Source organism: Tabrizicola sp., from assembly GCF_034366665.1.
Classification (GTDB): Bacteria; Pseudomonadota; Alphaproteobacteria; order Rhodobacterales; family Rhodobacteraceae; genus Tabrizicola.
Genome location: NZ_JAXMMF010000023.1, coordinates 1 through 56686 on the forward strand (window position 1 = coordinate 1; position 56686 = coordinate 56686).

52 protein-coding genes and 2 tRNA genes are annotated in these 56686 nt (G+C 66.2%); 28 read left to right on the forward strand and 26 right to left on the reverse strand.

The annotated features are described in order from the left end of the window. From U1E69_RS02655 to U1E69_RS02680, 6 genes are all read left to right on the forward strand, one after another. Nucleotides 1-785 (forward strand): sulfite exporter TauE/SafE family protein (locus tag U1E69_RS02655; protein WP_322242608.1); only part of this gene is annotated, 785 nt, incomplete at its 5' end. Beyond that, nucleotides 785-1885 carry an acetate kinase gene (locus tag U1E69_RS02660; protein WP_322242610.1) on the forward strand — a complete coding sequence of 367 codons (1101 nt, stop codon included), beginning with the start codon at nucleotides 785-787 and terminating at the stop codon, nucleotides 1883-1885. The genes U1E69_RS02655 and U1E69_RS02660, both read left to right, overlap by 1 nt. Then, nucleotides 1882-4734, forward strand: coding sequence for a molybdopterin-dependent oxidoreductase (locus tag U1E69_RS02665; protein ID WP_322242613.1), 2853 nt, complete (start codon nucleotides 1882-1884; stop codon nucleotides 4732-4734). The genes U1E69_RS02660 and U1E69_RS02665 overlap by 4 nt, the downstream gene beginning before the upstream one ends. Then, nucleotides 4731-5459, forward strand: coding sequence for a 4Fe-4S dicluster domain-containing protein (locus U1E69_RS02670; protein ID WP_322242615.1), 729 nt, complete (start codon nucleotides 4731-4733; stop codon nucleotides 5457-5459). Before U1E69_RS02665 ends, U1E69_RS02670 begins: the two co-directional genes overlap by 4 nt. Before the next feature lies 1 nt (nucleotide 5460). Beyond that, nucleotides 5461-6333 (forward strand): dimethyl sulfoxide reductase anchor subunit family protein, encoded by an 873-nt coding sequence (locus U1E69_RS02675; RefSeq protein WP_322242617.1) that lies wholly within the window; start codon nucleotides 5461-5463, stop codon nucleotides 6331-6333. A 4-nt stretch (nucleotides 6334-6337) separates the two neighbouring features. Beyond that, nucleotides 6338-7699, forward strand: a complete 1362-nt coding sequence (locus U1E69_RS02680; protein WP_416200250.1) for a phosphomannomutase — start codon at nucleotides 6338-6340, stop codon at nucleotides 7697-7699. Nucleotides 7700-7702: 3 nt separating this feature from the next. Here the strand turns inward: U1E69_RS02680 and U1E69_RS02685 are convergent, their stop codons facing one another. Then, complete coding sequence (locus U1E69_RS02685) at nucleotides 7703-7885, reverse strand: hypothetical protein (RefSeq protein ID WP_322242622.1); 183 nt, start codon at nucleotides 7883-7885, stop codon at nucleotides 7703-7705. A 150-nt stretch (nucleotides 7886-8035) separates the two neighbouring features. Here U1E69_RS02685 and U1E69_RS02690 point away from each other — a divergent pair, with 150 nt between their 5' ends. The 4 genes from U1E69_RS02690 to U1E69_RS02705 all read left to right on the forward strand — a co-directional run bounded on the left by U1E69_RS02690 (nucleotide 8036) and on the right by U1E69_RS02705 (nucleotide 12267). After that, nucleotides 8036-9001 (forward strand): hypothetical protein, encoded by a 966-nt coding sequence (locus U1E69_RS02690; RefSeq protein WP_322242624.1) that lies wholly within the window; start codon nucleotides 8036-8038, stop codon nucleotides 8999-9001. Nucleotides 9002-9115: 114 nt separating this feature from the next. Next, nucleotides 9116-9769 carry a protein-L-isoaspartate O-methyltransferase gene (locus U1E69_RS02695; protein WP_322242627.1) on the forward strand — a complete coding sequence of 218 codons (654 nt, stop codon included), beginning with the start codon at nucleotides 9116-9118 and terminating at the stop codon, nucleotides 9767-9769. Nucleotides 9770-9867: 98 nt separating this feature from the next. Continuing rightward, nucleotides 9868-11241, forward strand: coding sequence for a TolC family outer membrane protein (locus U1E69_RS02700; protein WP_322242629.1), 1374 nt, complete (start codon nucleotides 9868-9870; stop codon nucleotides 11239-11241). A 96-nt stretch (nucleotides 11242-11337) separates the two neighbouring features. Continuing rightward, entirely contained in the window at nucleotides 11338-12267 is a 930-nt protein-coding gene (locus tag U1E69_RS02705) for a hypothetical protein (RefSeq protein WP_322242632.1), read from the forward strand. A gap of 66 nt (nucleotides 12268-12333) precedes the next feature. Here U1E69_RS02705 and U1E69_RS02710 read toward each other — a convergent pair whose 3' ends face one another. The 3 genes from U1E69_RS02710 to U1E69_RS02720 form a co-directional block, all read right to left on the reverse strand. Next, nucleotides 12334-12660, reverse strand: coding sequence for a DUF6280 family protein (locus U1E69_RS02710; RefSeq protein ID WP_322242634.1), 327 nt, complete (start codon nucleotides 12658-12660; stop codon nucleotides 12334-12336). Nucleotides 12661-12913: 253 nt separating this feature from the next. After that, a complete protein-coding gene (locus U1E69_RS02715; RefSeq protein ID WP_322242637.1) occupies nucleotides 12914-13669 on the reverse strand; it encodes a folate-binding protein in 756 nt (251 codons plus the stop codon). Between the two features lie 39 nt (nucleotides 13670-13708). Then, the gene (locus U1E69_RS02720) at nucleotides 13709-15481 is read right to left on the reverse strand and encodes an ABC transporter ATP-binding protein (protein WP_322242640.1); all 1773 of its coding nucleotides are present in this window, start codon (nucleotides 15479-15481) and stop codon (nucleotides 13709-13711) included. A gap of 100 nt (nucleotides 15482-15581) precedes the next feature. Here U1E69_RS02720 and U1E69_RS02725 point away from each other — a divergent pair, with 100 nt between their 5' ends. Next, nucleotides 15582-16787: a pyridoxal-phosphate-dependent aminotransferase family protein gene (locus U1E69_RS02725; protein WP_322242643.1), complete on the forward strand. Its 1206-nt coding sequence runs from the start codon at nucleotides 15582-15584 to the stop codon at nucleotides 16785-16787. A 6-nt stretch (nucleotides 16788-16793) separates the two neighbouring features. Here U1E69_RS02725 and U1E69_RS02730 read toward each other — a convergent pair whose 3' ends face one another. Genes U1E69_RS02730 through U1E69_RS02740 form a run of 3 tightly spaced genes read right to left on the reverse strand, consistent with a single transcriptional unit; the run spans nucleotide 16794 to nucleotide 19033 of the window. Next, on the reverse strand, nucleotides 16794-17633 hold the full coding sequence (locus U1E69_RS02730; RefSeq protein WP_322242645.1) for a DMT family transporter: 840 nt from the start codon (nucleotides 17631-17633) through the stop codon (nucleotides 16794-16796). Between the two features lie 38 nt (nucleotides 17634-17671). Continuing rightward, nucleotides 17672-18625 carry a D-erythronate dehydrogenase gene (gene denD, locus U1E69_RS02735; RefSeq protein ID WP_322242647.1) on the reverse strand — a complete coding sequence of 318 codons (954 nt, stop codon included), beginning with the start codon at nucleotides 18623-18625 and terminating at the stop codon, nucleotides 17672-17674. A gap of 57 nt (nucleotides 18626-18682) precedes the next feature. Next, nucleotides 18683-19033, reverse strand: coding sequence for a DUF305 domain-containing protein (locus U1E69_RS02740; protein WP_322242649.1), 351 nt, complete (start codon nucleotides 19031-19033; stop codon nucleotides 18683-18685). A 218-nt stretch (nucleotides 19034-19251) separates the two neighbouring features. Here U1E69_RS02740 and U1E69_RS02745 point away from each other — a divergent pair, with 218 nt between their 5' ends. Both U1E69_RS02745 and U1E69_RS02750 read left to right on the forward strand, forming a co-directional pair. Continuing rightward, a complete protein-coding gene (locus tag U1E69_RS02745) occupies nucleotides 19252-20046 on the forward strand; it encodes a gamma-glutamyl-gamma-aminobutyrate hydrolase family protein (protein ID WP_322242650.1) in 795 nt (264 codons plus the stop codon). Between the two features lie 67 nt (nucleotides 20047-20113). Further along, the gene (locus U1E69_RS02750) at nucleotides 20114-20680 is read left to right on the forward strand and encodes a flavodoxin domain-containing protein (RefSeq protein ID WP_322242652.1); all 567 of its coding nucleotides are present in this window, start codon (nucleotides 20114-20116) and stop codon (nucleotides 20678-20680) included. Here the strand turns inward: U1E69_RS02750 and U1E69_RS02755 are convergent. From U1E69_RS02755 to U1E69_RS02770, 4 genes are read right to left on the reverse strand one after another with little or no spacing between them, the layout of a single operon-like run. After that, on the reverse strand, nucleotides 20652-21950 hold the full coding sequence (locus U1E69_RS02755) for an HlyC/CorC family transporter (RefSeq protein ID WP_322242654.1): 1299 nt from the start codon (nucleotides 21948-21950) through the stop codon (nucleotides 20652-20654). The two genes, U1E69_RS02750 and U1E69_RS02755, sit on opposite strands and share 29 nt — an antisense overlap. Nucleotides 21951-21965: 15 nt before the next feature. Next, on the reverse strand, nucleotides 21966-22904 hold the full coding sequence (locus U1E69_RS02760) for a tyrosine recombinase (RefSeq protein ID WP_322242657.1): 939 nt from the start codon (nucleotides 22902-22904) through the stop codon (nucleotides 21966-21968). Nucleotides 22905-22909: 5 nt separating this feature from the next. Further along, complete coding sequence (locus tag U1E69_RS02765; protein ID WP_322242659.1) at nucleotides 22910-24424, reverse strand: hypothetical protein; 1515 nt, start codon at nucleotides 24422-24424, stop codon at nucleotides 22910-22912. A gap of 25 nt (nucleotides 24425-24449) precedes the next feature. Next, nucleotides 24450-24584: a hypothetical protein gene (locus U1E69_RS02770; protein WP_322242661.1), complete on the reverse strand. Its 135-nt coding sequence runs from the start codon at nucleotides 24582-24584 to the stop codon at nucleotides 24450-24452. Nucleotides 24585-24778: 194 nt separating this feature from the next. On the opposite strand from U1E69_RS02770, the gene U1E69_RS02775 reads away from it, so the two are divergent. Further along, nucleotides 24779-25315: a shikimate kinase gene (locus U1E69_RS02775; protein WP_322242663.1), complete on the forward strand. Its 537-nt coding sequence runs from the start codon at nucleotides 24779-24781 to the stop codon at nucleotides 25313-25315. Continuing rightward, nucleotides 25315-26424, forward strand: a complete 1110-nt coding sequence (aroB, locus tag U1E69_RS02780; protein WP_416200251.1) for a 3-dehydroquinate synthase — start codon at nucleotides 25315-25317, stop codon at nucleotides 26422-26424. The genes U1E69_RS02775 and aroB overlap by 1 nt, the downstream gene beginning before the upstream one ends. On the opposite strand, the gene U1E69_RS02785 is transcribed toward aroB, so the two are convergent. The 7 genes from U1E69_RS02785 to U1E69_RS02815 all read right to left on the reverse strand — a co-directional run bounded on the left by U1E69_RS02785 (nucleotide 26421) and on the right by U1E69_RS02815 (nucleotide 35015). Continuing rightward, the gene (locus U1E69_RS02785; protein ID WP_322242665.1) at nucleotides 26421-26855 is read right to left on the reverse strand and encodes a hypothetical protein; all 435 of its coding nucleotides are present in this window, start codon (nucleotides 26853-26855) and stop codon (nucleotides 26421-26423) included. The genes aroB and U1E69_RS02785 overlap by 4 nt on opposite strands. A gap of 150 nt (nucleotides 26856-27005) precedes the next feature. Next, nucleotides 27006-27839: an alkaline phosphatase family protein gene (locus U1E69_RS02790; protein ID WP_322242668.1), complete on the reverse strand. Its 834-nt coding sequence runs from the start codon at nucleotides 27837-27839 to the stop codon at nucleotides 27006-27008. A gap of 79 nt (nucleotides 27840-27918) precedes the next feature. Beyond that, nucleotides 27919-29553 carry an ABC transporter ATP-binding protein gene (locus tag U1E69_RS02795; protein ID WP_322242670.1) on the reverse strand — a complete coding sequence of 545 codons (1635 nt, stop codon included), beginning with the start codon at nucleotides 29551-29553 and terminating at the stop codon, nucleotides 27919-27921. Beyond that, entirely contained in the window at nucleotides 29546-30361 is an 816-nt protein-coding gene (locus U1E69_RS02800; RefSeq protein ID WP_322242672.1) for an ABC transporter permease, read from the reverse strand. Before U1E69_RS02800 ends, U1E69_RS02795 begins: the two co-directional genes overlap by 8 nt. Next, a complete protein-coding gene (locus U1E69_RS02805) occupies nucleotides 30358-31314 on the reverse strand; it encodes an ABC transporter permease (RefSeq protein ID WP_322242674.1) in 957 nt (318 codons plus the stop codon). Before U1E69_RS02805 ends, U1E69_RS02800 begins: the two co-directional genes overlap by 4 nt. 9 nt (nucleotides 31315-31323) lie before the next feature. Then, a complete protein-coding gene (locus U1E69_RS02810; RefSeq protein WP_322242676.1) occupies nucleotides 31324-32922 on the reverse strand; it encodes an ABC transporter substrate-binding protein in 1599 nt (532 codons plus the stop codon). Nucleotides 32923-33023: 101 nt separating this feature from the next. After that, nucleotides 33024-35015, reverse strand: coding sequence for a CocE/NonD family hydrolase (locus U1E69_RS02815; protein WP_322242678.1), 1992 nt, complete (start codon nucleotides 35013-35015; stop codon nucleotides 33024-33026). A 374-nt stretch (nucleotides 35016-35389) separates the two neighbouring features. Here U1E69_RS02815 and U1E69_RS02820 point away from each other — a divergent pair, with 374 nt between their 5' ends. Next, entirely contained in the window at nucleotides 35390-36325 is a 936-nt protein-coding gene (locus U1E69_RS02820; RefSeq protein ID WP_322242680.1) for a pirin family protein, read from the forward strand. A gap of 59 nt (nucleotides 36326-36384) precedes the next feature. Continuing rightward, a tRNA-Asp gene (locus U1E69_RS02825) sits at nucleotides 36385-36461 on the forward strand. An 88-nt stretch (nucleotides 36462-36549) separates the two neighbouring features. On the opposite strand, the gene U1E69_RS02830 is transcribed toward U1E69_RS02825, so the two are convergent. After that, on the reverse strand, nucleotides 36550-38382 hold the full coding sequence (locus U1E69_RS02830) for a leucine-rich repeat domain-containing protein (protein WP_322242682.1): 1833 nt from the start codon (nucleotides 38380-38382) through the stop codon (nucleotides 36550-36552). 42 nt (nucleotides 38383-38424) lie between these two features. After that, a complete protein-coding gene (locus tag U1E69_RS02835; RefSeq protein WP_322242685.1) occupies nucleotides 38425-38733 on the reverse strand; it encodes a hypothetical protein in 309 nt (102 codons plus the stop codon). Nucleotides 38734-38986: 253 nt separating this feature from the next. Here U1E69_RS02835 and U1E69_RS02840 point away from each other — a divergent pair. The 3 genes from U1E69_RS02840 to U1E69_RS02850 all read left to right on the forward strand — a co-directional run bounded on the left by U1E69_RS02840 (nucleotide 38987) and on the right by U1E69_RS02850 (nucleotide 39815). Next, nucleotides 38987-39063, forward strand: a tRNA-Asp gene (locus tag U1E69_RS02840). Between the two features lie 84 nt (nucleotides 39064-39147). Next, nucleotides 39148-39510, forward strand: a complete 363-nt coding sequence (locus tag U1E69_RS02845) for a hypothetical protein (RefSeq protein ID WP_322242687.1) — start codon at nucleotides 39148-39150, stop codon at nucleotides 39508-39510. An 80-nt stretch (nucleotides 39511-39590) separates the two neighbouring features. Next, complete coding sequence (locus tag U1E69_RS02850) at nucleotides 39591-39815, forward strand: RND transporter (RefSeq protein ID WP_322242689.1); 225 nt, start codon at nucleotides 39591-39593, stop codon at nucleotides 39813-39815. 77 nt (nucleotides 39816-39892) lie between these two features. Here U1E69_RS02850 and U1E69_RS02855 read toward each other — a convergent pair whose 3' ends face one another. Both U1E69_RS02855 and U1E69_RS02860 read right to left on the reverse strand, forming a co-directional pair. Next, nucleotides 39893-40345: a GNAT family N-acetyltransferase gene (locus U1E69_RS02855; protein ID WP_322242691.1), complete on the reverse strand. Its 453-nt coding sequence runs from the start codon at nucleotides 40343-40345 to the stop codon at nucleotides 39893-39895. Then, nucleotides 40345-41724 (reverse strand): M20/M25/M40 family metallo-hydrolase, encoded by a 1380-nt coding sequence (locus tag U1E69_RS02860; RefSeq protein ID WP_322242693.1) that lies wholly within the window; start codon nucleotides 41722-41724, stop codon nucleotides 40345-40347. The genes U1E69_RS02855 and U1E69_RS02860 overlap by 1 nt, the downstream gene beginning before the upstream one ends. 200 nt (nucleotides 41725-41924) lie before the next feature. Here U1E69_RS02860 and hemA point away from each other — a divergent pair, with 200 nt between their 5' ends. From hemA to ispG, 3 genes are all read left to right on the forward strand, one after another. Next, the gene (gene hemA / locus U1E69_RS02865; RefSeq protein ID WP_322242695.1) at nucleotides 41925-43157 is read left to right on the forward strand and encodes a 5-aminolevulinate synthase; all 1233 of its coding nucleotides are present in this window, start codon (nucleotides 41925-41927) and stop codon (nucleotides 43155-43157) included. Between the two features lie 120 nt (nucleotides 43158-43277). Continuing rightward, a complete protein-coding gene (locus tag U1E69_RS02870) occupies nucleotides 43278-44525 on the forward strand; it encodes a helix-turn-helix domain-containing protein (RefSeq protein ID WP_322242697.1) in 1248 nt (415 codons plus the stop codon). 62 nt (nucleotides 44526-44587) lie between these two features. Further along, nucleotides 44588-45712, forward strand: a complete 1125-nt coding sequence (gene ispG, locus U1E69_RS02875; protein WP_322242700.1) for a flavodoxin-dependent (E)-4-hydroxy-3-methylbut-2-enyl-diphosphate synthase — start codon at nucleotides 44588-44590, stop codon at nucleotides 45710-45712. A 127-nt stretch (nucleotides 45713-45839) separates the two neighbouring features. Here ispG and U1E69_RS02880 read toward each other — a convergent pair whose 3' ends face one another. Next, nucleotides 45840-46730: a LysR family transcriptional regulator gene (locus tag U1E69_RS02880; protein ID WP_322242702.1), complete on the reverse strand. Its 891-nt coding sequence runs from the start codon at nucleotides 46728-46730 to the stop codon at nucleotides 45840-45842. Between the two features lie 97 nt (nucleotides 46731-46827). Between U1E69_RS02880 and U1E69_RS02885 the strand changes: the two genes are divergently transcribed. Further along, nucleotides 46828-48027, forward strand: a complete 1200-nt coding sequence (locus U1E69_RS02885) for an MFS transporter (protein WP_322242704.1) — start codon at nucleotides 46828-46830, stop codon at nucleotides 48025-48027. A 6-nt stretch (nucleotides 48028-48033) separates the two neighbouring features. Here U1E69_RS02885 and U1E69_RS02890 read toward each other — a convergent pair whose 3' ends face one another. Next, the gene (locus U1E69_RS02890) at nucleotides 48034-48369 is read right to left on the reverse strand and encodes an SMR family transporter (RefSeq protein WP_322242705.1); all 336 of its coding nucleotides are present in this window, start codon (nucleotides 48367-48369) and stop codon (nucleotides 48034-48036) included. 140 nt (nucleotides 48370-48509) lie between these two features. After that, entirely contained in the window at nucleotides 48510-49262 is a 753-nt protein-coding gene (locus U1E69_RS02895) for a DsbA family protein (RefSeq protein ID WP_322242707.1), read from the reverse strand. A gap of 139 nt (nucleotides 49263-49401) precedes the next feature. On the opposite strand from U1E69_RS02895, the gene U1E69_RS02900 reads away from it, so the two are divergent. The 4 genes from U1E69_RS02900 (at nucleotide 49402) to U1E69_RS02915 (ending at nucleotide 55301) form a co-directional block, all read left to right on the forward strand. Next, complete coding sequence (locus tag U1E69_RS02900) at nucleotides 49402-50610, forward strand: N-acetylmuramoyl-L-alanine amidase (RefSeq protein ID WP_322242709.1); 1209 nt, start codon at nucleotides 49402-49404, stop codon at nucleotides 50608-50610. A 101-nt stretch (nucleotides 50611-50711) separates the two neighbouring features. Further along, nucleotides 50712-53267, forward strand: a complete 2556-nt coding sequence (locus tag U1E69_RS02905) for a PBP1A family penicillin-binding protein (RefSeq protein WP_322242711.1) — start codon at nucleotides 50712-50714, stop codon at nucleotides 53265-53267. Nucleotides 53268-53355: 88 nt separating this feature from the next. Next, complete coding sequence (prfB, locus tag U1E69_RS02910; protein ID WP_322242713.1) at nucleotides 53356-54483, forward strand: peptide chain release factor 2; 1128 nt, start codon at nucleotides 53356-53358, stop codon at nucleotides 54481-54483. 50 nt (nucleotides 54484-54533) lie between these two features. After that, on the forward strand, nucleotides 54534-55301 hold the full coding sequence (locus U1E69_RS02915) for a DUF2189 domain-containing protein (protein WP_322242715.1): 768 nt from the start codon (nucleotides 54534-54536) through the stop codon (nucleotides 55299-55301). Here the strand turns inward: U1E69_RS02915 and U1E69_RS02920 are convergent. After that, the coding region (locus tag U1E69_RS02920; protein ID WP_322242717.1) for an MFS transporter at nucleotides 55294-56686 on the reverse strand (1393 nt) is incomplete at its 5' end. The two genes, U1E69_RS02915 and U1E69_RS02920, sit on opposite strands and share 8 nt — an antisense overlap.

Consider the following 56686-nt stretch of genomic DNA (forward strand, 5'->3'; position numbering starts at 1 on the left):
GTCGCGGGGATCTCGATGGCCGACATGCGGCCGCAGGTCGTCTGATGCCCTGTGACCTGGGACCGCTGGCGCTGGTGTGGCTGGCGGTCGAGTGTCTGTTGGCCGGTTTAGTGCGGGGCTATTCCGTCTTTGTCTTTTCGGCCCTGCTGATTGCGGCCTCCAGCCTTGTGACCAATCCGCTGAACTTCGTCGCGGTTGTGGTCATTCTGGAAACGGTGATGTCCCTGCAGCACGCCAGGGGGGCCGGTCCCGATGTGGACTGGAAGCGCGTCGGCTGGCTTCTGGGCGGCGCGGCGATCGGCCTGCCACTGGGTCTGTGGATCCTGACCGGCGTCAGCGAGGACACGGCGCGCGCGGTCGTCTCGGGCTATGTGCTGCTGATGTGCGTCGTGCTGCTGGTCGGGTGGCGGCTGGCGGCCGAGGTCAAGGGCGCGCCGAACGGGGTGGCCGGGGTGATCTCTGGTCTCGCCAATGCCCCCGGCATGGGGGGGCTGCCGGTGGCCGCATTCTTCGCGGCACAGCCGATGCCGGCGGCGGTTTTCCGCGCCACGCTGATCGCCTACTTTCCGCTCTTGGACCTTTATTCCGCGCCGCTCTACTGGCTGGCGGGGCTGGTCACCTGGGATACCCTTTGGGCCGCATTGATCGCGCTTCCCGTGACGCTCTTGGGCAATAGCTTGGGCGGGCGGCACTTCTTCGGCACGGACCCGCAAGAGTTCCGCCGCTTTGCCATCGTTCTGCTTGCCGGTCTCGCGGCCCTGGGGCTTGGGAAGGCGCTGATCTGATGTGGCTGATCGTGAACGCTGGTTCATCTTCGCTGAAGTTGAAGGTCTTCGAAGGTGAACGAGAGGTCGCCAAAGCCTTTGTCGGCGAGATCGGACCCGACGGCCACGCCGCGGCGATGGCCGAGGGGCTGGCCCAAGCCGGTGTTGCGGTTTCCAGGCTGACGGCTGCGGCGCATCGCGTTGTGCATGGCGGGTCTGGGCTGACGGCGACCTGCCGGGTTACAGCCGCTGTCCTGCGTCAGATCGAGGCGTGCGTGCCACTCGCCCCCCTGCACAATCCGGCAAATCTTGTTGGCCTTCAGGCAGTTGCCGCCTTGGCCTCTGACCTGCCGCAATATGCGGCCTTCGACACCGCCTTCCACGCGACGAACCCCGAGGTTGCCGTCAGCTACGCCTTGCCGAAGTCCGAACGCGACCGGGGACTGCGCCGCTATGGCTTTCACGGAATCAGCTATGCCGCGCTTGTGCGGGTTCTTGCGACACGGGGACCGCTGCCAGCACGGATGCTGGCCTGCCATCTGGGCAACGGTTGCTCACTTGCGGCGATTGTGAACGGGCGTTCGGTTGCAACGACGATGGGCTATTCTCCGCTGGACGGGCTGACGATGGGAACGCGGGCCGGCGGGATCGACGGCAACGCCGTTCTGCGGCTGGCGGAACTGCACGGGATCACCGGCGCGGGGCGTATCCTGAACCGCGAGAGCGGTCTCTTGGGTCTTGGCGGCGCAAGCGACCTGCGCGCACTGCATGCGGCGGGGACGCCCGAGGCGCGGTTTGCGCTGGACCACTTCGCCTATTGGGCGGTTCGGCACGCAGGGTCGATGGTCGCCGCGATGGGGGGCCTTGATGCCGTGGTCTTCACTGGCGGCATCGGCGAAAACGATTCCTGGATGCGGAAGGAAATCCTGTCCGGGCTTGGCTATTTGGGAGTTTCTTCCGACCCTGACCGCAATGCCCGGAACGAAACCACCCTGCATGATGCGACATCCAGTGTCGTTATCCTTGTTGTGCCCGCCGATGAAGAACGCCAGATTGCCCTTGAGGCGCAGGCCGTCATGTCTGGCGAGGCGCGAGGCCCAAGGGCCGGGGAGGGCGCGTGAACCAGCCGAGGGCGGAGACTCAGAGAGAGGTCGGCGACGAGGTCCGCCAGACCACCTGCTACATGTGCGCCTGCCGCTGCGGGATCAATGTGCATCTGAAGTCGGGCAAGGTCTCTTACATCGACGGCAACCGGGACCATCCGATCAACAAGGGTGTCCTTTGCGCCAAGGGCGCGTCGGGGATCATGCAGGTGACCGCGCCGTCACGCCTGAAGGCCCCGCTGCGGCGGGTCGGGCCGCGAGGCTCGGGTGCGTTCGAGGAGATCAGCTGGGAAGAGGCGCTGTCGACGGCGGTGGCCTGGATGAAACCCTTGCGCGAGACCGCGCCGGAGAAGTTGGCCTTCTTCACCGGCCGCGACCAGAGCCAAAGCTTGACCGGCTGGTGGGCGCAGAACTTTGGGACGCCGAACTATGCGGCCCACGGCGGCTTTTGCAGCGTCAACATGGCGGCGGGGGGCATCTACACCATCGGCGGTGCGTTCTGGGAATTCGGCCAGCCGGATTGGGACCGCACGAAGCTGTTCGTGATGTTCGGGGTGGCCGAGGATCACGACAGCAACCCGATCAAGATCGGTATCGGCAAGCTGAAGGCGCGCGGCGCGCGGGTGATCAGCGTCAACCCGGTGCGGACCGGCTATTCGGCGGTGGCCGACGACTGGATCGGGATCACGCCCGGGACCGATGGGCTTTTGATCCTGTCGCTGATCCACTGCCTCTTGGAGGCCGGGAAGGTCGACCTCGACTACCTGGCGCAATGGACCAACGCTCCCCTGCTGGTGACCGAGGCGGAGGGGGCCGAGAAAGGCCTTTTCGCGCGCAACGCCGAAAGCCAGCCCTTCGTGATCGACAAGACCTCGGGCCACCCTGCGCCCTGGGATGGCAAGGGCGTGCAGCCAGACCTTGGGGCCGAGTGGCAGGGCAACCGCACCGTCTTTCGCCACATGGTCGAGGAATATCTGAAGCCGGACTATGCGCCCGAAGCGGTGGAGGCGCGATGCGGGGTGACGGCGGGCCGCATCCGGGCCTTGGCGGCGGAACTGGCTGAGGTAGCGTTCGAGCAGGCGATCACGCTGGACCAGCCCTGGACCGACTTCCGGGGCAATCACCATGCAAACATGCCCGGCCGCCCGGTCAGCTTCCACGCGATGCGGGGGATTTCAGCCCATTCCAACGGATTCCAGACGGCGCGGGCACTGCATCTTCTGCAGATCATCCTCGGGTCGTTGGAGACCCCCGGCGGCTACCGGCTGAAACCGCCGTACCCCAAGCCCGTCGAAGCCCACCCGACGCCCCACTTCGTCACCACCCCCGGCAAGCCCCTGACCGGTCCGCATCTGGGCTATGTCCGCTCGCCCGACGACCTGTGCCTCTTGCCCGACGGAAGCCCCGCGCGGATCGACAAGGCGTTCAGCTGGGAGAACCCGTTCTCGGCGCATGGGATGATGCACATGGTCATCCCCAACGCCCATGCCGGGGACCCCTACCGGATCGACACGCTGTTCCTTTATATGGCGAACATGGCGTGGAATTCGTCGATGAACTCCGCCCGCGTGATGGAGATGCTGACCGAGAAGGACGGCGACGACTACGTCATCCCCCGGATCATCTATTCCGACGCCTATGCCAGCGAGATGGTGGCCTATGCCGACCTGATCCTGCCGGACACGACCTATCTGGAACGCCACGACTGCATTTCGCTCTTGGACCGCCCGATCAGTGAACCCGACGCGGCTGGCGATGCGATCCGCTGGCCGGTGCTGGAACCGGACCGTGAGGTGCGGTGCTTTCAGTCGGTGCTCTTGGACCTTGGCGCAAGGCTCGGCCTGCCGGGGATGGTGACCGAAGATGGCAGCCCGAAGTTCAAGGACTACGCCGATTACATCGTGAACCATCAGCGCCGCCCCGGTGTCGGTCCGCTGATGGGTTTCCGGGGCAATGGCGAGGCGGAAGGCCGGGGCGCGCCGAACCCCGAACAGATGCAGCGCTATATCGAGAACGGGGCCTTCTATCAGGCCCATGTCCCCGCCGAGGCCAGTTTCTTCAAACCCTGGAATGCCGCCTATCAGGACTGGGCGGTGAAGCTGGGACTCTACGAATCCCCGCAGCCCTACCTCTTCAACATCTGGTCGGAACCCTTGCGCCGCTTCCAGCTGGCCGCCGAGGGCTTCGGTCCCCGTCAGCCGCCCGACCACCTGCGCGACCGGCTGAAACAGGCGATGCACCCCCTGCCGATCTGGTACGCGCCTTTCGGCGACGAGGATGCCGCCTTCGGCTATCCGGTCCATGCGCTGACTCAAAGGCCGATGGACCAATATCATAGCTGGGGCAGCCAGAACGCCTGGCTGCGGCAGATCAAGGGGCGGAACTACCTTTATCTGCCGACGAAGATCTGGGACGCGCAGGGGTTTCATCAGGGCGACTGGGCGCGGGTGTCGTCCCGCGCTGGGACGATTGTGGTGCCTGTGGCCCACATGGCCGCGCTGAACGAAAACACCATCTGGACCTGGAATGCCATCGGCAAGCGCAAGGGCGCCTGGGCGCTGGACGAAGGCGCGCCCGAAGCGACGACGGGGTTCCTGCTGAACCACCTGATTTCGGAATTGCTGCCGGGTCGCGATGGCGTTCGACTGTCAAACTCCGACCCCGTGACGGGGCAGGCGGCCTGGTTTGACCAGCGGGTGCGAGTGGAGCGGGTGGCGGCAGAAGATCACCCACGCGGAACGGTAGAGCCGATGTTCGAGAAACTCCCCGACCCACCGCGCATCGGTGGGGGCCGGGACCAGAATTCCTCGAAGAATTTCGCCAAAAGTCTTCGAAAACTTTTGGGCCTGGCGGAGGTCGAGCGATGACAGCCTTGCCGGGAACCACCGAAAAACGCCTCGGGTTGGTGATTGACCTTGACACCTGCGTCGGCTGTCAGGCCTGCGTCACCGCCTGCAAGGGTTGGAACGATGCCGGGATCGGGCTGTCGGATCAGGACCCTTACGGTGCCGCCCCCTCGGGGACCTTCCTGAACCGGGTCCACTCTTATCAGGTCGCGGTGCCAGACGCGCCCGCGCAGGTCGTCACCTTCCCGCGCTCGTGCCTTCACTGCGACAACGCCCCGTGTGTCACGGTCTGCCCGACCGGGGCCAGCTACAAGCGCGCCGAGGACGGCATCGTGCTGGTGAACGAAGACGCCTGCATCGGCTGCGGCCTTTGCGCCTGGGCCTGCCCCTACGGCGCGCGCGAGATGGATGCCGACCAGGGGGTGATGAAGAAATGCACGCTTTGCGTCGACCGGATCTACAACGAGACCCTGCCCGAGGAGGACCGCGAGCCCGCCTGCGTCCGCACCTGCCCGACCAATGCCCGCCACTTCGGCGATCTGGCCGACCCGGAGAGTGCCGTGTCGCAGCTGGTGGCGGCGCGGGGCGGATATGACCTGATGCCGGACATGGGGACGAAGCCCACCAACAAATACCTGCCGCCGCGCAAGAAGGGGCCGGGGGCGGCCAGCCCGCTCGCGCCGTTGCTGGACATCAAGGCCACCGGGATCGCCGGCTGGCTGGACCGGATGCTGGGGAAGATCTGAGATGCATCCCGCACCGTCGGTCATCCTGTTTTCCACCCTTTCGGGTCTGGGTTTCGGCTTCCTTGCCTTCCTTGGCTGGGGGGCGCTAAGCCCCTCGGGCTGGGCTGCCTTCGTCCTTTGGGCGCTGGGCTACGGGCTGGCAGTCGGGGGCCTGATGGCCGCGACCTTCCACCTTGGCAACCCGAAGAACGCGCTGAAGGCGTTCTCGCAGTGGCGGACCAGCTGGCTGAGCCGCGAGGCCTGGGCCTCGGTCGCGACGCTGCTCCTGCTTGCCCCGCAGGCTTTGGCCGACATCTTCGGGCTGGGACTGCCCCGTGTCCTGGGGCAGGCGGGGGGCGTGCTGGCCCTTGTGACAGTCTTCACCACCGCGATGATCTACACCCAGATCAAGGCCGTTCCGCGCTGGCACCACTGGCTGACACCGGTGATGTTCCTTGGCTTTGCGCTGGCGGGCGGGGCGATGCTGTCCGGCACCCGAATCGCACCGCTGCTGTTGCTGGCCGTGGGGGCCGTGCTCTGGGCGGTCTGGCGCGTTGGAGACAGGGCCTTCGCGCGGGCCGGGCAGACGATGGGGACGGCGACGGGCCTTGACCAGTTGGGTGTGCCCTCGGTCCTGGACCCCGCGCATACAGCGGGAAACTACCTGAAGCGCGAGATGATCTTCGTGGTGGGGCGCAAACATGCGGCCAAGCTGCGCAAGATCGCATTGGGGCTGGCCTCTGTCGTTCCAGCCCTGATCCTACTTTTGCCGCTGGGCATATGGGGTATCGGCCTGGCCGCGGTGGTGCATCTGGCCGGGGCACTTGCTGCCCGCTGGCTGTTCTTCGCGGAAGCCGAGCATGTCGTGGGGCTTTACTACGGCGCGCGGGAATGATCCTTTGCCGCCCATGAGCGCGTTCAAGGCCTATGACATTCGCGGCCGTCTCGGGACGGACCTGACCGAAACCATCGCCCACCGGATCGCCCGGGCCTACGCGGTCGTGACCGGGGCCGATGCCGTGGTGCTGGCGCGCGATTGCCGGGAAAGCTCACCCGGGTTGGCCGATGCGGTGGCAGCCGGGCTGATGGCACAGGGCGTCAGGGTGCTGGACCTTGGCCTTGCCGGGACCGAGGAGATGTATTTCGCCACCGCGCATCTGGGGGCAGGGGGCGGGATTTGCGTCACCGCCTCGCACAATCCGCGCGAATACAACGGGATGAAGCTGGTCGGGCGCGGTGCCGTGCCGCTGCCGGACGCGGATTTCGCCCGGATTCGCAGTCTGACCGAGGGGGGCGAGGCCTTCGCGACAGCCTCCGGCGGCCTGCGCGAGGATCGCTCTGCCGTGCGCGCGGATTATGTGGCGCATGTGGCGGACCTGGTCGGGCAGGGGATCGGGCCGCTGCGTCTGGTCATGAACGCCGGGAACGGGGCGGCGGGGCCGACGCTGGATGCCCTGGCCGAGGGGTTGGCGGCGCGCGGCGCTCGGCTGGACCTGGTGCGGATGCATCATGCGCCTGACGGCAGCTTTCCGAACGGCATCCCCAACCCGCTTCTGCCGGAAAACCGCCCGGTCACGGCCCAGGCGGTGACGACCGCGGGGGCGGATTTCGGGGTGGCGTTCGACGGTGATTTCGACCGCTGCTTCCTGTTCGACGGCGAAGGCCGCTTCGTCGATGGCGAACACGTCGTGGCGCTTCTGTCGGCGGCGCATCTTGTCCGCGAACCGGGTGCCACGATCATCCATGACCCCCGGGTCATCTGGGCGGTGCAGGACGCCGTCCGTCAGGGCGGTGGCCGGTCGGTTCTGGCGCCCACCGGACATGTGTTCCTCAAGGCCGCGATGCGGCGCGAGGGCGCGGTCTATGGCGGCGAGATGAGCGCGCACCACTATTTCCGCGGCTTCATGGCCTGCGATTCCGGCATGATCCCCTGGCTGATGGTGGCCCGACTTGCCAGCCAGTCCGGGCGCGGCCTGACCGAGATGGTCGGCGCGCTCCGGCGCGACTTCCCCTCATCCGGGGAAATCAATTTCCGTGTCACCGACCTGCCCCTGGTGGTCAGGCGCGTCGAGGCGGAGCTGGCACCAGCGGCCCGAAGCACCGACCGCACCGATGGGCTAAGCCTGGATTTCGGGGATTGGCGGCTGAACCTGCGCGCTTCCAACACCGAACCGCTGTTGCGGCTGAACGTCGAGGCGCGGGGGGACGCGGGCCTGGTGGCCGAAGGCGTGGCCCGCGTCAAGGCCTTGATCGAAGGGTAGCGGTCAGGCCGAGACGGTGCTGCCCGCGGCAGGCTTGCGGATCATCGGCCAGCCGCGACGGAAAACCGGGATCGCCGGCATGTCGTCGGCCAAAGCCTGCAGGCGGCTTTCGCGCTGTTGCAGGCGGGCAATCTCGGCCCGGATATCAGAGAGTTCGTCGGCGAGTGTGAGGCGGGAAGCGGCCATCATGGTCCTCCTTTGTTCTGTCTGGCCAGCATCGACTCGATTCCTGAAGACTTTGCTAAGTGACAGAACGAAAGCAGATTGTTTCTGTCTTGGCGGCTTGTCTTGCAGGCCCGCTGGGCGCACCCTGACCTGGCTTGCAAGGTGGGAGCCATGTGGGAGTTCAGCATTTTCAGGGCGCTGGGTCTGATGATCCGGACCTGGCCGTTTGTTCTTATGCGCGTGGCGATCCATCTGGGGATCGCCCTTGGCTTGGTCGTTGCGGCGGGCGCGGGGGCCGTGGCCGGCCAGGCACTGGCGGATCTTTCGGGCGAAGTGTCTGGGTCGTCGGCGGCACTTTGGGGCGGAGGCGCGGGCTTCCTCTTCGCTGCTCTTGCCGTCGTGTTCCTGCGGGGGCGGCTGTTGCATCAGGTGACCGCCCCGCATCTTGCCGCGCTGGTCGAGACGCTGGATCGCCGCCCGCTGCCGATCGGGCGCGGTCAGGTCGGGCTGGCCAATGGCATCGTGGCCCAACGCTTCGGCGATGCGCCGGCCCTGATCGCGCTGGACGCTCTGGTCCGCGGGGTCATCCGTACGGCCACGGGGATGGTGGATGGACTGCTGGTCGACATCCTGCCGGTCTCGGCCCTTGACCGGCTTGTCCGCGGGTCCGGCGCGCAGCTTAGGCTGACGCTGGGCTTGCTGGACGGCGTCGTCCTGGCCCATGCGACGCGGACCCGGTCGGAAAATGCCTGGGAGGCGGCGCATGACGGGCTGGTGCTATACACGCAGAACGCACGGCCGCTGATGGCCAACGCGGTCTGGCTGGCGCTGGTCGGCTGGGCGCTGGCGGGCCTTGTCGCCTTTGCCGCGCTGTCGCCCACGTCACCATTGGCCGCACTCTTGCCCGGGGGGCCCTGGGCGGGCGTGCTTCTGGCGCTTGTCTTGGGCTGGGCGGTCAAGGCCGCGCTCTACGATCCCTTCGCGCTGGCCTGCATGCTGCAGCTGCATCTGCGCCTGACCCAGGATCAGGAGCCGCTGCCGGAATGGCGCGGGCGGCTGACCCAGGTTTCGGACACCTTCCGCCAGCTTGGCGAACGCGCCTTGGGCTGGCGCTCGGGGGCGGCGCAGGACGCCTGACCTGCGCGGTCCGGCCACGGGCAAATGCATGAAAACGAACCAAAGGCCGGTTGCGGCACCCTTGCTTCTGTGGCAAGACTGACCCCAGATGCCAACCAGACCGATGAGTTCAGAATGAGCGAATTCGCCAGCCGCCGCGTGATGATGGTGGATACTCAGGTCCGCCCCTCGGACGTGACCAAGTTTCCGATCATTGACGCGATGCTGTCGGTCCCGCGCGAAACCTTCGTGCCCGACGACAAGCGCGAGGCGGCCTATGTCGGCGAGAACCTGACGCTTGCCCCCGGCCGTGTCGTGCTGGAGGCGCGGACGCTGGCCAAGCTTCTGGACGCGCTGGACATTCAGCCGACCGAGCTGGTGCTGGATGTAGGCTGCGGGCTTGGCTATTCCGCCGCAGTCATCGCCCGTCTGGCCGAGACGGTCGTGGCCCTGGAAGAGGATGAGGGGCTGGCTGCCGACGCGCAGCGCATCCTGTCCGAAGAGGGTGTCGACAATGCCGTGACGATCACCGGCCGCTTGGCCGAAGGGGCGGCGAATTGCGCGCCCTATGACGTGATCACCATCGAAGGTGGCGTCGAACAGATTCCTGCGCCTATCCTCTCCCAGCTGAAGGATGGCGGCCGGATCGGCGCAATCTTCATGGAGAATGCCGTCGGAACCGCCCGCATCGGCTACAAGGCTGCGGGTCAGATGACCTGGCGCTCGATCTTCAATGCTGCGGCACCGGTGCTTCCGGGCTTTGCCAAGCCGCGGGGCTTTACGCTTTAGGCCGGGTGCGGCCCTGTCCGGTCTGGGCCTTACGCCCGGGCGGACCACAGAAACGCTCGATGGGCCAGTTGTCCCGGGCATATGCAAGGCAGGACAAGATGCGTGGATGGCTTCTGTCATTGGTGGTGGTTCTGGTCGGGCTGGGTACGCCACAAGGTGCAAGGGCCGAAACGCTGGCGGATGCCCTGATCGCCGCCTACAGGAACTCCAACCTTCTGGACCAGAACCGAGCGGTCCTGCGCGCCGCCGATGAAGGCGTCGCCGAGGCGGTCTCGGCGCTGCGTCCGGTGGTGGCCTACACGCTGCAGGGGGCCTGGCAGCGCGCCGATGTCACCATCGCTGGCGTTCCCGGCGTGGCAGAAGGACTGTCCGCCTCGCTTGCGCTGAGCGCCGAGCTGACGATCTGGGATGGCGGACGCCGTCAGATCGGGATCGAGATCGCCCGGGAAAGCGTGCTGGCGACCCGCCAGGCGCTGATCGATGTCGAACAGAACGTGCTGCTTTTTGCCGTCCAGTCCTATGTCAACGTCCGCCTCGCGCAAGAGGTCGTCGCGCTGCGGCAAAGCAACCTTCGGCTCATCACCCAGGAACTGCGCGCAGCACAGGATCGTTTCGACGTGGGCGAGATCACCCGCACGGACGTGTCGATCGCCGAGGCGCGGCTGGCTGCCTCGCGTGCGGCTCTGGCAGCGGCCGAGGGTCAGCTGATGATTGCGCGTGAGGCCTACAAGGCCGCAACCGGTGCCTATCCGGGCAATCTGGCACCGCTGCCGAAGGCTCCGGCCCTGCCGCGCACGATGGAAGAGGCGCAGTCCGTGGCACGGGGAACGCACCCGTCGATCCGCCAGGCGCAGCATCAGGTCACGGTGGCCGATCTGCAGGTCGATCTGGCCGTCGCGGGCCGCGCACCGACCATCGGCCTTGGCGCGACGCTGCGCTCGGATGACGAGGACCAGCAGTCGCAGTCGCTGGGCCTGACGATGAACCAGACGCTTTATGCCGGTGGCCGGCTGTCCTCGCTGCAGCGCCGCGCGCTGGCGGGCAAGGATTCGGCCCGGGCGGGCTTGCAGCAGACCGCGGTGGGAGTGCTGCAGAACGTCGGCGTGGCTTGGGCGAACCTGGCGGTTGCCGGGGCCTCGATCCAGGCCTCCGACCTGCAGATCCGGGCGGCGCAAGCCGCCTTCGACGGCGTGCGCGAGGAGGCCGCTGCCGGGACCCGGACGACGCTGGACGTGCTGGACGCCGAGCAGGAACTGCTGGATGCCCGCAATGCCCGGCTTGAGGCCGAGGCACAGCGCTATGTCGCGGTCTATCAGGTGCTGGCGACGATGGGCCTTCTGACCGTGGACCACCTGCAACTGGGCATCCCGACCTACGATCCCGAAGCCTATTACGGCGCGGTCGAGAAGGCTCCGTCCCATTCGGCGCAGGGCAAGAAGCTGGATCGCATCCTGGAAAAGATCGGCGACTGATCCGCTTGCAGCGACAGTCCAGGTTTTCTGTTGCCTTGCTTGGGCTTGGCGCGCTAAATTGACATTCAAGGAAACGCAAGCAAGCGGATGCTCCTGATGGCGGGACCTTTAAGCTCGGAGGAGATTGAGGATGTTGTTTCCTCGGTCAGGCGGCTTGTGTCGAACGAGCTGTCGCCGCGTCGCCTAAGCCGTGATCTTGGGGCCGACCGTCTGCTTCTGACCCCGGCCCTGCGCGTGGTCTCGGAAATCAGCCCGCTTGCCCCGTTGGTTCTTGGGAAAATGGTCGAGGACCCGGTGAGTCCTGAAGCCCAGCCCGTGGCAACTGAAGGGGCAGAGCCGCTGGTGGATGACGCCGTCCCGTTGATCGAAGCCGAGTGGGAAGACGAAATCTGGGTTGCGCCCGAAGCGACTGCTGCGCTGGGGGAAGTGGCCCTTGGCGTCGAAGACGCCGAAGTGCTGGTTGCCGACGGCCAAGCAGATGAACCGCTGGCCGTCTTGGCGGGCGACACTTACGACGATAAGGCCACCTCGGTCGAGGCTGAACCCCAGCAGGCGGTCCTGATCCCGATTGCACCACTTTTGCGCCGTACCGAAAGCCGGACCACCCATCTGCCTTCGGAAGACGACGACTCGGAACCGGCCGGTGCCAATGCACCCTTGCACGGGGGTAGTGCCGAGCAGTCCTTGCCAGTGGATGACGTGCACCAACCGACGGAAGCCTGGTCCGAGACGACGCAGCCTGAAGAGGCGGTCGATCACGGCGATGCGGTCCCGGATGCCGATACGGCCGAAGACCTGTCTGACGCCGCTTTGCAGGACAACCTGTCGCCGCGGATGCCGACCGAGATCATCGATGCCGACGGGACGCCGCTGGCCGTCCTGGACGAAGCGGCCTTGCAAGAGATCGTCCGGCAGATGATCCGGGAAGAGCTGCAGGGCGACCTGGGCGAGCGGATCACCCGCAACGTCCGCAAGTTGGTCCGGGCCGAGATCAATCGCGCGCTGATGGCGCGGGATCTGGACTAAGCACTTCAGTAAAAATGAAAACGCGCCCGATCAGGGCGCGCATCCGGTGTTCCGTTGGCAAGTAGATCAGGCGGCTTCGGCCTGCTCCAGCTCTTGTGCGTGGCGGCGTTCGGATTCTTCGCGGCTGAGCGCGACCGAAGTGCGCACGCCCTTCGAGACGAATTCCATGAGGCCCTTCACGACACGCTCGTTCGGGTCGATCCCGGCGCAGGACAGCACTTCACGGCCGTCGCGCGAACGCGCCCAGCGGGCGATCTGGTCCGGTCCGTTGCCATACTTCTTGTCGTCGGCAATGGCGTCGTCCAGTGCCGCCAGAACCACGGCGGCAAAAAGTTTCCGTGCACGCTGCCCCTGCTCGAAATTGAAGGCGGTGCTGTCGATGGTGTCACGCATCGGGTTTTCCTTTTTTCTTGCTCTTGTCTTTCGCGGCGTTCGTGGGTTGTAACGGTTCGGTCACGATTCGGGCTGACCGCTTTTGGAATGACTGCTATGCGTCCAGTGCATAGCCCATTCCGGGCAGCACTGTATATAGTCGTCTCGATCCCCCAATCAAAACGACATATGGGGGAGGTCGACAGTCTTTCAACCTTTGGTTTACATTTTCTTGCCTGAGCGTGCGGACGCAAGGTCAAGCACCGCCGGGCGGTCAGTCGTCCAGCTGAACCCTGGCGCTGCCGGCCTGAAGGACCTGTCCGGCCCGGTCAAAGCGCAGATAGGCGATGGCTTTCCCGTTGGACTGGGTGAAAAGCGTGCCCGCAGACTTGCCGTCGGCCAGGATTTCGGTGCCCACAGGGGCCGTTCCTTCGACCGCGACGCGGACCAGGCCCTTGCGCAGTTCGGTCTTGTGTTTCATCCGCGCGGTGACTTCCTGGCCGACGTAGCAGCCCTTGCGGAAATCGACGCCCTGCAGACGCTCGAACCCTGCCTCAAGGATGTAGGTGTCGTCCGGCACCAGTTCGATGCCGCTTTCGGGGATCACGTGCTGGACGCGGATGGCGTCCCAGTCGACTGGTGCTTCGGGGGCCGCATCGGTGCCGTAAAGCCGCCAGCCAAGGGCCGGATGGCGCGGGTCGGGCAGGGCGCGTTCGGGTGCAGGGCCCAGGCCGCGGCTGACAGTCAGCGACGCAGGCTGGATCTGCACATCGGCGCGCAGCCGGTAAAGCGTCAGGCGGCGCAGGGTATCGGCGGCCAGCGGCGTGGCGATGTCGATCAGGATCGGCCCGTCGGGCAGGTGGACCACGAAGAAGTCGGCCAGATACTTGCCCTGAGGCGACAGAAGGGCGGCCCAGACAATGCCGGGACCCGTCTCCAACGGCCGCAGGTCGTTCGAGACCAGCCCCTGCAGGAAGGTCAGGGCGTCCGTGCCGGTCAGCGTCCAGAGGGTGCGTTCGGTGTGGGTCATGTCGGGCAGTCTAAAGGCAGGGCCTGCCGGGTGTAAGCCTCAGTCACGCAGTTGTGCCTCTTGCAGCTGGGCGTAAAGCCCACGGCGGGCCATCAGCTGGTCGTGAGTGCCTTCCTCGATCAGACGGCCCCGGTCCAGCACGATGATCTTGTCGGCGCCCATCACGGTGGACAGCCGGTGCGCGATGACCAGTGTGGTCCGGTTCTTCTGGGCGCGCGACAGGGCCGCCGAGACGGCAGCCTCGGTCCGGGTGTCCAGGGCCGAGGTCGCCTCGTCCAGAAGCAGGACTGGCGCATCGGCCAGCAGCGCCCGGGCGATCGCCACGCGTTGCCGCTGCCCGCCAGACAGGGCCGACCCCCGCGTGCCGACCTGGGTGTCAAGACCAAGCGGCATCGACCCGACGAAGCCCGAGGCCTCGGCATCGTCCAGCACTTGTGCCAGACGCTCCGGGTCGCGGTCGTCGCGGCCCAGAAGCAGGTTTTCCCGCAAGGTTTCGTCAAACAGCGCGGCGTCCTGCGACACGGCGGCCAGAAGCGCGCGCTGGTCGAACAGGGACAGGTCCTGCACATCCACGCCGCCGATCAGGATGCGGCCCGACTGCGGCTCGATCAGGGCCGAGATCAGCTGGAACACCGTGGTCTTTCCGGCACCCGAGGACCCGACCAGCGCGGTCACCTTGCCAGCCTCGGCCGTGAAGCTGAGACGATCCAGCACCGGACGGTCGGGGTAGGTGAAGGTGACGTTCTCGAACCGGATCTCGGGCGCGCCGGGGGCGGGCAAGGCCCGGCTTTTCGCCGGACGCGTGCCGGAGGGTTCCGTGTCAAACAGGGAGAAGACCCGCTCCAGGCTGGCCTCGGCCACCTGCCATTGGCCCGCCAGATCGCTGAGACGGCGGATCGGCTGGAAGGTCAGCGCCATCGCCGTGAAGAAGGACATGAACTCGCCCGTCGTCCGCTCGCCGCTGGCCACCTCGGCGCCGCCCAGCATCAGGACCGCGAAAAACCCAAGGCCGGTGATCACATCAACCAGTGCGGGCATTGCCGCCCGGCCAAGCGCGGTCTTCACTTCGGCGCGGACGATGGTGTCGATGATCCGCTGGAAGCGTGAGGTCTGATACGCCTCCATCCGGTTCAGCTTGACCGACTGGATGCCGTGAAAGATCTCGTCCAGCCGGGTTGCGCGCAGGCCGGACTGTTCGCGCGTCAGCATCGCCTTGCGCCGCAGGTAGCGGCGCAACAGGTAGGCGGGGACAAGCAGCAAAGGCGCGCCGACCATCGCGGCGACCGTCCAGTAGGGATCAATCCAGATCGCCACCATGAAGAGACCGATCAGCGAGACGACATCGCGCCCGATCCCGCCGATCACCAGGACCGCAGCCCCTTGTGCGGCCATCGTGTCGCCCTGCACCCTTTCGATCAGTTTGCCGGGCGAATGTTCCTGATAAAAGCTTGCGTCCAGCGTCAGCAGGTGGCGCACCAGATCGACCTGCATCGCCCCGGCGGCGTGCTGGTTCACCCGCGTCAGAAGCCAGCGCCCCAGGACCGAGGTGATCGCGCGCAGCACGAACAGGCCCAGGATTGCCAGGCCCACCCAGATCAACAGGCCCGAGCCACCTTCGGCGAAGACCACGTCGAACAGGGGCTTCAGCATGTAGGACAAAAGGCCCAGCGTTGACCCCTCGACCATCATGATCAGGAAGGTCACGACGATCAGGGTGAGATGTGGCCGCAGATACAGGCCGAAATAGCGCCGGAAAAGCTCGCGCGAGGAATAGGGACGGTCGGTGTCCGGGGCGTGGCTTTCGTCGTGCATGGGCCGGGTTTAGCCGGAAAGACCGCAACCCTCAAGCCGCGCCGGATTGACGCTGCCTCTGCTCGGGCCTAGCCATGTCGGCGAAGTTAAGGAGAGACGCATGAGCCTTGCCAACGGTCGCCCCTATCTGGCCATTCCCGGCCCCTCGGTGATCCCCGACCGGGTGCTGCGCGCGATGCACCAGGGCTCGCCCAACATCTACGAAGGCCCGCTGATCGAGATGGCGGCCTCGCTGTTCCCCGATCTGCGCGCCGTGGCGGGGACGGTGGGCCATGTTGCGATGTACATCGGCAACGGTCATTCAGGGTGGGAGGCGGCGAATGCCAACCTCTTCAACCGGGGCGACAAGGCCTTGGTGCTGGCGGTCGGGCAGTTCGGCCTTAGCTGGGCCAACAGCGCCCGCGCGATGGGGATCGAGGTCGAGGTGCTGGATTTCGGCAAATCCGCGCCCGTTGACATGACCCGGGTCGAAGCGGCGTTGCGGGCGGACACCGGCCACCAGATCAAGGCGGTCCTGACGACGCATGTCGACACGGCCAGCACGATCAAGACCGACATCCCGGCCCTGCGCGCCGCGATGGATGCGGCGGGGCATCCGGCGCTGTTGGCGGTGGACTGCATCGCTTCGCTTGGCTGCGACGAATTCCGGATGGACGATTGGGGCGTCGATGTCATGGTCGCGGCCTGCCAGAAGGGGCTGATGACTCCCCCCGGCATGGCCTTTGTCTGGTTCAGCGAAGCCGCCCGCCTGCGCTGCGGCAAGTCTGACCTGGCCACCCCCTATTGGGCCTGGGGTCCCCGGGCCGAACCCGAAGAGTTCTGGCAGCTGTGGGACGGCACCGCGCCGACCAGCCACCTTTTCGGGCTGCGTGAGGCACTGGACATGATCCACGAAGAGGGCCTGCCCAACGTCTGGAAGCGCCACCACACGCTTGCCAGCGCGGTCTGGGCGGCCTTCGACTCTTGGTCCGCAGGCAACCCCGCCATCGGGATGAACGTGGCTGACCCCGCCCATCGCGGCTGGTCGGTGACCGCGGCCCGCTTTGGTGCGCCCCACGCCACGCGGCTGCGCGAATGGTGCGAGAAACAGGCCGGCGTCACTCTGGGCATCGGTCTTGGCATGGCGCCTTCGACCGATCCGGCCTATCACGGCTTCCTGCGCGTCGCGCATATGGGGCACGTCAACGCCCATATGACGCTGGGGGCGCTTGCGGTGATGGAGGCGGGCATGTCGGCGCTGGACATCCCGCATGGGCCGGGCGCTTTGGCGGCGGCAGCGCAGGTGGTGGCCAAAGGTGCGCTGTAGCGCACCCTACGCTTTCACCTGCCGCTCGCGGACCGAGATATAGACGGCCGACGCGATCAGGATCGTGACCCCCAGCACGGTCCAGCGGTCGGGCAGGTCGCCGAAGAACCACCAGCCCAGGATCGTCGCCATGATGATCTCGGTGAAGGCCAGGGGGGCCAGCAAGGACGCCTCGCCATGCTCATAGGCCTTGGTGATCAGCACGTGGCCCAGCGTCGCGATCACGCCCAGGGCAGCCAGCATCGCCCATTGCGTGGGGCTTGGGCTTAGCCACAGGAACGGCAGCGCCAGCGTCATCAGCGCCGCCCCGATGGCCGAGGTCTGGAAGTTCAGCACCATCGCGTCCGCCACCCCCGCCATCGCCCGCGTCATCACGAAATAGGACCCCAGCGCCACCCCGGCCCCCAGGGCGTAGAACGTGCCGGGGTTCACCTCGACCAGGCCGGGCCGGATGATGATCAGCGTGCCGACAAAACCCACGGCGACGGCGGCCCAGCGGCGGGGCCCGACCTTTTCGCGCAAGGCCAGCGCCGACAGGATCACGATCACCAGCGGGTTGACGAAGAAGATCGCCAGGGCATCGGCGATGGGCAGGTGTTTCAACGACTGGAAGAACAGGAACGTCGCACTGAAGAGCAGGGCCGAGCGCGCCAGCTGGCGCAGGGGTTGTGCCGGCCGGAACGCCTGTGCGCCCTCGGCCCGCAGTGCGAAGGGCAGCGTCATCAGGCCTCCGAACAGCGCCCGCGCCCAGACGACGATCAGGATCGGCAGCCCCGCCTCGCCCAGCTTCTTGGCGAAGACGTCGATCACCGGCAGGATCGCCATCGCCGCCAGCATAAGCGCCACGCCGACCAGTGGCCGCGCGGTCGGTGCCGAAAAGGCGGTCAGGACGGACCTCCTGGACGGTCGTCTTCCAGGTAGATGCGGATGATCTCGTCGAAACTGGTCTCGGCGGTGAAGCCCAGGGCGCGGGCCTGGGTGGCGGCACAGGCCTCGGCCCAAGGCTCGACGATGGCCTGGATCACCGGGTCCGGGGCGTAGGTGATCAGGTCCACCGCCTTTTGCCCTGCGACCCGGCGCAGCGCCTCGATCATCTCGGCGATGCTGGCGGACAGGCCTGGCATGCCAAGCGCGCGAGAGGGGCCAAGTGCGCCGGTGTCCAGCACCGCCGCCCCCAGGAAGAACCCCGTCGCCGCGCGGGGGCTGGCGAACCAGTGGCGCAGGCTGTCGCGGACGGGCAGGGTGGCGGGCAATCCGTTCAAGGGCTCACGCAGGATCGACGAATAGAACCCCGAGGCCGCCCGGTTCGGCGCGCCGGGCCGGATGCAGATTGTCGGCAGGCGCAGCGCGATGCCGTCCAGAAGGCCCCGGCGGGAATAGTCGGACAGAAGAAGCTCGGTCATCGCCTTCTGCGTGCCATAGCTGGTGCGCGGGGTCAGGTGGAAGTCGTCCGGGATCACCTTCGGGAAGGGCGCGCCGAAAACGGCCAGCGATGAGGCGAAGACCACGCGCGGGCAATAGCCGGGGATCGCCGCGATGGCATCGAAAAGCGCGCGCGAGGCATCAAGGTTGGTGGCATAGCCCTTGGCCAGGTCCGCCTCCGCTTCGCCCGAGACGACGGCGGCAAGGTGAAAGATCAGGTCCGGCCGGTCCCGCACCAGCCGCTCTGCCGCCCCGGACTGGGTCAGGTTTACCGCCAGCGACGTGGCCCCCGCAACGGCGGCAGGCGACACGACATCGGCCAGCGTCAGCCGTTCATGGGCAAGCGCACCACCCGTGATCGCCGCCGTCAGCTTGCGGCCCAGCATGCCCGCCGCGCCAAGGATCAGGATGTGCATCGGTCCCCCTCCGTTTGCGCGGAAGGGGACCACATCACCGACGCAAAGCCAAGCGGATCAGCCGCCGTTCTTGGCCAGCCAGTCCGTCATCCACTTGATCTCGGCTTCCTGGGCCGCGATGATGCCTTCGGCCAGCTTCTTCACCTCGGGGTCGGTGCCATGCTCCAGCACGATCTTCGCCATCTCGACCGCGCCCTGATGGTGCGGGATCATGCCCTTGATGAAATCGACGTCGGCATTGCCGGTGTACTCCATCATCATGTTCTGGTGCATCCGGTCGTTGGCCTCCATGAAGGCCATCGAGGCCGGGCCCTTGTCGCCCATCATGTGACCCTCGTGTCCGGTTTCCTGCGCGAAAGCGGGCAGGGGGCTGGCAAGGCTGACGGCGAGGATGAGGTGTTTCAACATGGTCTGTCTCCTTCTTCTGATGCGACGGTGATCCTACCTTCCCATCGGGGAAGGAAACTCATTTCGGCGTGAGCGGAAATGCAGCAGGCCGCCTATTGTTCCCCAACTGTGCACGACGGACACCGATCTGTGCGGCACGGGGAGGCTTCTTTCCCTTTCCGACCGGGGGCCGGGGGCGTATGTTTACAAAACTTCTACAGGAAAGGCAGGCAGTGCAGGTGACGAAGCACAAGCGGCAGCGTCCCGTCGTCGGGATCATCGGCAACAGCTACGTGATCAACGACCGCTATCCCACGCATTCCGCAGGGACGATGAACACGGCTGCCGTCGCCGAAGTTGCTGGCGCCATTCCGATGATCATCCCCTCGGACCCGCGCTATGTCGGGGTCGATGAACTTCTGGACCTTTGCGACGGGTTCCTTCTGACCGGGGGCCGCCCCAACGTCCACCCCAGCGAATACGGCGAGGAGGAGACCCCCGCTCACGGTGCCTTCGACCGCAGCCGTGACGCGATCACCCTTCCGCTGATCCGCGCCTGCGTCGACCGGGGCCAGCCCTTCCTTGGCATCTGCCGCGGCTTTCAAGAGGTGAACGTGGCCCTGGGCGGCACGCTTTACCCCGAAATCCGCGACCTGCCGGGCCGGATGAACCACCGCATGCCCCCCGACGGCAGCTTGGAGGAATGCTTTGCCCTGCGTCACAGCGTGACCTTCACCGAGGGCGGGGTTTTCCACAAGCTGATGGGCGCGCGAGAGGTGATGACGAACACGCTGCACGGCCAGGGCATCGCGCGGGCGGGCTGCCGGATCGTGATCGACGGCCACGCGCCTGACGGCACGCCGGAAGCGATCTACGTCAAGGACGCGCCCGGGTTCACGCTGTCCGTCCAGTGGCACCCGGAATGGAATGCGGGCAACGATCCGGTCTCGCGCCCGCTGTTCCACGCCTTCGGCCAGGCCGTCACCGCCTGGGCGGAAGGCGAACGCCCTGCGGCAATGGCGCGCTCGGCCTGAGTTGATCCGGATCAGGGCGGGGCTTTCCCGTCCGCGCCAGAATGGTGCATCCCGAACGGAGGCACCCATGAACCTGCTGATCGCCTATGCCACCACCGACGGCCAGACCCGCAAGATCGCCCGCTTTGCCGCTGACCGGCTGGCGGGTCAGGGCCATGCCGTCGAACTTCTGAACGTCGAGGATACCGAGGGGCTGGACCTCTCTCGCTTTGATGGAGCCATTCTTGCCGGGTCCTTGCATGCCGGCGGCTACCAGAAGTCACTTGCCCGCTTTGCCACCGATCAGGCCGCCGCGCTGGCCCGGATGCCCACCCTTTTCCTGGCCGTCTCGCTGTCCGCCGCCGGCAACGACCCCGAGGATTGGGCTGGCCTGCACCGCTGTCTTGCCGACTTCGAAGCCGACACCGGCTGGACCCCCGGTCGCACCGAGCATGTCGCCGGGGCCTTCCGCTTCAGCGAATACGACTTCTTCCGTGCCTGGGCGATGCGGCGGATCGCCGATCAGAAGGGTGAAACGGTGGAACCCGGCACGGACAAGGAATACACTGACTGGGCCGCATTGATCCTGGCCGTGGATGGCTGGGTCGCAGGTGTCACCCCGCGCGTCAAAGCCGCCGCAGTTTCAGCCGGGTGATCCGGTTCTCGCGCTTGCCGACGACCTCGAAGCGGAAACCGTGGAAGCTGAAGACCTGGCCCTCGGCGGGGATCATCTGCGCCTCGTGGATGACAAGACCCGCGATGGTGTTCGCCTCTTCGTCCGGCAGCCGCCAGTCCGTCGCCCGGTTGAGGTCGCGGATCGTCATCGCCCCGTCGATCAGCCAGGCCCCGTCGTCAGTCTGGGTCAGCCCGGAATCCTTGCGCACCACGTCGAATTCGTCGGTGATGTCGCCGACAATCTCTTCCAGGATATCTTCCAGCGTGATCAGGCCCTGCAGGGTGCCGTATTCGTCGACGACCAGCGCGAAATGGGTCCGCCGCGCCAGAAACTCGCGCATCTGTTCGTCCAAGGCCGTCGTATCGGGGATGAAATAGGGCTTCATCGCCACTTTCACGATGTCCAGCGCCTCGATCCCCAGACCCTCTTCGCCGCGCACCAGCCGGTCCACCTCGCGCAGAAGGTCCTTGGCGTGGACCACGCCCAGGATATTGTCGTCGCTGTCGCGGAAGATCGGCAGCCGGGTGTGCGGCGAGGCCAGGACCCGGGTGATGATCTCTCCCGGAGGCAGGTCGGCGTCGATCATCTCGATCTGGCGGCGGTGGCGCATGATCTCGTCCACCGTGCGGTGCGACAGGTCAAGCGCCCCCAGCAGCCGGTCGCGGTCAGCCTTGTGCACTGCGCCTTCGGAGTGACCCAGCGCGATGGCGCCGGCGATTTCTTCGCGCAGGGCCAGCATCTCGCCCCCGGGGTTCGGCTTCAGGCCGATCAGACGCAGCATACCCCGCACCAGCAGGCGCACCACTGTCACGACGGGGGAAAAGACCACGATCAGCACGCGGATGATCGGTGCAACCCGGGTCGCGACGGGTTCGGGGAAGGTGATGGCGACGGTCTTCGGCATGACCTCGCCAAAGACCAGCACCAGCGCGGTCATGGCAAAGGTCGCCAGGGCCACGCCACTGTCGCCGAACATCTTGGTCAGAAGTGCTGTCGCCAGCGAGGCCGACAGGATGTTGACGATGTTGTTGCCCAGAAGGAGCGCACCGATCATCCGCTCGCGGTCCTCGGTCACGACCATCGCCGACTTCGCCCCGCGTGAGCCCTTGTCGGCCAAGCCCTTCAGCTTGGCGCGCGAAGACGCCGTCAGCGCGGTTTCCGATCCCGAGAAGAAGGCTGACATCACCAGAAGGGCCAGGATCGCAAGCGTGGTCAGCCAGAAGGCGGTATCAAGAGAGGCGTCGGGCATCGGGTCTTTCCGGGCTTAGCCCTTGCGGGCCAGGGGGTGCTTGGTCAGGACCAGGTCCTTGAGGTGGTCATCCAGGACATGCGTGTAAATCTCGGTCGTGGCAACATCGGCGTGGCCCAGCAGGGTCTGGATCACCATCAGATCGGCACCGTGGGCCAGGAGGTGCGTCGCAAAGGCATGGCGCAGGACGTGGGGCGTCACGCGTGACGGGGAAATCCCGGCCAGCACCGCCACATCCTTGACCAGGCTGTGGAAATACTGCCGCGTCAGATGTCCCTCGCGCCCGTCGCCGGGGAAAAGGAAGCGCGACGGCGCGCGGCCCGCCTTGCGCCCGGCCTCGTCCTCAGCGTCGCGATGCGCCAGCCACGCGGCCAGGGCGGCGCGGGCGGGGGTGGACAGCGGCACCATCCGCTCCTTGTCGCCCTTGCCGCGCACCAGGATCATCCGGGGATCGCCGCGCACTGCGGCGACGGGCAGGCCCACCAGCTCGGTCACCCGCAGGCCGGTGGCGTAGAGAAGTTCGAAAAGGGCGGTGTCGCGCAGCCGGTCCACCGGGTTGCGGGCGCGGGTGCGGGCGGCGTCCATCAGGCGCGAGACTTCGGCCTCGGTCAGGGTCTTTGGCAAGCTTTGCGCCCGGCCCGGCCCCGTCAGCCGCAGGGCAGGGTTGTCGGCCCGCCAGCCTTCCTCGAAAGCAAAGCGGTAAAGCTGCCGGATCGAGGACAGCCGCCGCGCCCGGGTGGCCTTGGACAGGCCCTGCGCATCGCAATGGACCAGGTAATCCTCCACCGCCTCGCGCCCTGCGGCGGCAAACCCCAGCCCGCGCCGCCCCAGCCAGTCGGCAAAGTCCACCAGGTCGCGGCCATAGGCCAGCTGGGTGTTCCGCGCGGCCCCGAGGTCCGCCGCACAGGCGTCCAGGAAAGTCGAGATCCAGCGGCTTGCCTCGGCATCCGCCATGCGCCTTAACCCCGTCGTTCCAGGATCATCAGCTCCAGCGCCGTCCGGCGGGCCACGCCTTCCAGCCCCGCCAGGCGCAGAAGCGACAGGCCCTCGGTCACGCCGCGCAGGTCGCCCTGGACCCCGCGTGCGATGTTGTCGATGGCAACGACGATCGCCTCGCCCTTGCGGTTGCCATCCAGAAGCGCCTGCGCCTCGGCCGAGGGGGCAGGGGCCCGGAAGGCAGCCTGGATCGCCCGCGCCAGGCTGTCCGGCGGCACTGCATTGCGTGCATCGCCCACGGCCAGCGCCGCAAGGAAGGCATCTTCGGTGTTGGCGGGGGAGTGCCGTCTGGCCGTCATCTCGGCCTGCGGCGACAGAAGACCCACCCGGAAGGCGATGGCCGCCGCAGCGCCGGTGAGCGGCAGCTCTTGCAGGGCCTTGCCGTAAAGCGTCGCGAATGGCACCTCAAGTTCGACCTCCTGCATCCGGGCCCAGACCTCGGGCAAGGTGGCCTGCACCCGCGCCGCATCGCCCGCCGTCATGGCCGCATCGAAAGCCTGGAACGCCGCCACCCGGTCCCAGACCCCGCCCGAGGCCGCCGGGTCGCGTTCGGTGTAAAGCCCCAGGATTACGTTCGGCGGGATGGTCCCGGCCCGCGTCAACCGCTCGGCCGCTTCGATCCGGGCCTTCCAGCCGGCGCGGGGACCGATCTCGGCATAGGAAAACGCGATGGGCAGCCCTTCGGTCGGCAAAGGCTCACCGATGGCGGCATAGATCATCCAGTCCAGCGGAGTGATCGGGCTAGGGGCAGGGGGCACCGGCTCGCCCTCGAAAAGGTCGGGGTCAAGGAAGCGCGACAGCAATGTCTCCTGATCCGCCGTGATCTGGTTCAAGGCGCGCGAGGTGCGGATCGTCAGCGCCGCCGTGTCCCAGTCGCCCGACCGCGCCAGGCAGAAGATCCGCGCAGGCACCGTCGGCGCCAGGTGCGGAGCGTCGGCCATCGACTGGCACGCCCGGTCCTCGGCCCCGGTCAGCAGCGCCACGTCAAAGGCCCGGCGAAAGAGGTCCGGCGTCGTGGCCCCCGCCGCCTCGATCAACGCCGCCGCCTGCTCCAGCGCGCCCATCGCCAGCAGCTTGTCGATCCGCGTCTGCAACAGCTCGCCCCGACCCCCGGCATCGACGGGGGCAGCCACTTCGGCCAGCAGCATCGTCAGGAACAACTGGCGCAACGCGGGCAGGTCGTCGTCAGGATGGGTGACCAACCGTTCGGCAATCTCGCGCGTCAGGCCCGCCCCCCACAGATCCTTCGGCAGCCCGGATACCGCCGGTGCGATCAGCCCCACCCCGTCGGGCGAGGGGCCGTCCAGCGACGAGGTCGTGACCGTCGCAGGCAGCGCCCCCCCCGCTTCAGTCACCGGAGGCTCGTCAATCGACGGGGCGACAGTGCCTGCCGTGGCCGGGGTCGCGACCGATTGCGACAGCCAGTCGATAGCCGACAGCGGGCCCGCATCCTGGGCCGCCGCCGGTTCTCCCAGCATCAGAAGTGACAGAACCCCCGCCGCACTAGTCCGCATTCAACACCACAGGCTTCTTCACTTCGCCCTGCACAGGCGACAGATCGCCCAGATAGGCATAGCCCGTCAAGCCGACGAAGCCCAAAATCACCAGCACCACCAACGCCTTGATGATCCGACCCATCGCCTAGCCCTTCCTCGAACGTCCCGGACGGCTTGATCCGCCCGGCTATTGTTGCTGCGCGCGTCCGGATATGGCCCCGGCGCGGCAGATGCCATTGCAAATCTATATAGCATTCGGGAAGACTTCACGCCATTGAGGGGGAAAGATTTCCCGTCGGCAAGTCCTTGCCCGCGGGGCCAGCGGAACGGTGTGCCATGCGATTGGTAAAAACGGTTGTTCTTGTGGGAATGATGGGGGCCGGCAAGACCGCAGTCGGCACCGCGCTCGCCCGGCAGTTGGGCGTGCCGTTCAAGGATTCCGACGAGGAAATCGTCCGGGCCGCCAACCGCAGTATCGCCGAGATCTTCGAACGCGATGGCGAACCCTTCTTCCGCGCCCGCGAAAGCGAGGTCATCAACCGCCTTTTGCGCGGGACACCTTGCGTGCTGTCGACCGGCGGCGGGGCTTTCCTGTCCGAGCCGAATCGCACGCTGATCCACGATGTCGGCGTGTCGGTCTGGCTGAAGGCGGACCTCGAACTCCTCTGGCAGCGCGTCCGGCACAAGACGACGCGCCCCCTCCTGCGCACCGCCAACCCGCGCGAGACGCTGCGCGCTCTTTACGAGGCCCGCCAGCCGCTTTATGCCCAGGCCGACGTCGTGGTCGAAAGTGCTGCCGAACGGTCCGTCGACGAGATGGCGACCCGCGTGGTCGAGGCGCTGAAGACACGGCCCGACGTGCTGGAGGTCTGATCTTGAACACAGTTGCGGTTGATCTGGGCGAACGCTCCTACCAGGTGCGGATCGGGCAGGGGCTTCTGTCCCGCGCCGGGGTCGAGATTGCGCCCCTTCTTCGCCGCAAGCGGGTGGCCATCGTGACAGAGGAGACCGTGGCGGCCCGGCATCTGTCCGCGCTGCAGGCGGCGCTGCAGGCTGAAGCGATTGCGTCCTCGGCGCTTGTCCTGCCGCCCGGTGAAGGGACGAAAAACTGGGAGAACCTGGCACGCTGCACCGAATGGCTTTTGGAGCAAAGGGTCGAACGCAAGGACGTGGTCCTGGCGCTTGGCGGCGGCGTGATCGGTGACCTCGTGGGCTTTTCTGCCGCCATCCTGCGCCGGGGTGTCCGCTTCGTGCAGCTGCCGACCTCGCTTCTGGCGCAGGTCGACAGTTCCGTCGGCGGCAAGACCGGGATCAACACCGCGCAGGGCAAGAACCTCGTCGGCGCCTTCCACCAGCCCAGCCTGGTGCTGGCCGATATCGACGTCCTCGACACGCTGACCGACCGTGATTTCCTGTCGGGCTATGGCGAGGTGGTGAAGTACGGCCTTCTTGGCGACGCCGCCTTCTTCGACTGGCTGGAGGGCGAAGGCCCCGCGCTGCGCCAGGGCGACAAGGCCGCCCGCCTGCGCGCCGTGACCCGGTCGGTCGAGATGAAGGCCGGGATCGTGTCGCGTGATGAGACCGAAGAGGGTGAGCGCGCGCTTCTGAACCTTGGCCACACCTTCTGCCACGCCCTTGAAAAGGCCACCGGATATTCCGACCGCCTGCTGCACGGGGAAGGCGTTGCCATCGGTTGCGCCCTGGCGTTCGAGCTGTCGTCCCGCCTTGGTCTGTGCAGCCAGGAGGAACCCAGCCGGGTCCGCGCGCATCTGCGGGCAATGGGGATGAAAACAGACATCCGCGACATCCCGGGCGATCTGCCGGGGTCCGAGGCGCTGATCGCGCTGATGGGGCAGGACAAGAAGGTGGTCGACGGCAAACTGCGCTTCATCCTGGCGCGCGGGATCGGACAGGCCTTCGTGGCCGACGACGTGCCGGGCGACCGGGTCCGCGCCGTGCTGGACGACGCGCTGCGGGGTTAGAACAGCAGCTTGTAGACGTTGCCGTTGGTGTCCGAGGCTTGGCCCGTGCCGCTGGCCGTGCCAGAGCCGATGACGAAGGTGCCCTGCACCCGGGTCCCGTCGGCGCAGACGGCATAGATCTCGCCGTTGTTGACGCCTGCGACCGTCTCGATCTCGCGCCCGACTTCGCCGCCGGTCTTCTTGAAGGTCAGCGACATGCCCTTTGTGTGCGACACCGTCCGCGGCGTCAGCGAGGACCAGGTGCCGGTGCAGCGCCCCGCTTCCGGCAGGCGGAAGCTCAGATCGCCGGATGTGCCGGTGGTGTTTTTCGCCGTCGCCTGGATGACCAGCGTCGGGTCGTCGTCGGCAATCGGCCCCTGCAGCGGATAAAGCTGCATCGGACTGGTGCCGCTTGCACAGGCGGCCAGCGGTAGAACAAGGGCCAGAGTCAAGGGTCTGAAGATCTGTGCGGGCATCGGCAAGCTGGTCTTTCGAAAGGGCGTCAGGCAGATCCGGTCGCGCGTCTATGCTGCGAATTCGGCCGCGTGTCCAGAGGCCCGGCCTGCTGCCAACCGCCACACACTGCGTCGTGAAGGACTGCTTCAGCCGGTGAAGAAGGGCGCAGCCTGCATCGTGGGCGGCACTGGCACTCCCATCCGGGTCAGGATCGAGGGGGCCAGCGCCAGTTGATCCAGAACATGATCTTCGGGCGGCAAGCTGCTGTGGCCAAAGTAATAAAACGCAAAATCCCGCTGATCCTCGCCCGTCCCGCCATGATGCCCCCGGGCGTCCTGGCCGTGGTCGGCGGTGACGATCACCTCATACCCGTTCTGCCGCCAGCGGTGAATGAACGGCGCCAGGATCGCGTCCAGGTGGAAGCAGGCGTGGTCCATCTCTTCGCAGTCGTGGAAGAACCGGTGCCCCATGCTGTCCAGCGTGCAGGTGTGCAGGATGCCGTAGTCGATCCCCTTGACCTCGCACAGCCGCGTCAGCGTGCCGAAGAGGTCGTAGTCCGAGGGCGTCATCTGGTTGGCATGGCCATAGCCGTGCATCGTGTGGAACCGGCCATGCGTGATCGGCCCGCCGGGTTCGTCATATTCGATGTCGCGGACCACATCGAAGGGCGCGCGGTTGAAGAATTCGGACCAATAGCTGTGCGTCACGGCCCCCGTCGTCTTGCCCGCGCGCGTCAGCTCGCTGAACACATCCGGGAACGTCACCCGCCGGATATCCGCGTTGTCCCAGATGTGGTGCTTCTGCGGAGGCACTCCGGTGTGGATCGAGGCGTAGCACGAGGCCGAGGTTGAGGGCAGCACCGCCCGCATCCGCCGTACCTGGGCCTCGCCCTGTTCGACCCAGCCTTCCAGATTGCCGAACAGCCGCCGCCAGTTGCGGTAAGGCACCCCATCCAGAATAATGAGCAGAAGTTTGGTCACGACGCACCTCCTCGTGCGACTTTGTCTTCTCGTCGGAGCCCCCCAGCGAGGAGTGACGAAGTCATCGACGAGCGGCGGATCAATTCCCCGCGCTCTCCATCTTGCGGTGCGCGATCACCTGTTCCAGCCAGCCTTGCTCCATCTCGGGCACGGAACTGAGCAAAAGGTCGGTATAGTCATCAAACGGCGGCGTCAGCACATCCGTCTTCTGCCCGTAGCGCACGACAGCCCCCTTGAACATCACCGCGATCTTGTCAGCGATGGCGCGCACCGTCGCCAGGTCATGCGTGATGAAAAGATACGCCACCCCCGCCTCGGCCTGCAGCGCCAGCAGCAGCTTCAGGATGCCATCCGCCACCAGCGGGTCCAGCGCGGATGTCACCTCGTCGCAGATGATGAGCCGTGGCTTCGCCGCCAGTGCGCGGGCGATGCAGACCCGCTGCTTCTGACCGCCCGACAGTTCCGCCGGATAGCGGTCGGCAAAGCCCTTGCCCATCTCGATCTGGTCCAGCAGCTCCTGCACACGGGCGTCCCGCTCTGCCCCCCGCAGACCGAAGTAGAATTCCAGCGGCCGCCCGATGATCGTCCCCACGGTCTGGCGCGGGTTCATCGCGGTGTCGGCCATCTGGTAGATCATCTGGATCTCGCGCAGGTCGTCCTTCGTCCGGCCCGAAAGGGCCTCGGACAACTGCCGCCCGGCAAAAGTGATCCGCCCCGCCGATGGCGGCAAAAGCCCGGTGATCGCCCGCGCCAGCGTCGACTTGCCCGAGCCCGACTCGCCCACCACCGCTAAAGTCTGGCCCACCGGAAGGTCGACCGAGACATTCTTCAGCACGTCGAAATTCGTCCCCCGATACCGGGCCGTCAGGTTCTGCACCTGCAGGATCGGCGGGGCGGGGGCCTTCTCGACATGCTCCAGCGACCGGACCGAGACCAGCGCGCGGGTGTAATCCTGCGTCGGCCGGTGGATGATCTGCCCGGTCTCACCCAGCTCGACCATCCGGCCATGCCGCAGCACCATGATGTCGTCAGCGACCTGGGCCACCACGGCCAGGTCATGCGTGATATACAGGGCCGCGACCTGGGTATCCCGGATCGCCTCCTTGATCGCGGCAAGCACGTCGATCTGCGTCGTCACGTCCAGCGCCGTCGTCGGTTCGTCGAAGATGACCAGGTCCGGCTTCGGGCACAACGCCATCGCCGTCATGCAGCGCTGCAATTGCCCGCCCGAGACCTGATGCGGATAGCGCTTGCCGATGCTTTCCGGGTTCGGCAGGCCCAGCTTCCTGAACAGGGCCACCGCCCGCGCCTCGGCCTCGGGCTTGGTCATCAACCCGTGCGACAGCGAGGATTCGATCACCTGTTCCATGATCTGCTTGGCCGGGTTGAAACTGGCCGCCGCCGATTGCGAGACATAGGTCACCTCGCGCCCACGCAGGGCCCGCAACGCCTTTGGATCGGCCAGCCGGATTTCCCGCCCGTTGAGATGGATCGTCCCCCCGGTCAGCCGCACTCCGCCGCGCCCGTAGGCCATTGCGGACAGCCCGATCGTGGATTTTCCCGCGCCCGACTCCCCGATCAGGCCCAGCACGCGGCCCCGTTGCAGGGTCAAGTCCACCCCATGCACCAGCGTCACCTCTTTCGGAGGCTCTCCCGGCGGGTAAGAGGTGGCCTCGATCACCAGGCCCTTGATCGACAGCAGAGGATCAGCCACCGCGCCCTCCTTTCAGGCTGGAGGTCCGGGTCAGGATCCAGTCCGCCACCAGGTTCACGGAAATCGCCAGCGCGGCAATGGCCGCCGCAGGCAACAGCGCTGCCGACTTGCCGTAGATCAGCCCGTCCTTGTTTTCCTTCACCATCCCGCCCCAGTCGGCCAGGGGCGGCTGGATGCCCAGGCCCAGGAAGGACAGGGTCGAGATGAAGAGGACCGCGAAGATGAAGCGCAACCCGAACTCGGCGACCAGCGGCGACAGCGCGTTGGGCAGAATCTCGCGGAAGATGACCCAGGTGCCTTTCTCGCCCCGCAGTCTTGCGGCCTCGACATAGTCCATGACCGCGATGTCGGCAGCGACAGCGCGGGACAGGCGGAATACCCGCGTGGAATCAAGGATGCCCATCACCAGGATCAGCACGGTCAGGTTCAGGGGCAGCACCGACAGCATCACCAGCGCCACGATCAGCGAGGGCACCGCCATCACCAGATCGACGACGCGCGACAGGATCTGGTCGATCCAGCCGCCCTTGACCGCCGCAAGGAACCCCAGAAACGCCCCCAGCGAAAAGGCCAGCACGGACGAGGCCAGCGCCACGAAGATCGTGATCTGCGCGCCATAGATCAGCCGCGACAGGATATCCCGCCCGATGGTGTCGGTCCCCAGCCAGAACTGCGCCGAAGGTCCCTCCCACTGGCCGCCGGAGACGTCGGTGATCGGGTAGGGCGCGATCCATTGCGCAAAGATGGCGACGAACAGGAAGACCCCGGTGAAGACAAGGCCGATGAGGGCGGAAATGGGTATTCTCATTTCGGGTGCCTCAGGCGCGGATTGGCCAGGATGCCGATGATGTCTGCGGCCATGTTCAGGAAGATGTAGACGGCGGCAAAGATCAGACCCACGGCCTGCACAACCGGCAGGTCGCGCTTGGTGACGTGGTCGACCAGATATTGCCCCAGCGCGTTGTAGCCGAAGACCACCTCGACCACGACGACGCCGACGACGAGGTAGGCCATGTTCAGCATGACGACCGACACCACGGGCGCGATGGCGTTCGGGAAGGCGTGCTTCCAGATCACCGTCATCGGCGACAGGCCTTTCAGCTCGGCCGTCTCGATATAGGCGGATTGCATCACGTTCAGGATCGCCGCGCGGGTCATCCGCATCATGTGCGCCAGGACCACCAGGACCAGCACGATGACGGGCAGGGCGACCGCGTTCAGCTTGGCCCAGAAGCTCATGCCTGGGAAGACCATGGCGACGGGCTGAAAGATCGGGATCACTTGCGTGAAGATGAAGATCACGAAATAGGCCGCGACGAATTCGGGAAGGCTGATCGTTGTCAGCGTGATGCCCGAGATCACCTTGTCGGGCCATTTCCCGGCGTGACGCGCGGCGATCAGGCCCAGAAGGATTGCCAGCGGCACCGAGATGGCGGCGGCGCATCCGGCCAGGAACAGCGTGTTGCCCAGCCGCTGCCCGATGGATTGCGCAATGTCCGCGCCATTGGTCAGGGCCGTGCCCAGATCACCGGTCAGGATGCCGCCCAGCCACTGGAAATAGCGCGTCAGCGGCGGCTCGTTCAGCCCCATCTTCTCGCGCAGGTTCGCCAGCGCCTCGGGCGTGGCCTGCTGACCCAGGATCGCTTGCGCGGTGTCGCCCGGCAGCGCCTCGACGCCCAGGAAGATGACGGCCGAAACGGCCAGCAAGAGAAGGAGGCCCAGCGCAAAGCGCTGGACCACAAGTTTCAGGATCGGATGCACCGCCCGGCCTTACGCGTTCAGCCAGCAGCGGACCTGGGCACGACCGTTCATCAGCTCGCCGTTCGGGTCGTCGACCCAGCCACCGATGGTGTCGCTGACGCCCGACACGAAGTCGTTGAACATCGGCAGGATCAGCCCACCCTCATCGCGCAGGATCTGCGCCATTTCGGTGTACATGCCGGTCCGCTTGGCCGTGTCCAGCTCGCCCCGTGCCGCCATCAGAAGCTCGTCGAACTTGGCGTTATTGAACTTGGTGTCGTTCCATTCTGCAGTGGACAGATAGGCCGTGGTGTACATCTGGTCCTGCACCGGACGCCCGCCCCAGTAGGACGCGCAGAACGGGGCCACGTTCCAGACGTTCGACCAGTAGCCGTCATCGGGCTCCAGCTTGACCTGCAAGGGAATGCCTGCCGCATTGGCGCTGGCCGCGAAGAGGTTCGCTGCATCCACCGCACCCGGGAACGCGCCCGGAGCCGTCGCCAGCACGATGGGTGATCCGTCATGGCCGGACTTCGCATAGAACTCCGCCGCCTTCGCCGCGTCGTATTCGCGCTGTTCGAACTTGTCCTCGTACAACGGATAGGCCGCGTTGATCGGGAAGTCGTTGCCCGGCTGGCCAAGGCCGCCCAGGATCTTCTCGACCATCTCGCCCCGGTTGATCGCGTATTTCAGCGCCATCCGCAGGTCGTTGTTGTCGAAGGGCGCCTTGTCGCAGTGCATGATAAAGACATAGTGCCCCCGGCCGGCGACGGCCTTGATCTGCACACCCGGCACGCCTTTCAAGAGATCCGCGATCTTCGGGTCGACCCGGTTGATCATGTGGATCTGGCCCGACTGCAGCGCCGCGGTCCGGGCGGTGTTGTCGTTGATCACCAGGATCTCGACCTCGTCGGCATGGCCGATGGTGCTGTCGAAATAGTTGGCGTGTTTCTTGAAGGTGTGGCGCACGCCGGGTTCGTTGATCACGACCGAATAGGGGCCCGCGCCGATCCCCGCCGCCGGGTTGTCCACGCCGCCGCCGGGCTGGATGATCAGGTGATAGTCCGCCATCAGGAACGGCAGGTCGGCGTTGGCCGCGTTCAGCTTGAGCGTGACCATGTCACCCTCGGCCTTCATGTCGGTGATCCCCTGGACGATCCCCAGCGCACCGGACTGCGCCTTCTCGTCGGTGTGCCGCTTCAGCGTCGCCACCACATCCTCGGCCGTCACCGTGCCGCCGCCGTGATATTCCACGCCCGCGCGGATCTTGAACTTCCACTCGGTCGCGTCGGGCGACGAGGAAATCTCTTCGGCGATCCGCGGGTCGATGGTCCCGTCCGCCTTCACGTCGCACAGCATTTCGCCCCAGGTCATGTTGACCTGGAACGGCACTTCCGAGGCCGCCAGTGCCGGGTCCAGGCTGTTGGTCGATTCCCCGCCCTGCATGCCGACGCGGATCACGCCGCCTTTCTTGGCTTCCTGCGCCGCGGCCGCCTTGCCGAACAGCGCCGAGGCCAGGCCCGCCGACACGCCAAGGGCTGTCGTCCGCCCTACGAATTCGCGACGGGTCATCCGGCCCTGCTTGGCCTGCGCCAGCATCCAGTCAAGCTGCTTGTGCTTGTCGTTCATTGTCGTCTCCCTGATTGGCCCCGTTTCGGGGATTCTTTTGTTGACTTGAGGATCAATAAACCGCGAACCGCCCCGTGCGACAAACGATTTCTCGCGGGCTGTCACACAAAGTCTCGTGCGACCTCCTCGTCCCAGTCGCGCTGGAAAACGACCTGTTCTCCCTCCCAGGCGGTCAGGGTGGCCTGCATCCGCAGATGCGTAGGCGTCGCGGTCATCATCGTCTCGGCCCGGGTACGCACCCGCCAGTCGCCGCGCGACAGACGCTGCTCCCAGGTGATCTCGGCCCGCGCGGACAGGGGGTCCGCCCCGATCTCCCAGCGCTCGGTCGTCGTCTCGCCCGTCACCAGCCCGTGCGTCAGGTTCCTGGTGTCGCCCAGATCATCCTCGACCAGCAGCGCATGGGTTCCGGCAATCAGGTCGCTCTCCACCCGGCGGCTCGACTGACCAGTCCGCTGGACGTCGTGCTTCCAGGGCAATGCCGTCTCGGCAGGCGGAGGCAGCCATTCCGCTTCGCCCGTCCCCTCATGCACTGGCAGGTCAAGACTTGCGCCGGTGATCTCCAACGTCGCCGCCTCGGGGCTGGGCCAGACGAAGGGCCAATAGGTCGTCGACAACGCCAGCCGCAGCTTGTGCCCCGCCGCCAGCCGATACCCCATCTGGTCCAGGGTCAGCACCACATCCTCCGGCACGCCCGGCAGCATCGGTTCCGGGGCCTCGGCACTGCGGCGGTGGCACAGGTTCAGAATGCCATGCGCGATCCGGGTCGAGGACCCGTCCGGCGCCACATCGCACAACCGCGCGACCAGGAAAGCCAGCGGCTTGTCCGAGGCCAGCCGCAGCGTCAGCGTTGCGGCCCCCAGAAGCTGGATCGGCTCCGCCAGAGTCACCCCATCGAAGCAGACCGAAAGCGCGTCGTCCCCCCGCTGGTCCCCCGCCATCTCGGCATTCAGCCCCATCGGGAAGAACTCACCCGCCGTCATGCCCAGATGCTGCGGCGTGCAGACAGATGCCGACAGCGGCCCCGCCACGCCTAGCCCTGCATCCGATACCTGCATGACCCGCCGCGATACTCGAGGCGTCGGCCACTCGGCTTCCGCAACCCAGTGCCCGTCGCGATGCGCGGCGCTGGCGTTCGGCGGGGCGGAATGAAGGATGTAAGCCCGGAACGCTGGATCATCATCGGCCCCGTTCTGTACCCCCTTCAGCCAGCGGTCCCACCAGCGGATCGCGAGTTGCAAAAACCCGATCCTTGGCCCCGGCACCGCCGTATGCGGATACTGGTGCACCCAGGGCCCGATGATCCCCTTCACCGGCCCGCGCGCATTCTCCATCAGCTTGGCGACGGTGTTCATGTAATTGTCGTTCCAGCCGCCATAGGACAGGATCGGCACCGTCACGCGGTCCCAATCCTCGCAGATCGAGCCGTGCTTCCAATAGGCGTCCCGCGTCTGATGTGCGGCCCAACCCGGCGCATGGAACGGCTCCGCCTCCAGCCGCTTCAGCCAATCCTCACGCCAGCCATTGCGCAAGAGGGGGTCAGCGGGACGCGAGGAATAGGACAACATCACGCTGCCCCAGCCGAAGTTTTCCCCCAGCAAAGCGCCGCCCTTGAAGTGGATGTCGTCGGCAAATCGGTCCGTGGTCGAATAGACCGAGATCACCGCCTTCAGCGCCGGGGGCTGCAGAAAGGCCGTCTGCAGGCAGTTGAACCCGCCCCAGCTTTTCCCCATCATCCCCACGGTCCCGCTGCACCAGTCCTGCTTGGCCAGCCAGGCGATGACATCACAGGCGTCCTGCAACTCCTGGGCGGAGTATTCGTCCTCCATCAACCCGTCGCTGTCGCCATTGCCCCGGATGTCCACGCGGACGCAGGCATAGCCGTGACCGGCCACATAGGGGTGCATCAGCTCGTCGCGGGGCAGGGTCCCGTCGCGCTTGCGGTAGGGGATGTATTCCAGCACCGCCGGGACGGGCTGGGTGGTGGCGTCCACCGGCATCCAGACCCGGGCCGACAGCCGCGTGCCGTCAGGCATCGGGATCGACAAATCCTCGATCTCGGTGATCGCATGGGGAAAGTCGCTGCGGATCGTCACGAAGGTCCTCCGATTCTGTTAACCCATCGGATATTATTCGTTCGTGCAATTCAAGGGTTGCGTGTGGGACACCTCCTCGTGCGCCTTTGGCTTCTCGTCGGAGTGCGGCGCGCGAGGAGCGACGAAGTCGACGACGAGCTGTCCCCCGGCCACGATCTCAAGCGAGGAGTGACGAAGTCATCGACGAGCGGACCCTTCGAACACCCCAACAAACCCTGAACGCTCACACTTAACCCATTGACTTGCCTCCCCTTGAACATTCCGCCACGGGCGGCGCTCCTTAGCCTGTTCACCCCCGCACAGCCCCCGCGCGCCCAGATCGGGATGCAATTCCGCCCCCCCGCGTCTACCTTCCCTGCAAAGGAGACCATCCCATGTGGAACCCGCTTCTCGACCCCTCGATCCCGATCGGCACCCAGGTCGACCAGATCGAGACCGTCATCGTCCCCCGCGCCCGCGACCTCGGCGGGTTCGAAGTCCGCCGTGCCCTTCCCTCGGCCCAGCGGCAGATGGTGGGGCCCTTCATCTTCTTCGACCAGATGGGCCCGGCCGAGTTTCTGACCGGTCAGGGCATCGACGTCCGCCCGCACCCCCACATCGGTCTCGGGACCGTCACCTACCTTCTGAAGGGCCGGATGCACCACCGCGACAGCCTTGGGACCGATCTCTGGATCGAGCCCGGCGCCGTCAACTGGATGATGGCGGGGCAGGGGATCACCCACTCGGAACGGACCGATGGCGAGGCGCGGAAAGCCCCTCTGACGCTGTTCGGCCTGCAGACCTGGCTTGCCCTGCCGAAGGACCGCGAGGAAGACGCCGCCGATTTCGCCCACCTCGAACGCGCCGCCCTGCCGGAACTGGAGGGCGAGGGGAAACAGGTCCGCCTGATCCTCGGCACCGCCTGGGGCGAGAGTGTGGGCCTGCAGATGCCCTCCGAGGTCTTCTATGCCGACGCCCGCCTTTCCCCCGGCGCTTCCATCCCGCTGCCCGATGACCACGAAGACCGCGGCGTCTACATCCTGGACGGCGAGGTCTCCAGCGCGGGCCAGACCTTCGAAGCGGGCCGGATGCTGGTCTTCCGCCCCGGCGACCGGGTCTCGGTCAAGGCCGGCCCCCAGGGGGCGCGGCTGATGCTGCTTGGGGGGGCCACGATGGACGGCCCCCGTCATATCTGGTGGAACTTCGTCGCCTCCTCGAAAGAGAAGATCGAGGCTGCAAAAGAAGCCTGGCGCGCCGGCGACTGGATGCATGGCCGCTTCAAGCTGCCCCCGCATGACAACGCCGAGTTCATCCCGGCCCCAGAGCGGTGAAAATCCCGCGCTTCCCCCATTGACGCCCCCGGGGGAAGCGTCTATCCCGCCCTCCACGCGCGGTGGTAGCTCAGTTGGTTAGAGTACCGGCCTGTCACGCCGGGGGTCGCGGGTTCGAGCCCCGTCCACCGCGCCAGTTTTCCCTCACCAGGACTGACGTCAACCCTGTCCGCGCAGGACGCTCTTCCACATCCCAATGATCTCAACGCGTTGGGCGTGGGCGTTCAGAACTTCTTGAGATCTTGTCGAGGCCCGTCTTCCCGGTCTTGTCCTTGCTCAAGCCCGCGACGGACGTCCTCTGACGCCGTCTTCTGCCGCGCCCATGCGTCCAGCTTGGCCCGCGTGTCATGCAGAGTGGATTGCAGCACGGCCGCCTCGTCCGGGGGCAGGTTGAACAGGAAGGGTTCGACGAGATCAGTGATCTCCTCGAAATAGGCAAACGCGGCTTCATCGAGGTCATAGTGATCTGCACCCTGCGCCCCGACATAACCCGCAGCCCCAAGCGCGGCGGCCCCGGCAAGCTTGAACGACCCCTTGCCGACAATCAGCGCAGCGGTCTGGATCAGGTTGCCGATGCCGCGGACGGACACACTGGTGGCTTTGTCCGCCTGGGGTCCATCCGAAAGCCCGACGGCCGCGACATGCTGCATCAGCGCGGCGCTGCCCGGCGTGACATAGGTGGCGCGCAGGGCAGCCTCGATCATGGCCGCAACCATCTCGATCGAGATTTCGCGGCGCAGGAAGCCGCCCGCGCTGTCGTCCAGCGCTTTGACATCCGGGAAAGAGCGCACAAGGTTCCCGGCGATCTGCAACAGGGTCTGAAGCGCCGCGCGTTGTTCGACCGATAGAAGGTCCAGCGGGTCGCGCCCCTGCACACGCCCGGTGTCGTTCCCGTCCAGCAACCCGCCAAGCGCGACGAGCGAGCCCCAAAGCTCTACCGAGCGGGCCGAAAGCGGCCGCAACCCGTCGTCCAGAAGGGCGGTGAAGCGGTCCACCTCGACCCGCGCCTCGCCGCGCAGCCCGTGGTTTGCGCCCGCAAGCGCCGCCTTCAGCGTCTGCGCCCGTTCCCCGCTCATCCGGGCAAGTTGCTCTTGCAGTGCGGTCGTGGGGCCCGCCTCGGTGTAGACCTCCATCGCCCCATCGGCAGGTGAGAAGCGCCAGCCCAGCGGCGACTGACTTTTCAGCACGGCCTCGACGGTCAGGATCGAGGTGTCTGTTTCGGGTGGGTCCAGCGGTTCGGGCCACGGGGGCAGGGTGGCAAGGTGGGCGAGGGTCTTTTCGGCTCGCTCGGCTTCGTCGTCGAGTCGCGAAAGCTCGTTCAGGATGGGGTCTGCGCGGGTGGCAGGCGTGTCAGTGAAAGCATGCCCCGGCCTACCGTATGTGCCAAGATTGGTCAGTTTCAACAGCGGACGCATGTCACGCACATCGCTATCGGACAGAGTCAGGTCTTGCAGATTGGTCAGGCTTGCGAGAGGCGACAGGTCGCTGATGCCCGTCCGGTCGGCGAGGAGGAGCCTCAGTTCCGTCAGGAGTGTCAGGGGTTTCAGATCGCTGACGTCCGTTCCGATGATGGATAGTCGCTCCAAGCCTACCAAATGAGCAAGAGGCGAAAGGTCCCTTACCCGGCTTCGTCCCAACCACAGGTGCTTCAATCCGGCCAGAGCCGCGACGGGGCCAAGATCGCGGACCAAAGTTCCCTCAAGCGAAAGGGTTGCCAATCCGGATAGGGCAGAAAGGGGCGATACGTCACTGATCAGGGTGTCATTCAGTCCCAGGTTGGACAGTCTGGTCAGGCCGACGACCGGGGAAAGGTCGCTGATCTGGGTGTCACTCGCGTCCAGAATCCGTAAGCTGGTCAAAGCGTGCAGCGCGGAAAGATCACCGACCTGGGTGCCGTCGAGCCACAGGCGGTCCAGGCTGGACAGGCCTTCTATCGGAGAAAGGTCGCCAACATCCGTTCCGTTAAGAGAGAGGCTTTCCAGATTGCCAAGTGCCACCAAAGGCGAAAGATCGCTGACGCGGGTTGCGTCGAACGACAGCACTTGAAGCAGGGTCAATGCTGCCAGAGGCGACAGATCGCTGACCTGCGTGTCGTCCAGTCAAAGCGATTGCAGGCCAGTGAGGGAGCGGAGGATCGACAGATCGCTGACCCTGGTGTCATCAAGTGACAGATCGCTAAGGTCGTGGAGTTCGGCCAACGGCGCCAGATCGACGACAGGAGAGCCATCAACATAGAGACCTTGCAACCCGCTCAGTCCCGCCAAGGGGCTCAGATCGCTGACTTCAGTTCTACCGAGCAAAAGGTGACGCAATTCGGTCAGAACTGAAATCTCGGGAGGCAAACGCGTCAGCGCCGAGAAGGGCCTTATGATTTCCGAACCCACCTGCACGTCGACATAGTCGCTCAAGTCCAGCTCGGTCGCCCCGTTCTCGCGAGCGGTCTTTACGCGGCGCGGTAGGCGGCGTCTTCCTGTTCCTGCGTGAACTCTGCCAAATCCGCCAACCTCCGGCCAGAGCATCAGACTGGGCGATGGCGAATTGGTCTGCAAGTGATCTTGAAGCAGTTGACCATGATCGTTGGCCCTTGCGCAAATCCGACCCGAACCTGCCCGTTTCCCGCTTGACGCCCCCCGCGTGACCCCTTATCTGGCCCCTCAGCGCGCGGTGGTAGCTCAGTTGGTTAGAGTACCGGCCTGTCACGCCGGGGGTCGCGGGTTCGAGCCCCGTCCACCGCGCCAGCTTCCTTCCAGGGTCACGTTTCCCAGCCTTTTCAGGCTGATCGGCCCCCCCTATCAGGGTGGGACCTGTCCTTGGAGGTCCCGATGATCCCGCGTCATATCCTTGCCTGCGCCCTGGTCCTGCTGACCCCTCTGTCTGCTTTGGCGGACGCCGTGTCGCCGGGGCCTGAGTTCAACGGCACTTACGCGCCCGAAGGCATGACCTGCGACGGTTTGGGGCGCATCGAGGTGACGGATGGGGTCATGGTGGGGGCAGAGTTCGCGATCCAGATCACCGACCTGATCGAGTTTCCGGGCGAGGCGAACAAGGTCGAGGCGACGCTGCTGAACCAGGGCGGCGGGGGCGAGTGGGTGGATTCGGCGGTGCTGACTTTGGCCGAGGACAAGCAGTCGCTGCGCTTTGACTATCCCGATGGCTCGACCGTGATGTGGAACCGCTGCGGGTGATCCTGCGCCATCCTGTCGACTTGTGGCCTTCCAGAGGTCCAGCCTAGGCTGCGCCCACCAGAGCAGGTGCGCCGCGGATGATGACAAAACTTCTGGACAAGTTGCCCCTCCTTCTGCTGGTCGTGCTGGCCCTGACGCTTGGCTTGGCCCCGTTCACACCGGAACCGCATCTCTGGGAGAAGCTGAAGATGCTGGGCGCCGGAACGCTGGTGCGACCCGTGGATGTCTTCGACCTTGCGATGCACGGGGTGCCGTGGCTGCTGCTGGCGGCAAAGCTCGCGCGCTTGGCCCTGAACCGACTGTAGGCGCGTGCAAAATCCTTGAGTAAGGATTTTGACAAATTTCTTGCTTAAGAAATTTGGGTCCCGGTCGGATTGGACCGCTACAGCGTCATCCGATAGCGGATATGGCCGTCGTTGTCGCAGAACTGGTCATAGAGGTGACGGGCCGTCGCGTTCTCGATTTCCGTCAGCCAGTACAGCCGCCGCCAACCCCGCGCCCGCGAGATGGCGATCAGATCCTCGATCAGCGCGCGGCCCAGACCCTTGCCCCGGGCCTTGGGCGCGACAAAAAGGTCTTCCAGATAGCCGTCGTCGCCCAGAACCCAGGTCGAGGGGTGGTGCTGGTGGATCGCAAAGCCCTGCGGAGTGCCGTCCACCACCGCCAGCCGGGCGGTCAGCGGGCTTGCCGGGTCCATCAGCCGGGTCCAGGTGAAGGCCGTCACTTCCGGCGGCAGGGTCATGTCGTAGCTGTCGCAGAAGCCCTGCCAAAGCCGCAGGAAATCACTTTGATCTTCGGGCCTTGCGTCGCGAAGTTCAACCTTCAGGGCTGGCATCACGCGATGCGGGCCAGGATGCGGGCCCAGCTGCGGATGCCCTTGTGGAACGACTCCAGGTCATACTTCTCGTTCGGCGAATGGATCTGGTCGTCGTCGCGGCCAAAGCCGATCAGCATCGCATCCATGCCGAGGATGGTCTTGAAGTACCCCGCAACGGGGATCGACCCACCCGCGCCCACGAAGGCGGCAGGGCGGCCCCATTCTTCCGTCAGGGCACCCCGGGCGGCCTCGAAGGCGGGGTCCGAGATTTCCATCACCGAAGCAGGCGCGCCGTCGCTGCCGCCGTGCCAGACGATCTCGCAATCGGCGGGCATCTGGGCTTCGGCCCAGGTCTTGAAGGCGGCGACGATCTTTTCCGGGTCCTGGCGGGACACCAGGCGGAACGAGACCTTGGCATGCGCCTCGCCCGGCAGCACGGTCTTGAAGCCCGCGCCGTTGTAGCCACCCCACATGCCGTTCACCTCGGCCGTCGGGCGGGACCAGATCTTCTCCAACGGTGTCCGGTCCTGTTCGCCGGCCGGGACCGACAGGCCCACGTCGCCAAGATAGGTCGCATGGTCGAAGGACAGGGCCTGCCACTGCTGGCGCAGGGCGTCGGGAAGCTCGTCCACGTCGTCATAGAAGCCTGGCACCTGCACCCGGCCTTGCGCATCGTGGAGATTCGCCAGAAGCCGCGCCATCAGGTGCAGCGGATTTTGTGCAAGTCCACCATACATTCCGGAATGCAGATCGCGAGAGGCGGCGCGGATGGTGAACTCGGCCTTGGCCAGCCCGCGCAGCATGGTGGTGATCGCGGGCGTCGCGCCTTCGAACAGCCCGGTGTCGCAGATGAGCGCAAGGTCGCAGCTGAGTTCATCCCGGTTCTGTTCCAGGAACGGGACAAGAGAGGGGGAACCCGATTCCTCTTCGCCCTCCAGAAAGATCGTCAGCTTGCCCGGCAGCGTCCCGTAGACGGCTTTCCAGGCGCGGCAGGCCTCGATGAAGGTCATGAGCTGGCCCTTGTCGTCCGAGGACCCGCGCGCGCGGATGACCTTGCCCTTGGGCGTGTCCTGCACCTCGGGGTCGAAGGGGGGGCGGTCCCAAAGTTCCAGCGGATCAACGGGTTGCACGTCGTAATGGCCGTAGAACAGGATGTGCCGCTTCCCCTCGCCGCCGTGGGCCACGACCATCGGGTGGCCGGGTGTCTGGGCGGCGCGGGCCTTAAATCCCAGCGACGCAAGGTCGGCGGCCAGCACATCCGCCGCACGGGCACAGTCGGCCTTGTAGGCCGGGTCGGTCGAGATCGAGGGGATGCGCAACAGCTCCATCAGCCGGTCCAGCGACTGGGGCAGGGTGTCGTCGATGCGGGCAAGGACGGCGTCGAGGGACGGGGACATGGCACTCTCCGGGATTTGATCAAGAACCAGCCTAGCAGGCGGGTTGGGACTGTCCAGAGCGGGCGGGCTGGGCTATGTCAGACGCGTCCGGGGCCGGGCGGGGTGACAAATCGCCCCCTTGGCAGCGGCAAGAGATTGACCGAGATCAAGGCACCGCAGCGAGGGTTCGCCGAAAACCTTCGCAAAAGGAACCGGAACGCATGACCAGATACACCGACGCGATCGACGCCAGCCTGCAACGTCTGCACGACGAGGGGCGCTACCGCACCTTCATCGACATCGCACGGGCGAAAGGGCAGTTCCCTCATGCGGTGTGGACCAAGCCCGATGGCAGCCAGAAGGATATCACCGTCTGGTGCGGCAACGACTATCTGGGCATGGGTCAGCACCCCGACGTGCTGGCCGCGATGCACGAGGCGCTGGAGGCGACGGGCGCAGGCTCGGGCGGCACGCGGAACATCTCGGGCACCACAGTCTGGCACAAGCGGCTGGAGGCGGAACTGGCCGACCTGCATGGCAAAGAGGCCGCACTGGTCTTTACCAGTGCCTACATCGCCAATGACGCGACGCTGTCGACGCTGCGGGTGATCTTCCCGGGCCTCATCATCTATTCCGACGCGCTGAACCATGCCAGCATGATCGAGGGCGTGCGGCGTGGTGGTGGCGAGAAGCGGATCTTCCGGCACAACGACGTGGCCCACCTGCGCGAGTTGCTAAGCCAGGACGATCCGGCGGCCCCGAAGCTGATCGCCTTCGAATCGATCTACTCGATGGACGGCGACTTTGGCCCGATCAAGGAAATCTGCGATCTGGCGGAAGAATTCGACGCTCTGACCTATCTGGACGAAGTGCACGCCGTCGGCATGTACGGCCCCCGTGGCGCGGGCGTGGCCGAACGGGACGGGCAGATGCACCGGGTGGACATCATCAACGGGACGCTGGCCAAGGCTTACGGCGTGTTCGGCGGATATGTCGCGGCCTCGGCGCGGATGGTGGACGCGGTGCGCTCTTATGCGCCCGGGTTCATCTTCACGACCAGCCTGCCGCCCGCGGTTGCTGCAGGTGCAGCCGCCAGTGTTCGCTTCCTGAAGGGCGAGGGCGGCCGCGCGCTGCGGGTGCGGCACCAGACGCAAGCCACGATCCTGAAGACCCGGTTGAAGGCGATGGGCCTGCCGATCATCGACCACGGGTCGCACATCGTGCCCGTGCACGTGGGCAATCCGGTGCACTGCAAGATGCTGTCCGACATGCTGCTGGAAGACCACGGCATCTACGTCCAGCCGATCAACTTCCCCACTGTTCCCCGCGGGACGGAAAGGCTGCGCTTTACGCCCTCGCCGGTGCATGGGCCGGGCGAGATCGACAAACTGGTGCGTGCGATGGACGCACTCTGGTCGCATTGTGCGCTGAATCGCGCCGAACAGGTCGCCTAAGGGCTTTGGCCCGTGGAAAAGCCCTTGTCCTATGTTACTGTTTGCCCAATACGAACAACGATGTGAGTCGCTGGGGAAGGCGACCATGCGGACGGGTGCACCGAAGGGGACAGCGGGCAGATGATCGGTTGGAGGTCGAAACCTTCGACAACCGAAGAGGACAAGCCAAAGGGCTTTGACGACTTCGAGTTGCGACTCGGCGATCTTATGCGCGGCGAGCGTGCCACGCTGGGCAAGTCCCTGCTTGACGTCCAGCGCGAGCTGAAGATCAAGGCCACCTATATCGCCGCCATCGAGAATGCCGATCTCTCGGCTTTCGAGACCCCCGGTTTTGTCGCAGGCTACGTCCGGTCCTACGCGCGCTATCTGGCGATGGACCCGGAATGGGCCTTCGAACGCTTTTGCGCCGAAGCGGGCTATACCGTGTCGCATGGGCTATCCTCGGCCGCTGCACCGCAGCAGTTCGCCAAGGCCCGGGCGCGGGCCGAATATTCGGACCCGCTGGGCGACCCGAATGCCAGCTTCATCCCGCGGGGCGAGGCGATCTGGTCGCATATCGAACCCGGGGCCGTGGGCTCCATCGCCGTGCTGGTCGCGCTGATCGGTGCCATTGGCTATGGCGGCTGGTCGGTGCTGCAGGAAGTGCAGCGCGTGCAGCTGGCACCGGTCGACGAAGCTCCGTCCGTGGTGGCCGAGATTGATCCCCTGTCGAACGCCGGAACCGCGGGCACGCAGATCGCTGCAGCCCGCCCGGCGGAACCTGCGGCTGAAGCTGTGGCCAGTGCCGAAGGGTCGGCCAACAGCGACGTGCTGGACCGGCTCTACCGGCCCCAGGCGTTGGACGTGCCCGTCCTGACCTCACGCGACGGCCCGATTGCCGCGATCAACCCGCGCGAAGCGGGTGTCCTGGCCGAGGTCGCCGAAGCCGACGCCGTGGACCAGGCCATCGACCAGGCGGTCGGCGGCGACGTGCAGGTCGTTGCCGAAGCGCAGCAGGGCATCGAGGTCCTGGCCGTGCGTCCGTCCTGGGTGCGGGTGAACGCCGCAGACGGCACCATCCTCTTCGAGAAGATCCTTGATGCCGGCGAACGCTATGTCGTGCCGCCGCTGGAAACCGCTGCTGTGTTCCGGACCGGCAACTCTGGCTCGATCTACTTTGTGGTCGATGGGTTGACCTACGGTCCGGTAGCGCCCGGCGCACAGGTGGCCAAGGATATTCCGCTATCGCCCGAAGCGCTGACGCAAAGCTTTGCCCAGGCCGATCCGGCTGCGGATGAGGACCTCGCGCGCTTTGCGACGGCGGATGCCTCGGACGTGGTGCCCGCCTTGACGGCGCCTGACGCTGCACCCGAAGCTGCGACCGAATAGGCGGATTGCCGCGACTGCCCTTGCGGCTTATGCTGCAGCGGCAAGACACGGAGCCTGATCCCATGACGCACAACCCCATCCGCCCCTGGCGCAACATCCAGCGTCGGCCCTCGCGGCAGATCCGGGTCGGGAAGGTGCTGGTGGGGGGCGATGCGCCGATCAGCGTCCAGACGATGACCAACACGCTGACGACCGACGTGGCGGCGACCATCGAGCAGATCCAGCGCTGTGCAGTGGCCGGGGCCGACATCGTCCGGGTTTCCACCCCTGATGAGGAGTCGACGCGGGCCTTGCGCGAGATCGTGGCGGAAAGCCCGGTCCCGATCGTCGCGGACATCCATTTCCACTACAAGCGCGCCATCGAGGCCGCTCAGGCCGGGGCGGCCTGTCTGCGGATCAACCCCGGCAATATCGGCGATGCCCGCCGCGTGGCCGAGGTGGTGAAGGCCGCAAAGGACCACGGCTGCTCGATCCGCATCGGGGTGAACGCCGGGTCGCTGGAAAAGCATCTTCTGGACAAGTATGGCGAGCCCTGTCCCGACGCGATGGTGGAATCGGGCCTGGATCACATCAAGCTGTTGCAGGACAACGATTTCCACGAATTCAAGATCAGCGTGAAGGCGTCGGACGTCTTCATGGCCGCCGCGGCCTATCAGCAGCTGGCCGACGCGACCGACGCGCCGATCCATCTGGGGATCACCGAGGCCGGGGGCTTCGTCTCGGGCACGGTGAAGTCGGCCATCGGGTTGGGCAACCTGCTTTGGATGGGAATCGGCGACACGATCCGGGTGTCGCTGTCGGCGGACCCGGTCGAGGAAGTGAAGGTCGGCTTCGAGATCCTGAAATCGCTGGGCCTTCGGCACCGGGGGGTGACGATCATCTCGTGCCCGTCCTGCGCGCGGCAGGGGTTCGATGTGATCAAGACCGTCTCGGCGCTGGAAGAGCGGCTTGCCCACATCACAACCAGCATGAGCCTGTCGATCATCGGCTGTGTGGTGAACGGCCCGGGTGAGGCCTTGATGACCGACATCGGCTTTACCGGCGGCGGGGCGGGCAAGGGGATGGTCTACCTGGCCGGCAAGCAGGACCATACGCTGTCCAACGACCGGATGGTGGACCACATCGTCGGGCTGGTCGAAGCGAAGGCAGCCGAGATCGAGGCGGCCGAAAAGCTGGCGGCAGAGTAGGCAAGACCCCTCCCAAGGACCCCTCCCAAAGACCCCTCCCAAAGACCCCTCCTCGTGCGACTTCGTCTTCTCGTCGGTGCGCCAGCGAGGAGTGACGCAGTCATCGACGAGCGGACCGGGTGCCGGGCTAATCTTCGCCCAATTCCTGCGCCAGGTGGTCGATGAAGGCACGCAGGCGCGCGGTGACCGACTGGGCCGAGGGGTAGACGAAAAAGATCGCCTTGCGCGGTGTGGACCACTCGGGCAGCACATGCACAAGGCGGCCCTGGGCGATTTCCTCGCGGACGATCATGCCGGGCAGGGGCGCGATTCCGGCCCCGGCGACCACGGCATCGCGGACCGCAAGGTGTGAGCCAAGGCGCAGGGGCGGCGCGAAGGGCAGGGTGATCTCTTCGGTTCCGTTGCCCAGCGGCAGCCCACCGGCCCAAAGCGCGGCCAGCCCGACCATCGGAAAGCGCACGAGGTCCGTCGGGTGGCGCAATGTGTCCAGGCCGGGAAGGTCGGGCGAGGCTGCCAGCATCGCCTGGCCATGCAGCAGGCGCCGGGCGACCTGGCTTGAATCCTCCATCGGACCAAAGCGGATGCAGCCGTCAAAGCCTTCTTCCAGGAGGTCGGGCGCGCGGTCCAGGAAGTGGATCTCCAGCGTCACCTCGGGGTGAAGGGTGCGGAAGCGCGCGGCGATGGGGCCGATCAGCAGGTTGCCGATCACCTGCGGCACGGCCAGCCGCAGATGCCCGCGCGGGGTGCCACCGGATTCGCCCAAGGCCCGGCGGATATCCTCGGCCTCGCCCAGCAGCCGGTCGGCGCGGGCGGCCAGCACCTCGCCCTCTTGCGTCGCGCGAAGGGTCCGGGTCGAGCGTTCGATGAGCCGGACCCCAAGATGGCTTTCCAGATCGGCGACGCGCTTCGACAGGGTGGATTTCGGCACCCGCAAGGCCAGGGCGGCGGCAGAGAAGGACCCCTCACGCAAGACGGTCCGAAAGCCGCGCAGGGCGGTCAGGTCGAGGTCATTATCCATAAATCGGGACGCACCTTACAAGAATGGCTGGCTTGTCCAGAATGGTGGATTTTGGCATCTTGCACAAGACAAGATCGAAGGACCCCCGATGAACCGGATGACCGAAACGCCGCCCAGCCGGGCGGTCACGCTGGCTGTGTTGGGCCTGGCCTCGATGACGATCATGGCAAATGCGACGGTTGCCTCATCTTTGCCGGGGCTGCGCGCGCATTATGCCGATGTGCCGCACATCGACACGTTGGCCGGGCTGATCGTGACGTTGCCATCGCTGGCCATTGTCCTGTCGGCGGGGCTGATGGGGGTGCTGATCGACCGCTGGGACCGGCAGAAACTGCTTCTGGTCACGGCGGTGCTTTATGCCGTCGGTGGGACCTCGGGTCTTTGGACGGACAGCGTCTGGGCGATGCTGGCCGGGCGGCTGGCGCTGGGGCTGGGGGTCGCGGGGACGATGAACCTTGGAATGACCTGGGCCAGCGATCTGTGGCAGGGGCCAGAGCGGGCGCGGTTCCTGGGGATGCAGGGGGCGGCGATTTCGGGTGCCGGGATCGTCTTCATGCTGCTGGGGGGCCTCTTGGCCAGCTATCACTGGCGCGGGGCCTTCGCGGTCTATGCGCTGATCCTGCCCATCGCGGCGCTGGCCTTCCTGGCACTTGGTCCGCACGCCCGCCGGATCGCGGCCGAGCGTGACCAGCCAAAGCCCGTCCAGACCACCGCCGACCGCTTCCCCTGGGCGGCCTATGCCTTCATCGCGCCCCTGGCCTTCCTGTTCCAGGTCGCCTTTTACGTCACCCCCACCCGGCTGCCGTTCCATCTGGAGGCGCTGGGGACCACCAGTCCGCTGGTCGTCGGCGCGCTGATGGCGGCCCTTGTCACCGTCTCGGCCCCGGTGTCGCTGATGTATGGTCGCATCCGGGCGCGCCTGTCGGCGATGACGATCTTCGGGCTGTCCTTCGTGCTGATCGGCGTGGGCTTTCTGGCCCATGCCACCGCGACGGACTGGCACGGAGTGCTTTGGGGCTCGCTGATCGCGGGGTTGGGGATGGGGATCTCGATGCCCAACTACACGACCTGGTTCATGGCGCGGGTTCCGGCGACGATGCGGGGCCGGGCCTCGGGGCTGTTGACGACGGCCTTCTTCCTGGGCCAGTTCGCCTCGCCCCTGGTGTCGGCGCCGCTGGTGGCCTGGCTGGGGCTGGCCGGAACCTTCGCGGCGGTGGGCGGCGGTCTGGTCGTGATCGGCGTCGGCCTCTGGGTCGCCCATGCGCTGCGGCCCGAGCCGACGGCGGTCGAGGCTTGAGGCACCCTAGTGGGGGATCGACTTCGAGAAGAGGTTCACGATCAGGACCCCCACCAGGATGAAGGCCAGCCCCAGGATCGCAGCAAAGTCCAGGGTCTGGCGATACCAGATCCAGGCGACGCCGCTGATCAGCACGATCCCCATGCCCGACCAGATCGCATAGACGACCCCGGTGGGCATCACCTGCAAGGGATAGGACAGCAGCCAGAACGCCACCGCATACCCGAAGATCGCCACCAGCGAGGGCCAGAGGCGTGTAAAGCTTTCTGACCGGGCCAAGGCGGTCGTGGCGATGACCTCGGCCACGATGGCGGCCAGCAGGATAAGGTAGGTCCGGGTCATGCGCCTGCTCGACAAGGGACTGGGTTCCCCGCATCCTGCGTGAGGCTTGGGCGCAAGTCGAGCCGTCCTGCGACGTTTGCAGGGGCGGGACCGGCAAAGACCGGTGGCCCCCCGTGCAGACCCCCCGTGCAGCGGCTGGCTTAGCCGTCTGCGCGCATGTCGGCGACAAAGTCGCGCATGATGTCCAGGGGCGCATAGCCGCGCATCACGCCATCGCCCATGATGAAGGCCGGCGTGCCAGTGATGTCCATCATCTCGGCCAGGGCATAGTTGTCCTGGATCACCGCCATCACCTCGGGCGCGTCCATCCGGTCAAGGATCGGCTGCGGCTCGAACCCAAGGTCGGTGGCCAGCCGGGTCAGTGTCTCGACAGTGGGCTCGCCGCGCAGGGCGATCAGGGCGTGATGCGCCTTGCCGTAGGCTTCGTCGCCGTGCAGCTGCTTCAGCGCGATGGCGAACTGGGCCGACAGCATCGACGCCTCGCCCAGAATCGGGAATTCCTTGACCACAAAGCGGATGTTGCCGTCGGTCGCGATCAGCTGTTCGACCTCGTCATAGGCCTTGCGGCAATAGCCGCAGCGGTAATCCATGAACTCGACCAGAGTGATGTCGCCATCGGGGTTGCCGCCGACCCAGTCATTCGGATTGGCGAAGATGCGCGCGCTGTTGGCCGCGATGATCTGGGTGTCACGGTCCAGCCCGGCCAGCTCTTCGCGCTGCTGCAGGACGTCCATCGCCTCGATCAGGACCTCGGGGTTTTCCAGAAGATAGGCCCGCACTTCGTCGCGGAAGGCCTTGCGCTCGGCCTCGGTCATGGTCGCGGCGGCCGGTTCCTCGGCAAGGACGGGGAAAGCTGCGAGGCCGGCGATCAGGCCAAGGGCAAGACGGGTCATGAAGGCTCCTGCAAGCCGCGGATTTGCGGCGCGCCGACGATAGGGGGGGCCTTGCGGCAAGACAAGCCGCTCGCCGCTTTGTGATCCGGCGGGCGCGGGTGGAATTTACAAACCGTGGCCAAGCGGGGATAAGGCGGCGATGACCCTGCTGAAATCCCTGCTTCTGACCCTTCTTCTGGCCCTGTTTGCGGGGTCGCCCGTGGCTGCGCAGGACCTGTCGGCGCTGGCCAAGGTGAACCCGATGCGGTCGGGGATCGTCGCCACCGGCAGCGGGCTGGAGTTGCGGCTGGAGCTGAGCCAGCCGGTGCCCTGGCGTCTGCGGCTGATGGATAACCCGCCCCGGCTGGTGATCGACGCGCGCGAGGTCGACTGGAAGGGGGCCGAGGCGCTGGCCGTGGTCAAGCCCGGTGTCTCGCTGCGGGCGGGCCGCTTCCGTCCCGGCTGGTCGCGGATGGTGCTGGAGCTGGAAGGTCCGCACAAGGTCGCCCGCGCCGAGATGACGACGGGAGAGACGACCCGGCTGGAGATTGTGCTGGAACCCACCGATGCGGCCAGTTTTGCCGCCGAAGCCGCGCGGCCCGACCTGCCGGACTGGGCGATGCCCGAGGCGGCGCAACTGATGCCGCCCCTGCCGCAGGGCAACGGTCCCCTCGTCGTGGTGCTGGACCCCGGTCACGGTGGCATCGACCCCGGTGCCGAACGCGACGGCACCAATGAGGCCACGCTGATGCTGACCTTCGCGCGCGAGGTGAAAGAGGTCCTCTTGCGCGACGGCCGCTTCCGCGGGGTGATGACGCGCGACGAGGATGTCTTCGTGCCGCTGGAGACCCGCACCTCGATCGCGCGCGAGGCCGAGGCGGATATTTTCCTGTCGCTGCATGCCGATGCGCTGGCCGAGGGCGATGCGCAGGGGGCCACAGTCTATACCCTGGCCGCTGAGGCCTCGGACGAGGCGGCGGCGGCGCTGGCCGAACGGCATGACCGCGATGATCTGCTGGCGGGCGTGGACCTGACGGACCAGGACGACGTGGTGGCCGAGGTCCTGATGGACATGGCCCGCACCGAAACCGCGCCCCGCACCGACCGGCTGGCGCAGGCGATGGTGGGGGCGATCAAGGCGGCCGAAATCCGGATGCACCGGCGCCCGCAGCAGTCGGGCGGGTTCTCGGTCCTGAAGACGCCGGATATCCCTTCGGTTCTGCTGGAGGTCGGGTTCCTGTCCTCGGACCGCGATTTCAAGCGGCTGTCCGACCCTTCCTGGCGCGCGACGCTGGCCGAGGCGCTGCTTGCCGCGCTGGTCACCTGGTCCGAGGAAGACGCGGCATTGCGGGCTGCGGCCAATCCCTGACCCCTGCGGAACCTCGCCCGGACAGATATTTGTGACCGCCCAAGGTTTTGACGCCGGGCCGCGTCTGGTATACTGCGGGGGCGCAGAGAAAAGGGGTCTTCGTGCTTAGGTTTGTCGGAAATGTTCTGGGCGCCGTCTTCTCGGCGGCAACGCTGGGGGCGGTCTTTGGGGCGCTGACCGTCGGCGGCATCTTCTACATGTATTCCCGCGACCTCCCCTCGATCGAGAATCTGGCGCAGTACACCCCCGCGACGATCAGCCGGATCTATTCCGGCGAGGGCGAGATCATCGACGAATTCGCCCGCGAACGGCGGCTGTTCGTGGCGGCCGAGGATATTCCCGATCTGGTGAAGCAGGCCTTCATCAGCGCCGAGGACAAGAATTTCTACACCCACCAGGGCTATGACACGCGTGGCATGGTGGTGGCTTTGGTGCAGTGCCTGGAAGGCGGGCGCTGCCGGGGCGCGTCCACCATCACCCAGCAGGTGATGAAGAACTTCCTTCTGTCCTCGGACCGCACCGCCGAGCGCAAGATCAAGGAAATCATCCTGGCCGCGCGGGTCGAAACCGCGATGAGCAAGGAAAAGATCCTTGAGCTGTACCTGAACGAAATCTTCCTTGGTCAGAACTCCTACGGTGTCGCCTCGGCCGCGCAGACCTATTACAACAAGGCGCTGTCCGACCTGTCCGCGGCCGAGGTCGCCTATCTGGCCGCTTTGGCGCAGCGCCCCGGCAACCTGCACCCGGTCCGCCAGCGCGAAGATGCCATTGCGCGCCGCAACTACGTGCTGGGCGAGATGCTGGACAACAGCTACATCGACCAGGCGACCTATGACGAAGCCGTCGCGGCCCCGCTGGAAACCGTGCAAGGCGGCGAATACGAGGCCTTCCGGGAATCGCTGCCGCCGCGCGACTATTTCACCGACGAAATCCGCCGCCAGCTGTCGGGCACCTTCGGGGAAGAGCAGTTCTTTTCCGGCGGCCTGACCATCCGCGCCACTGTGGACGAGGCTCTGCAGAAGTCCGCGGCCGAGGCGCTGCGCCGCGGGCTGGAACAATACGATCGCAACCAGGGCGTCTGGCGCGGGACCGGCAAGACCCTGCCCGCCGAAGTTCTGGGCTCGGAACAGGCCTGGCGCGACGCGCTGGCCGCGCTTGAGGTCCCGCGCGACGTGGACGCCTGGTTCCCCGCCGTGGTGCTGGAGGTGGGCGAGAATGACGCCCGCATCGGCATCGAAGGCGTGATGGACGATGAAGACGGCCATTTCATCCCCGCCGAGGACGTGACCTGGGCGCGCAAGCGGCTGGAGGGCGGTGAGCTTGGCAAGAAGGCCAAGGTCGCGGGCGATCTGGTCGCGGTCGGCGACGTGGTCCTTGTCCGCGCCGTCACCAACGACGACGGCACCTTCAACCGCTGGTCGCTGCGTCAGGTCCCCGAAGTGCAGGGCGCCTTCATGGCGATGGACGTGAACACCGGCCGCGTGCTGGCGATGCAGGGCGGGTTCAGCTACCAGGACTCGGTCTTCAACCGCACCACCCAGGCGACGCGCCAGCCGGGCTCCAGCTTCAAGCCCTTCGTATATGCAGCGGCCTTGGACAGCGGTTTCACCCCCGCGACCATCGTCGTTGACGCCCCGATCGAGATCGAGACGCCGCAGGGCCTTTGGACGCCGAAGAACGCGTCGAACAAGTTCTACGGCCCGACGCCCCTGCGCACGGGCATCGAGCAGAGCCGGAACCTGATGACGATCCGCATTGCGCAGGAAATCGGCATGCAGACCGTTGCGGGCTATGCCGAGCGTTTCGGGGTTTATGACCGGATGGGGCCGTTCCTGGCGAACTCGCTTGGCGCGCAGGAGACCACTCTCTTCAAGATGGTCGCGGCCTACGCCATGTTCGCCAACGGTGGCGAAAGGGTGGAGCCGACGCTGGTCGACCGCGTGCAGGACCGCTTCGGCAAGACGATCTACCGCCACGACCAGCGGGTGTGCGAAGATTGCGGCGACGCGAACCTGCCGGCGGGGCAGGGGGTCAAGATCGACACCAACCGCGAGCGGGTGATGAACGCGATCACCGCCTATCAGCTGACCAGCATGATGCAGGGCGTCGTGCAGCGCGGCTCGGCCAGTCGGCTGGACCTGCCGGTCCCCATCGCGGGCAAGACCGGGACGACGAACGATGCCAAGGATGTCTGGTTCGTGGGGTATTCCTCGAACATCGTGGCAGGCTGCTACATCGGCTTCGACCAACCCCGCACCCTGGGTGAAAGCGCCTTCGGTGGCACGCTGTGCGTTCCGGTCTTCCAGGACTTCATGGAAGACGCGATCAAGAAGTATGGTGGCGGCGACTTCCGGGTCCCCCCGGGCGGCTACTTCCGCAAGATCGACCGCTTCAGCGGCAGGCCCTTGCCCGACGATGCCACCGGCGACAACGTCGTCTCGGAATACTTCCGCGAGGGTGAAGAGGCGTTGATCGGCATCGGCCTTGTCGTCGACGGCGGCTTCGCGATGGGCGAGAATCTTCCCCTCTTCGCCTATGGCGAGGGCGAGGCTGGCGGTGGCGATCAGGGCACCACCGTCACCAATTCCGAGGGCGAGCAGGTCGTCGTGCCGAAGAAGGCCGATTTCGGCACCGTTTCCTCGGGCGGGCTTTACTGACACCGCAGACCCAACCGGGCCGCGCCCTTGCCGGGGCGCGGTCAAAGCCTTATGACGCTCGCCCAAGATCAAGGACTGGACCCGACCCATGCGCGCCGAAACCCAAGCCAATATCGAGGCCGTCGAGAAGACGCTGAAGCTTCTGGCGCAGCGGCTGGACTGGGAAACCGCGCCGCACCGGCTGGAAGAATTCGATGCGATGATCGAAGACCCCGACCTGTGGAACGACCCGGCCAAGGCGCAAAAGCTGATGCGCGACCGCCAGGCGCTGATGGATGCGGTCAACGCCTACAAGCTGATCGACGGCGGGTTGAAGGAGAACGTCGAACTGATCGAACTGGGCGAGGCCGAGGGCGACACCGAAATCGTGCGTGAGGCCGAGGCTGCGCTGACCGACCTCGTCAAGGTCGCTGAAGCGAAAGAGCTTGAGGCGCTGCTGGACGGCGAGGCGGATGCCAACGACACCTTCCTGGAGATCAACGCCGGGGCCGGGGGCACGGAAAGTTGCGACTGGGCCTCGATGCTGGCGCGGATGTATGTCCGCTGGGCCGAGGCGCATGGCTACACCGTCGAACTGCAGTCGGAAAGCGAAGGCGACGGTGCAGGGATCAAGTCGGCCAGCTACAAGATCAGTGGCAAGAACGCCTATGGCTGGCTGAAGACCGAGGCCGGGGTGCACCGTTTGGTCCGCATCTCGCCCTACGACTCGGCGGCCCGCCGTCACACCAGCTTCTGTTCGGTCTGGGTCTATCCGGTCGTCGACGACAACATCGAGATCGAGGTTCAGGACAAGGACATCCGCATCGACACCTACCGGTCCTCGGGCGCGGGCGGCCAGCACGTCAACAAGACCGACTCGGCGGTGCGGATCACCCACTTCCCGTCGGGGATCGTGGTGACCTCGTCGTTGAAATCCCAGCACCAGAACCGTGACATCGCGATGAAAGCGCTGAAAAGCCGCCTGTATCAGCAGGAACTGGACCGCCGCACTGCGTCCATCAACGAGGCGCATGAAAACAAGGGCGACGCGGGCTGGGGCAACCAGATCCGGTCTTACGTGTTGCAGCCTTACCAGATGGTGAAGGACCTGCGCACCGGGCACGAGACGTCGGACACCCAAGGCGTGCTGAACGGCGATCTTGACGGGTTCATGGCGGCCACGCTGGCCTTGAACGCCAGCGGCAAGAAGCGCGGCGATTTCGCGGACGTCGACTGACGGCTGCAAACCCCTTGCCTGACGCTTTGCCCCGCGCTTAACATTTGGGCATGAGCGTCACACATCCACCGGCCACCCCGGAAATCAACCTGGTCGAGGCCTCTGACCTCTGGATCAGCCTTGCGGCAGGCTGGCGCGACTTCAAACGCGCGCCGGTGCTGGGCCTTGCGTTCTCGGCGGTTTATGTCTTTGGCGGCTGGCTGATCCTGTGGGCGATGACCACGAAGGGCCAGGTCTGGTGGACCCTGCCCGCAAGCGCCGGATTCCCGATCCTGGGCCCCTTCATCGCCTGCGGTTTCTATGAAATCTCCCGGCGGCTGGAAGCGGGCGAGCCACTGGTGGCCAGTCAGGTCTTCGGCGTGATCTTCCGCCAGAAGGACCGGCAGATCCCGGCCATCGCGGCGGTGATCGTGGTCTACTTCCTGTTCTTGAACTTTCTGTCGCACATGATCTTCGCCCTGTTCCTGGGCAATGCGACGATGACCAATGTGTCGTCCTCGCTGGCGGTGTTCCTGACGCCCGAGGGGATGATGATGCTGGCCTTTGGCACGGCGGTGGGCGGGGTCTTTGCGACGCTTCTGTTCAGTCTGACCGTGGTCAGCCTGCCGATGCTTCTGGACCGTGAGGTGGATTTCGTGACCGCCATGCTGACCAGCTTTGCGCTGGTCAAGGAAAGCCCCGGCGTCATGCTGGGCTGGGGCGCGCTGATCGGGCTCTGCCTGTTTCTGGGGATGCTGCCGGGGTTCCTGGGCCTGTTCCTGGTGCTGCCGCTGTTCGGCCACGCCAGCTGGCACCTTTACCGCCGCGCGATCACCTGACGGGACGCTTGACCAGCAGCGCCAGCACCGCCGCCAGCGCAGCCATCAGGCTGGAGATCAGCGCCACCGTGCCGAAGGCGGCCCCGGTTGCAGCAAGATGCTGCGCGCTGTCGCCCGCAACGCCAAAGCCCGGCACGCCTGGCCCATAGGCCTCTGCCGCCATCCGTCCCAACAGCGCCACTGCAATCAGGCCCGCCACCCGCGCCACGGCGTTGTTCACCCCCGAGGCCGCACCCTGTTCGCCATCCTCGGCCCCCTGCATCGCCGCCGCCGTCAGCGGAGCCACGACCAGACCCAGCCCCAGACCCGCCAGGGCTGTCAGCGGCACGACATGGGTCCAGAACTGGCCCGTGGGCGCGGCTAGCCACAGTCCTGCATAGGCGCAGGCGACCAGCGCCGAACCGGCGGCCATCAATGCCCCTGCGCCGAAGCGGTCGGCCATGCGGCCTGCGGGGGCTGAAAGCACGCCGATCAGAACCGAGATCGGCAGGAAGGCCGCCGTCACCTCCAGCGCGGTGACGTTCCAGGCGGTGACGGCGGTCATCGGCAGGTAGAACATCACCCCGTTCAAGGCGAAATAAAGGATAAAGGTCACCACATTCGTCACCGCCAGCGTGCGGTTACGGAAAAGGCCCAGCCGCAGCATCGGGGCAGGGGCGACGGCCTCCCAGGCCAGGAAGGCCGCAAGGCTGGCAATGGCGGCCAGCGCGACCCAGGCCGGGACAGCGGCGTCGGTCAGCGCCCAGGCCATCAGTCCCAGGCCCAGCGTCGCCAACCCTGCGCCGGGCAGGTCCACCCGCACACCCGGCTTGCCGATGTCCCCCGGCGTCCGGCCCCGGACCAGCCACAGCGCGACCAGGCCCAGGGGCAGGTTCAGCGCGAAGATCATCCGCCAGCCAAGCTCGCCGCCCCAGGTGACGAACATGCCGCCCAGCACCGGCCCCAGCGCCGTCGTCAGGGTCGAGGCGGCGGCCCAGAGCCCCAGCGCCCGGCCGCGTTCGGCGCGCGGATAGGCCCGCGAGATCATCGCCATCGACCCCGGCACCATCATCGCCGCCCCGACCCCCTTGGCGGCGCGGGCGGCGATCATCTGTTCCGGTGTCAGGGCAAAGGCACAGGCCAGCGACCCCGCCACGAAAACGAAAATGCCCAGCGAGAAGATCCGCGCGATCCCGAAACGGTCGCCCATCGCCCCGCCGACCAGCACCAAGGCGGACACTGCCAAAAGGTAGGACGCGTTGATCCACTGCGCCTGGGGGAGCGACGCCCCCAGCGCCTCGCGCATGGCGGGCAGGGCGATCGACGTGACCGAGCTGTCGATGAATCCCATCGACGAGGCCAGGATCGCGGCCCAGAGGAGGATGCGCCGGTCACCCTCGGCACAG

Excerpts from the sequence above, each read along its gene's own strand:
- U1E69_RS02660 (WP_322242610.1), top strand. The coding sequence starts at position 785 with ATGTGGCTGATCGTGAACGCTGGTTCATCTTCGCTGAAGTTGAAGGTC.
- U1E69_RS02670 (WP_322242615.1), top strand. The coding sequence starts at position 4,731 with ATGACAGCCTTGCCGGGAACCACCGAAAAACGCCTCGGGTTGGTGATT.
- U1E69_RS02675 (WP_322242617.1), top strand. The coding sequence starts at position 5,461 with ATGCATCCCGCACCGTCGGTCATCCTGTTTTCCACCCTTTCGGGTCTG.
- U1E69_RS02685 (WP_322242622.1), bottom strand. The coding sequence starts at position 7,885 with ATGGCCGCTTCCCGCCTCACACTCGCCGACGAACTCTCTGATATCCGG.
- U1E69_RS02690 (WP_322242624.1), top strand. The coding sequence starts at position 8,036 with ATGTGGGAGTTCAGCATTTTCAGGGCGCTGGGTCTGATGATCCGGACC.
- U1E69_RS02695 (WP_322242627.1), top strand. The coding sequence starts at position 9,116 with ATGAGCGAATTCGCCAGCCGCCGCGTGATGATGGTGGATACTCAGGTC.
- U1E69_RS02700 (WP_322242629.1), top strand. The coding sequence starts at position 9,868 with ATGCGTGGATGGCTTCTGTCATTGGTGGTGGTTCTGGTCGGGCTGGGT.
- U1E69_RS02705 (WP_322242632.1), top strand. The coding sequence starts at position 11,338 with ATGGCGGGACCTTTAAGCTCGGAGGAGATTGAGGATGTTGTTTCCTCG.
- U1E69_RS02710 (WP_322242634.1), bottom strand. The coding sequence starts at position 12,660 with ATGCGTGACACCATCGACAGCACCGCCTTCAATTTCGAGCAGGGGCAG.
- U1E69_RS02715 (WP_322242637.1), bottom strand. The coding sequence starts at position 13,669 with ATGACCCACACCGAACGCACCCTCTGGACGCTGACCGGCACGGACGCC.
- U1E69_RS02720 (WP_322242640.1), bottom strand. The coding sequence starts at position 15,481 with ATGCACGACGAAAGCCACGCCCCGGACACCGACCGTCCCTATTCCTCG.
- U1E69_RS02725 (WP_322242643.1), top strand. The coding sequence starts at position 15,582 with ATGAGCCTTGCCAACGGTCGCCCCTATCTGGCCATTCCCGGCCCCTCG.
- denD (WP_322242647.1), bottom strand. The coding sequence starts at position 18,625 with ATGCACATCCTGATCCTTGGCGCGGCGGGCATGCTGGGCCGCAAGCTG.
- U1E69_RS02740 (WP_322242649.1), bottom strand. The coding sequence starts at position 19,033 with ATGTTGAAACACCTCATCCTCGCCGTCAGCCTTGCCAGCCCCCTGCCC.
- U1E69_RS02750 (WP_322242652.1), top strand. The coding sequence starts at position 20,114 with ATGAACCTGCTGATCGCCTATGCCACCACCGACGGCCAGACCCGCAAG.
- U1E69_RS02755 (WP_322242654.1), bottom strand. The coding sequence starts at position 21,950 with ATGCCCGACGCCTCTCTTGATACCGCCTTCTGGCTGACCACGCTTGCG.
- U1E69_RS02760 (WP_322242657.1), bottom strand. The coding sequence starts at position 22,904 with ATGGCGGATGCCGAGGCAAGCCGCTGGATCTCGACTTTCCTGGACGCC.
- U1E69_RS02765 (WP_322242659.1), bottom strand. The coding sequence starts at position 24,424 with ATGCTGGGAGAACCGGCGGCGGCCCAGGATGCGGGCCCGCTGTCGGCT.
- U1E69_RS02770 (WP_322242661.1), bottom strand. The coding sequence starts at position 24,584 with ATGGGTCGGATCATCAAGGCGTTGGTGGTGCTGGTGATTTTGGGCTTC.
- U1E69_RS02775 (WP_322242663.1), top strand. The coding sequence starts at position 24,779 with ATGCGATTGGTAAAAACGGTTGTTCTTGTGGGAATGATGGGGGCCGGC.
- U1E69_RS02800 (WP_322242672.1), bottom strand. The coding sequence starts at position 30,361 with ATGAGAATACCCATTTCCGCCCTCATCGGCCTTGTCTTCACCGGGGTC.
- U1E69_RS02810 (WP_322242676.1), bottom strand. The coding sequence starts at position 32,922 with ATGAACGACAAGCACAAGCAGCTTGACTGGATGCTGGCGCAGGCCAAG.
- U1E69_RS02820 (WP_322242680.1), top strand. The coding sequence starts at position 35,390 with ATGTGGAACCCGCTTCTCGACCCCTCGATCCCGATCGGCACCCAGGTC.
- U1E69_RS02845 (WP_322242687.1), top strand. The coding sequence starts at position 39,148 with ATGATCCCGCGTCATATCCTTGCCTGCGCCCTGGTCCTGCTGACCCCT.
- U1E69_RS02850 (WP_322242689.1), top strand. The coding sequence starts at position 39,591 with ATGACAAAACTTCTGGACAAGTTGCCCCTCCTTCTGCTGGTCGTGCTG.
- U1E69_RS02855 (WP_322242691.1), bottom strand. The coding sequence starts at position 40,345 with ATGCCAGCCCTGAAGGTTGAACTTCGCGACGCAAGGCCCGAAGATCAA.
- U1E69_RS02860 (WP_322242693.1), bottom strand. The coding sequence starts at position 41,724 with ATGTCCCCGTCCCTCGACGCCGTCCTTGCCCGCATCGACGACACCCTG.
- hemA (WP_322242695.1), top strand. The coding sequence starts at position 41,925 with ATGACCAGATACACCGACGCGATCGACGCCAGCCTGCAACGTCTGCAC.
- U1E69_RS02870 (WP_322242697.1), top strand. The coding sequence starts at position 43,278 with ATGATCGGTTGGAGGTCGAAACCTTCGACAACCGAAGAGGACAAGCCA.
- ispG (WP_322242700.1), top strand. The coding sequence starts at position 44,588 with ATGACGCACAACCCCATCCGCCCCTGGCGCAACATCCAGCGTCGGCCC.
- U1E69_RS02880 (WP_322242702.1), bottom strand. The coding sequence starts at position 46,730 with ATGGATAATGACCTCGACCTGACCGCCCTGCGCGGCTTTCGGACCGTC.
- U1E69_RS02885 (WP_322242704.1), top strand. The coding sequence starts at position 46,828 with ATGACCGAAACGCCGCCCAGCCGGGCGGTCACGCTGGCTGTGTTGGGC.
- U1E69_RS02890 (WP_322242705.1), bottom strand. The coding sequence starts at position 48,369 with ATGACCCGGACCTACCTTATCCTGCTGGCCGCCATCGTGGCCGAGGTC.
- U1E69_RS02895 (WP_322242707.1), bottom strand. The coding sequence starts at position 49,262 with ATGACCCGTCTTGCCCTTGGCCTGATCGCCGGCCTCGCAGCTTTCCCC.
- U1E69_RS02900 (WP_322242709.1), top strand. The coding sequence starts at position 49,402 with ATGACCCTGCTGAAATCCCTGCTTCTGACCCTTCTTCTGGCCCTGTTT.
- prfB (WP_322242713.1), top strand. The coding sequence starts at position 53,356 with ATGCGCGCCGAAACCCAAGCCAATATCGAGGCCGTCGAGAAGACGCTG.
- U1E69_RS02915 (WP_322242715.1), top strand. The coding sequence starts at position 54,534 with ATGAGCGTCACACATCCACCGGCCACCCCGGAAATCAACCTGGTCGAG.